The 57,671-nt window shown below is 64.4% G+C and carries 51 protein-coding genes and 3 pseudogenes (1 of these 54 running past the window's edge); 29 read left to right on the top strand and 25 right to left on the bottom strand.

Going from position 1 to position 57,671, the window contains the following annotated elements; translation table 11 throughout:
* Positions 1–1,310: 1,310 nt before the first annotated feature.
* From gmd to IPM80_03075, 6 genes and pseudogenes are all read left to right on the top strand, one after another.
* Positions 1,311–2,373, top strand: a pseudogene (gene gmd / locus IPM80_03050) (GDP-mannose 4,6-dehydratase).
* 14 nt (positions 2,374–2,387) lie between these two features.
* Positions 2,388–3,343 (top strand): annotated as a pseudogene (locus IPM80_03055) (GDP-L-fucose synthase).
* A gap of 281 nt (positions 3,344–3,624) precedes the next feature.
* On the top strand, positions 3,625–5,031 hold the full coding sequence (xrtD, locus tag IPM80_03060) for a VPLPA-CTERM-specific exosortase XrtD (protein ID MBK8957416.1): 1,407 nt from the start codon (positions 3,625–3,627) through the stop codon (positions 5,029–5,031).
* Positions 5,032–5,039: 8 nt separating this feature from the next.
* The gene (locus IPM80_03065; protein MBK8957417.1) at positions 5,040–6,683 is read left to right on the top strand and encodes an undecaprenyl/decaprenyl-phosphate alpha-N-acetylglucosaminyl 1-phosphate transferase; all 1,644 of its coding nucleotides are present in this window, start codon (positions 5,040–5,042) and stop codon (positions 6,681–6,683) included.
* A gap of 308 nt (positions 6,684–6,991) precedes the next feature.
* A complete protein-coding gene (locus IPM80_03070; GenBank protein MBK8957418.1) occupies positions 6,992–7,198 on the top strand; it encodes a type II toxin-antitoxin system HicB family antitoxin in 207 nt (68 codons plus the stop codon).
* A pseudogene (locus IPM80_03075) lies at positions 7,191–7,406 on the top strand (type II toxin-antitoxin system HicA family toxin). Before IPM80_03070 ends, IPM80_03075 begins: the two are co-directional and overlap by 8 nt.
* A 177-nt stretch (positions 7,407–7,583) precedes the next feature.
* Here IPM80_03075 and IPM80_03080 read toward each other — a convergent pair.
* Positions 7,584–9,239, bottom strand: coding sequence for a phosphomannomutase (locus IPM80_03080; GenBank protein ID MBK8957419.1), 1,656 nt, complete (start codon positions 9,237–9,239; stop codon positions 7,584–7,586).
* A gap of 264 nt (positions 9,240–9,503) precedes the next feature.
* Here IPM80_03080 and IPM80_03085 point away from each other — a divergent pair, with 264 nt between their 5' ends.
* The 9 genes from IPM80_03085 (at position 9,504) to IPM80_03125 (ending at position 22,168) form a co-directional block, all read left to right on the top strand.
* Positions 9,504–11,891: a tetratricopeptide repeat protein gene (locus tag IPM80_03085; GenBank protein MBK8957420.1), complete on the top strand. Its 2,388-nt coding sequence runs from the start codon at positions 9,504–9,506 to the stop codon at positions 11,889–11,891.
* A 245-nt stretch (positions 11,892–12,136) separates the two neighbouring features.
* Positions 12,137–13,942, top strand: a complete 1,806-nt coding sequence (locus tag IPM80_03090; GenBank protein ID MBK8957421.1) for a cation:proton antiporter — start codon at positions 12,137–12,139, stop codon at positions 13,940–13,942.
* Positions 13,943–13,958: 16 nt separating this feature from the next.
* Positions 13,959–15,545 carry a glycosyltransferase family 39 protein gene (locus IPM80_03095; protein ID MBK8957422.1) on the top strand — a complete coding sequence of 529 codons (1,587 nt, stop codon included), beginning with the start codon at positions 13,959–13,961 and terminating at the stop codon, positions 15,543–15,545.
* 5 nt (positions 15,546–15,550) lie between these two features.
* On the top strand, positions 15,551–16,147 hold the full coding sequence (gene can / locus IPM80_03100) for a carbonate dehydratase (GenBank protein MBK8957423.1): 597 nt from the start codon (positions 15,551–15,553) through the stop codon (positions 16,145–16,147).
* Between the two features lie 258 nt (positions 16,148–16,405).
* Positions 16,406–17,833, top strand: a complete 1,428-nt coding sequence (locus tag IPM80_03105) for an amidase (protein ID MBK8957424.1) — start codon at positions 16,406–16,408, stop codon at positions 17,831–17,833.
* 100 nt (positions 17,834–17,933) lie between these two features.
* On the top strand, positions 17,934–19,442 hold the full coding sequence (locus IPM80_03110) for a PAS domain S-box protein (protein MBK8957425.1): 1,509 nt from the start codon (positions 17,934–17,936) through the stop codon (positions 19,440–19,442).
* Entirely contained in the window at positions 19,439–20,047 is a 609-nt protein-coding gene (locus tag IPM80_03115; GenBank protein MBK8957426.1) for a response regulator transcription factor, read from the top strand. The genes IPM80_03110 and IPM80_03115 overlap by 4 nt, the downstream gene beginning before the upstream one ends.
* Before the next feature lie 920 nt (positions 20,048–20,967).
* A complete protein-coding gene (locus IPM80_03120) occupies positions 20,968–21,723 on the top strand; it encodes a helix-turn-helix domain-containing protein (GenBank protein ID MBK8957427.1) in 756 nt (251 codons plus the stop codon).
* A gap of 19 nt (positions 21,724–21,742) precedes the next feature.
* Positions 21,743–22,168 carry a response regulator gene (locus tag IPM80_03125; protein MBK8957428.1) on the top strand — a complete coding sequence of 142 codons (426 nt, stop codon included), beginning with the start codon at positions 21,743–21,745 and terminating at the stop codon, positions 22,166–22,168.
* Between the two features lie 422 nt (positions 22,169–22,590).
* Here the strand turns inward: IPM80_03125 and IPM80_03130 are convergent, their stop codons facing one another.
* The 7 genes from IPM80_03130 to ccoN all read right to left on the bottom strand — a co-directional run bounded on the left by IPM80_03130 (position 22,591) and on the right by ccoN (position 28,129).
* Complete coding sequence (locus tag IPM80_03130) at positions 22,591–23,100, bottom strand: FixH family protein (GenBank protein ID MBK8957429.1); 510 nt, start codon at positions 23,098–23,100, stop codon at positions 22,591–22,593.
* Entirely contained in the window at positions 23,097–24,506 is a 1,410-nt protein-coding gene (gene ccoG / locus IPM80_03135; GenBank protein MBK8957430.1) for a cytochrome c oxidase accessory protein CcoG, read from the bottom strand. Before ccoG ends, IPM80_03130 begins: the two co-directional genes overlap by 4 nt.
* Positions 24,499–24,792, bottom strand: a complete 294-nt coding sequence (locus tag IPM80_03140; protein MBK8957431.1) for a hypothetical protein — start codon at positions 24,790–24,792, stop codon at positions 24,499–24,501. The genes ccoG and IPM80_03140 overlap by 8 nt, the downstream gene beginning before the upstream one ends.
* A 189-nt stretch (positions 24,793–24,981) precedes the next feature.
* Entirely contained in the window at positions 24,982–25,902 is a 921-nt protein-coding gene (gene ccoP, locus IPM80_03145) for a cytochrome-c oxidase, cbb3-type subunit III (GenBank protein MBK8957432.1), read from the bottom strand.
* Between the two features lie 2 nt (positions 25,903–25,904).
* Positions 25,905–26,090 (bottom strand): cbb3-type cytochrome c oxidase subunit 3, encoded by a 186-nt coding sequence (locus tag IPM80_03150; protein MBK8957433.1) that lies wholly within the window; start codon positions 26,088–26,090, stop codon positions 25,905–25,907.
* Complete coding sequence (gene ccoO, locus IPM80_03155; protein MBK8957434.1) at positions 26,090–26,698, bottom strand: cytochrome-c oxidase, cbb3-type subunit II; 609 nt, start codon at positions 26,696–26,698, stop codon at positions 26,090–26,092. The genes IPM80_03150 and ccoO overlap by 1 nt, the downstream gene beginning before the upstream one ends.
* Before the next feature lie 15 nt (positions 26,699–26,713).
* A complete protein-coding gene (gene ccoN, locus IPM80_03160) occupies positions 26,714–28,129 on the bottom strand; it encodes a cytochrome-c oxidase, cbb3-type subunit I (GenBank protein ID MBK8957435.1) in 1,416 nt (471 codons plus the stop codon).
* A gap of 464 nt (positions 28,130–28,593) precedes the next feature.
* Between ccoN and IPM80_03165 the strand changes: the two genes are divergently transcribed.
* Positions 28,594–31,056 (top strand): heavy metal translocating P-type ATPase, encoded by a 2,463-nt coding sequence (locus tag IPM80_03165; protein MBK8957436.1) that lies wholly within the window; start codon positions 28,594–28,596, stop codon positions 31,054–31,056.
* A gap of 12 nt (positions 31,057–31,068) precedes the next feature.
* Entirely contained in the window at positions 31,069–31,233 is a 165-nt protein-coding gene (ccoS, locus tag IPM80_03170) for a cbb3-type cytochrome oxidase assembly protein CcoS (protein MBK8957437.1), read from the top strand.
* Positions 31,234–31,243: 10 nt separating this feature from the next.
* Here the strand turns inward: ccoS and IPM80_03175 are convergent, their stop codons facing one another.
* Positions 31,244–32,068, bottom strand: a complete 825-nt coding sequence (locus IPM80_03175) for a sulfite exporter TauE/SafE family protein (GenBank protein ID MBK8957438.1) — start codon at positions 32,066–32,068, stop codon at positions 31,244–31,246.
* Positions 32,069–32,101: 33 nt separating this feature from the next.
* Between IPM80_03175 and IPM80_03180 the strand changes: the two genes are divergently transcribed.
* Together IPM80_03180 and IPM80_03185 are read left to right on the top strand one after the other, a co-directional pair.
* A complete protein-coding gene (locus tag IPM80_03180; protein ID MBK8957439.1) occupies positions 32,102–32,656 on the top strand; it encodes a CBS domain-containing protein in 555 nt (184 codons plus the stop codon).
* 33 nt (positions 32,657–32,689) lie between these two features.
* Complete coding sequence (locus IPM80_03185; GenBank protein ID MBK8957440.1) at positions 32,690–33,004, top strand: TraR/DksA family transcriptional regulator; 315 nt, start codon at positions 32,690–32,692, stop codon at positions 33,002–33,004.
* A gap of 77 nt (positions 33,005–33,081) precedes the next feature.
* Here the strand turns inward: IPM80_03185 and IPM80_03190 are convergent, their stop codons facing one another.
* Entirely contained in the window at positions 33,082–34,209 is a 1,128-nt protein-coding gene (locus IPM80_03190; protein MBK8957441.1) for a hypothetical protein, read from the bottom strand.
* Between the two features lie 26 nt (positions 34,210–34,235).
* Positions 34,236–34,706 carry a universal stress protein gene (locus IPM80_03195; GenBank protein ID MBK8957442.1) on the bottom strand — a complete coding sequence of 157 codons (471 nt, stop codon included), beginning with the start codon at positions 34,704–34,706 and terminating at the stop codon, positions 34,236–34,238.
* Between the two features lie 177 nt (positions 34,707–34,883).
* Between IPM80_03195 and IPM80_03200 the strand changes: the two genes are divergently transcribed.
* The 5 genes from IPM80_03200 (at position 34,884) to IPM80_03220 (ending at position 39,403) form a co-directional block, all read left to right on the top strand.
* Positions 34,884–35,255 carry a c-type cytochrome gene (locus IPM80_03200; protein ID MBK8957443.1) on the top strand — a complete coding sequence of 124 codons (372 nt, stop codon included), beginning with the start codon at positions 34,884–34,886 and terminating at the stop codon, positions 35,253–35,255.
* 54 nt (positions 35,256–35,309) lie between these two features.
* Entirely contained in the window at positions 35,310–36,509 is a 1,200-nt protein-coding gene (locus tag IPM80_03205; protein MBK8957444.1) for a CoA transferase, read from the top strand.
* Positions 36,510–36,550: 41 nt separating this feature from the next.
* Positions 36,551–37,288 carry a glucose 1-dehydrogenase gene (locus IPM80_03210; GenBank protein ID MBK8957445.1) on the top strand — a complete coding sequence of 246 codons (738 nt, stop codon included), beginning with the start codon at positions 36,551–36,553 and terminating at the stop codon, positions 37,286–37,288.
* A gap of 8 nt (positions 37,289–37,296) precedes the next feature.
* Positions 37,297–37,965: a DNA-3-methyladenine glycosylase I gene (locus IPM80_03215; GenBank protein MBK8957446.1), complete on the top strand. Its 669-nt coding sequence runs from the start codon at positions 37,297–37,299 to the stop codon at positions 37,963–37,965.
* 79 nt (positions 37,966–38,044) lie between these two features.
* The gene (locus tag IPM80_03220; protein ID MBK8957447.1) at positions 38,045–39,403 is read left to right on the top strand and encodes an acyl-CoA/acyl-ACP dehydrogenase; all 1,359 of its coding nucleotides are present in this window, start codon (positions 38,045–38,047) and stop codon (positions 39,401–39,403) included.
* A 187-nt stretch (positions 39,404–39,590) separates the two neighbouring features.
* On the opposite strand, the gene IPM80_03225 is transcribed toward IPM80_03220, so the two are convergent.
* A complete protein-coding gene (locus IPM80_03225; GenBank protein MBK8957448.1) occupies positions 39,591–40,166 on the bottom strand; it encodes a TetR/AcrR family transcriptional regulator in 576 nt (191 codons plus the stop codon).
* Between the two features lie 295 nt (positions 40,167–40,461).
* Here IPM80_03225 and IPM80_03230 point away from each other — a divergent pair, with 295 nt between their 5' ends.
* The 5 genes from IPM80_03230 (at position 40,462) to IPM80_03250 (ending at position 44,847) form a co-directional block, all read left to right on the top strand.
* Positions 40,462–41,226, top strand: a complete 765-nt coding sequence (locus tag IPM80_03230; protein ID MBK8957449.1) for an SDR family oxidoreductase — start codon at positions 40,462–40,464, stop codon at positions 41,224–41,226.
* Between the two features lie 540 nt (positions 41,227–41,766).
* Entirely contained in the window at positions 41,767–42,672 is a 906-nt protein-coding gene (locus tag IPM80_03235; GenBank protein MBK8957450.1) for a sulfite exporter TauE/SafE family protein, read from the top strand.
* A gap of 43 nt (positions 42,673–42,715) precedes the next feature.
* The gene (locus IPM80_03240; protein MBK8957451.1) at positions 42,716–43,951 is read left to right on the top strand and encodes an NAD(P)/FAD-dependent oxidoreductase; all 1,236 of its coding nucleotides are present in this window, start codon (positions 42,716–42,718) and stop codon (positions 43,949–43,951) included.
* Between the two features lie 9 nt (positions 43,952–43,960).
* A complete protein-coding gene (locus IPM80_03245; GenBank protein ID MBK8957452.1) occupies positions 43,961–44,401 on the top strand; it encodes a YeeE/YedE family protein in 441 nt (146 codons plus the stop codon).
* The gene (locus IPM80_03250) at positions 44,398–44,847 is read left to right on the top strand and encodes a YeeE/YedE family protein (protein MBK8957453.1); all 450 of its coding nucleotides are present in this window, start codon (positions 44,398–44,400) and stop codon (positions 44,845–44,847) included. Before IPM80_03245 ends, IPM80_03250 begins: the two co-directional genes overlap by 4 nt.
* A 12-nt stretch (positions 44,848–44,859) precedes the next feature.
* Here the strand turns inward: IPM80_03250 and IPM80_03255 are convergent, their stop codons facing one another.
* From IPM80_03255 to pabC, 13 genes are all read right to left on the bottom strand, one after another.
* Positions 44,860–45,810 carry a glutathione S-transferase family protein gene (locus IPM80_03255; GenBank protein MBK8957454.1) on the bottom strand — a complete coding sequence of 317 codons (951 nt, stop codon included), beginning with the start codon at positions 45,808–45,810 and terminating at the stop codon, positions 44,860–44,862.
* Positions 45,811–45,840: 30 nt separating this feature from the next.
* Complete coding sequence (locus IPM80_03260) at positions 45,841–46,905, bottom strand: hypothetical protein (protein MBK8957455.1); 1,065 nt, start codon at positions 46,903–46,905, stop codon at positions 45,841–45,843.
* An 84-nt stretch (positions 46,906–46,989) separates the two neighbouring features.
* Positions 46,990–48,183 carry a 2-methylaconitate cis-trans isomerase PrpF gene (gene prpF, locus IPM80_03265; GenBank protein ID MBK8957456.1) on the bottom strand — a complete coding sequence of 398 codons (1,194 nt, stop codon included), beginning with the start codon at positions 48,181–48,183 and terminating at the stop codon, positions 46,990–46,992.
* 87 nt (positions 48,184–48,270) lie between these two features.
* Positions 48,271–50,865, bottom strand: coding sequence for a Fe/S-dependent 2-methylisocitrate dehydratase AcnD (gene acnD, locus IPM80_03270; GenBank protein MBK8957457.1), 2,595 nt, complete (start codon positions 50,863–50,865; stop codon positions 48,271–48,273).
* Positions 50,866–50,883: 18 nt separating this feature from the next.
* Complete coding sequence (gene prpC / locus IPM80_03275; protein MBK8957458.1) at positions 50,884–52,038, bottom strand: 2-methylcitrate synthase; 1,155 nt, start codon at positions 52,036–52,038, stop codon at positions 50,884–50,886.
* A 42-nt stretch (positions 52,039–52,080) separates the two neighbouring features.
* Positions 52,081–52,965 carry a methylisocitrate lyase gene (prpB, locus tag IPM80_03280; protein MBK8957459.1) on the bottom strand — a complete coding sequence of 295 codons (885 nt, stop codon included), beginning with the start codon at positions 52,963–52,965 and terminating at the stop codon, positions 52,081–52,083.
* Positions 52,962–53,684, bottom strand: a complete 723-nt coding sequence (locus IPM80_03285) for a GntR family transcriptional regulator (protein ID MBK8957460.1) — start codon at positions 53,682–53,684, stop codon at positions 52,962–52,964. Before IPM80_03285 ends, prpB begins: the two co-directional genes overlap by 4 nt.
* Positions 53,685–53,731: 47 nt before the next feature.
* Positions 53,732–54,526, bottom strand: a complete 795-nt coding sequence (locus tag IPM80_03290) for a TatD family hydrolase (protein MBK8957461.1) — start codon at positions 54,524–54,526, stop codon at positions 53,732–53,734.
* A 59-nt stretch (positions 54,527–54,585) separates the two neighbouring features.
* Positions 54,586–54,942: a PilZ domain-containing protein gene (locus tag IPM80_03295; GenBank protein ID MBK8957462.1), complete on the bottom strand. Its 357-nt coding sequence runs from the start codon at positions 54,940–54,942 to the stop codon at positions 54,586–54,588.
* On the bottom strand, positions 54,939–55,946 hold the full coding sequence (holB, locus tag IPM80_03300; GenBank protein MBK8957463.1) for a DNA polymerase III subunit delta': 1,008 nt from the start codon (positions 55,944–55,946) through the stop codon (positions 54,939–54,941). Before holB ends, IPM80_03295 begins: the two co-directional genes overlap by 4 nt.
* Complete coding sequence (locus IPM80_03305; protein MBK8957464.1) at positions 55,943–56,566, bottom strand: dTMP kinase; 624 nt, start codon at positions 56,564–56,566, stop codon at positions 55,943–55,945. Before IPM80_03305 ends, holB begins: the two co-directional genes overlap by 4 nt.
* Complete coding sequence (mltG, locus tag IPM80_03310; protein ID MBK8957465.1) at positions 56,563–57,576, bottom strand: endolytic transglycosylase MltG; 1,014 nt, start codon at positions 57,574–57,576, stop codon at positions 56,563–56,565. Before mltG ends, IPM80_03305 begins: the two co-directional genes overlap by 4 nt.
* A protein-coding gene (gene pabC, locus IPM80_03315) for an aminodeoxychorismate lyase (protein ID MBK8957466.1) crosses the window boundary here: on the bottom strand, positions 57,573–57,671 show its end. The gene runs 732 nt beyond the window's last position; only the last 99 of its 831 coding nucleotides appear in the window; its start codon lies beyond the right edge, outside the window; it ends in the stop codon at positions 57,573–57,575. The genes mltG and pabC overlap by 4 nt, the downstream gene beginning before the upstream one ends.

A 57,671-nucleotide genomic window follows, 5' to 3' on the forward strand; every position in this document is an offset into this window, starting at 1 on the left:
AAATTTCGCGCAATTCAAATAAACGCACGGTCGGTCGGCGTTTTTCTGTTAGCATCGCTTTCAGTTTCCTACAGCGCATGGTTCGCGCTTCGTAGTTCTGCGGAGCATGCGATAGTTCGATCGCCCAATACGGGCCTTGGAATCGCTTATTACGTTCGACGAAGTCTTTTTCGCCGCGTGCTGAGTGCTTATCTAAACCAGGGGGCGGATCTGCTGACTGGGGCGATTCTTTCGCAATGCATCTAGTAGATGGGATAAAGGAGGTCCACCAGCGCGGGGGTAATTCAAACCACTAAAACCGGTTTGCGGGCCGTTTCTTGAGGTCGCTCCATTGGATACAGGCGGAAGGGAAGATTGGGCGAAAGCGTGTATCGCGTTCAATGATTCTGTGATGGCGTACTTGCGGGGAATCCTGAAATTAAGACGGTCGTGTTGTCCTAGCATTCTGTTGCCGTGTTTGCAGCCTGAGGAGGAGCATGACTGGTCACATTGATGCGGCGCGACGGTCGGTTCGTCCATGGTCCCTCAGGATGCGGACGTTCTTCTTGCGGGAATAAAGTCTGTGTCTGCCAATTCCAGGCGCTTGGACGAAATGTTGTGTTTTGCCGCCGCCCTCGTCGGGAAAAAGATGGCGCGTTGCCTTCAGCGGGAAGCAGAGGCAAGCTGACAATTGGTGCGGAACAGGGCTGTAATTTTGGTGGCTCGCGGAATATCAATTGGCGCGAGACCGGGTGCGGCGGTAATTCGTTGCGCGAATGCGGAGAAAAAATCGCTCCCTAATGTCGACGACTCGGCGATTTGCGGGCCTCTGAAATGTACTCGAGGATTGGGGATGTAAGTCTGCACGCGGACCGCGCTCATCTCCAGTCGGGCAGGCTCGATCGAACTCGCGCACCGGATGAAATGGGAGAGTCAGTTTAGAGGCGCGATAGAGTAAACCGAGGAGGATGGAAACAAGACTGTCGAGGGGAAGGCGGTTAAAGGGGCGGCAGCATGGTTTGCCGACAGACGCGTAGATACGCTCGTGGATGGCGAGCGGTATGGCGGATTATGTTGGGTTTGATCAGTCATTGGCGTTTGTCAATGAGGTGGCGGTGCCTGAGCAATTACCGTGTGTCGTTGGAGAAGTTTTGCGGTTTCCAAGTTTAAATGGGGGCGCAAGCACGGGTGGGCGCCCGGTCTGAACTGCCTTCACTGATGCCGCTTGGCGGAGTTATATTGGAATTCGTTGGCGGTGCGTAGCTCAACGCGGCGCGCTACACGGAGACCTTAATTGCGGTCCGCCCTCGCGGGAGTCCTGGGTTATTATCTTGGCAAAAACTGCATTGATCACCGGTGTCACCGGCCAGGACGGCGCCTACCTGGCCGGTTTCTGCTCGCCAAGGGTTACGAGGTGCATGGCATCAAGCGCCGCACCTCGATGTTCAATACCCAACGCATCGACCACCTCTACCAGGACGTGCATGAAGCGAACGTGCGCTTTGGGCTCCATTACGGTGACCTGACCGATTCGAGCAGTCTGGTGCGCGTGATTCAGCAGGTGCGGCCGGACGAGATCTACAACCTCGGCGCGCAGTCCCATGTGGCGGTTTCGTTCGAAGAACCCGAGTACACAGCGGACTCGGACGCGATGGGGGCTCTGCGCATCCTCGAAGCCATCCGTATCCTGGGGCTCGAAAAATCGGTTCGCTACTACCAGGCCTCGACCTCGGAGATGTTCGGCCGCGTGCAGAAAACCCCCCAGGACGAGACCACGCCGTTCTACCCACGCTCGCCATACGGCGTGGCAAAGGTCTACGCCTACTGGATCACGGTGAACTATCGCGAAGCCTATGGGCTGTTTGCGTGCAACGGCATCCTGTTCAATCACGAATCGCCGCTTCGGGGCGAAACTTTCGTCACCCGCAAGATTACCCGGGGCCTTGGGCGCATCAAGCTTGGGCTGCAGGATTGCCTATACCTCGGCAACCTGGATGCTCGGCTACGTCCAGGCGCAGTGGCTCATGTTGCAACAGCCGGTGGCCGAGGACTACGTGATTGCGACCGGTGAACAGCACAGTGTTCGCGAGTTCGTGGAGCTGGCGGCGCGCTGCATCGATATGCCGGTCACCTGGCAGTGGTGCGGGCGCGGAGGAGCGGGGCATCGATGCCCAGGGCCGTTGCGTGGTGGCCATCGACCCGCGATATTTTCGGCCGACGGAGGTGGATACCCTTCTGGGAGATCCGAGCAAGGCGAGGCGGCAGTTGGGCTGGTCAGCCAGTACCAGCTTCGCCGAGCTGGTGCGGGAAATGGCGACCGAGGATCTGCGTGAAGCCGAACGCGAAGCGCTCATGAATGATCACGGGTTCAAAACCTACGATCACCACGAATGAATGCCGGCAAATCAATGTCATCGTCTCTGGGCAAAGTATACGTGGCAGGTCACCGGGGACTGGTCGGCTCCGCACTTGTTCGGCGCCTGCGGGGAGTGCGACAGGCTCGTTACGCGGAGCCACGCCGAGCTCGACCTTGCCGATGCCCGGGCGGTCAAGGATTTCTTCGCGACTGAAAGACCCGATACGGTGCTGCTGGCGGCCGCCAAGGTTGGGGGCATTCTCGCCAACCGGGATTTCCCCGGGGAGTTCATACGGGAGAATCTCGCCATCGAGTTGAATGCTCGACGCGGCGCGCGAGGCCGGTGCGCCGCCTGGTCTTCATGGGCTCTTCGTGCATCTACCCTCGAGAGTGCCCGCAGCCAATCCGCGAGGAGTATTTGCTGACCGGCCCGCTGGAGGAAACGAATCGGTCCTACGCCGTGGCCAAGATTGCGGGAATCGAGCTATGTGCGGCATTCAATCGTCAATATGGGACGGAATTTTTGGCGGTGATGCCGACTAACCTGTATGGTGCCGGGGATAGTTACGATCCGCTGGGCAGCCATGTGTTGCCAGGGCTCGTTCGTCGATTTCACGAAGCCAAGCACAGTGGCGCGCAGACGGTGAAGCCTGGGGTAGCGGCCGGCCACGCCGTGAGTTTCTGTGCAGCGACGATCTCGCGGATGCGTGCTGCTTTCCTGCTGCGTTGCCGAATGAGGCTTTTCGGGCGCTGACCGCGCGCCGTGGCCACTCATTAATATCGGCACGGGGCAAGACCTGTCGATTGCCGAGTTGGTTGAACTGGTGAAATCCGTGGTCGGGTACGCAGGACGGGTGACCTGGGGATGCAGGCAAACCCGACGGCACACCGCGCAAGCTGTTGGATGTGTCGCGGCTCCGGCAGTTGGGCTGGCAGGCAAGACACCCCTGGCCATTGGCGTCGCTCGCGCCTACCGAGGACTTCCTTGCCCGCTACGCAAACGGTTAAAGATGATGGCAAAGGCGACGGGTTGGTAGGATATCCCGCGACTTTCGGGCCCGAAGTGCAAGGAATTTTAATAACAGCGGGGCATCATCTCTAAGATGTCCACGCCTTGGATAGCACGATGAACGCAACGCTACGCTATTGGAAAATTCCGCGGCACTTTGGCTGCTGCTGGGCGCCGCGGTGGGTATCGCCGGCGTTCCTGTGCCTCGACAGCCTCCAGTTGATGGTCTCGTGGTGGAGTGAGCGCGAGGAATACAGCCACGGCTACCTGATCCCGGTAATTGCCGCCTACCTGGTGTGGCAACGCGGCGACCGCTTGCGCGAACTCGAATTCACCGGCTCCTGGTGGGCGTGGTGCTGGCCGGGCTGGGATTGCTTTTCTACCTGGTGGGGAGCTCTCGACGGTTTACACCATCATTCAATACGCCTTCGTCATCTTCGTGCTAGGCCTCGTCTGGGCCACCCTCGGCACCCGCGCATTCCGCGTCATCGCCATTCCGCTCTGCCTGCTGTTTTTCATGGTGCCGTTCCCGAATTTCATCTACAACAGCCTGTCGTCCAAGCTGCAGTTGCTGTCGTCCGAGATCGGCGTGATGGTGATTCGCGCCTTTGGCATCGGCGTGTTCCTGGAAGGCAATGTCATCGATCTCGGCAGCTACAAGCTGCAGGTCATCGAGGCCTGCAACGGCCTGCGGTATCTCTTCCCCTTGATGACCTTGGGCGTGATCGTGGGCTACTTCTATCACGCGGCCATGTGGAAGCGCGTGCTGGTGTTCGTCTCGACGGTGCCCATCACCATCCTCATGAACAGTTTCCGCATCGGCGTCATCGGTGTGATGGTGGAATACTGGGGGCAGGGCATGGCCGAGGGCTTCCTGCATGACTTCGAAGGCTGGGCCATATTCATGGTCTGCTTCGCCATCCTGTTCTTCGAGATGTGGCTGTTGATGCGGCTCTCGAACGACCGCCGTCCGTTGCGCGAGGTGTTCGGTATCGATCCGCCTCTGCCGGTGCCGGCGGGCGCATCGTTCCAGGCCCGCCCGGTGTCGCCGCCGGCCGTGGCCGTGCTGGTCTTGACCCTTCTGACCTTGATTCCAGGCTTGACCTTGCCGAAACGGACGGAGGTGCCGCCGCAGCGAGCGAGCTTTACGGACTTCCCCGTGCAGGTGGCGGAATGGAAGGGCCGCGTGGGCAAGCTCGAGACCATTTATCTCGATGCGCTCAAACTCTCCGACTACGCCTTGATTGACTACACCAACGCCAAGGGCGAGGTGGTCAATTTCTATTCCGCCTATTACGAATCCCAGCGCAAGGGGCAATCGGCCCATTCGCCCAAGTCCTGCCTGCCGGGCGGCGGCTGGGTGATGGAGCAGTTCGGGCAGCGCGCTGTCGAGGGCGTGACCATGGAAGGGGCGCCGCTGATGGTCAACCGCGTGGTGATTGCCCAGGGCCAGAGCCGGCAACTCGTCTACTATTGGTTTCAGCAGCGCGGCCGCGTGATCACCAACGAGTACCTGGTGAAGTGGTTCGTGTTCTGGGACGGCCTCACCAAGAACCGCTCGGACGGTGCGCTGGTGCGCCTGGTTGCGCCGCTACGGGAGGGCGAGGACGTTGCGCACGCGGATGAATTGATGCGTGACTTCGTGGCCAATGTGGCCGACCAGTTGCCGCGCTTCATTCCGAACTGAGACGACCGATGCTGTCCTTTTTTGCACTGATCGTCGCGATGTTCATCACGATGATGCTGATCCCGCCGCTCATGAAATCGGCGGAGCGGTTTTCTTTTGTCGACATGCCGGACGCGCGCAAGGTGCACACCGCCCCGGTGCCGCGCATCGGCGGCGTGGCCATGGTGGCGGGCGCGGTGACGCCCATATTGCTGTGGATGCACCCGGAGCAGGACGTGCGCGGCCTGCTCTACGGCATTTGCCTCATCTTGTTCTTCGGTGTGTGGGACGACCGCGCGGCGCTGGATTACCGCGTCAAGTTCGTTGGCCAGCTGCTGGCCATCTGCGTGGTGGTGTTCTACGGCGGGGTGGTGATTCGCTTCATCCCGTTCCACAGTTTCGAGCCCATCCCCGATTACGTGGCCTACCCGTTGACGGTCTTCGCGTTGCTCGGGGTGACAAATGCCATCAATCTCTCCGATGGCCTCGACGGGCTGGCGGCCGGCACCACGTTCCTGAGCGTCGGCATGATCAGCCTCATGGCCTACATGGTGCACGACTACGACATGTTCATGCTGGCCATGGCCTTGCTCGGCTGCATCATCGGCTTCCTGCGCTTCAACACCCATCCGGCGCAGATCTTCATGGGCGATGGCGGTAGCCAGTTCTTGGGCTTCGCCGCCGGTGTGCTGGTGATCCAGTTGACCCAGAAGTCCGGCACCATCTTGAGCCCGGCCATGCCGCTGTTGCTGCTGGGCTTGCCGCTCATCGATACCTTCCTGGTGATGGGGCAGCGCCTGGCGGAAGGCCGTTCACCCTTCCGCCCCGACAAGAACCATCTGCATCACAAGTTGATGGCGCTCGGCTTTGATCACTACGAGGCGGTGGTCGTCATCTATTCCTTGCAGACCACGCTGGTGACCCTGGCCTACTTGCTGCGATATCGCTCGGATCTCGCCAGCGTGGCCACGTTCCTCGCGGTGTTGGTGACCATCGGTGGGTTCTTCCCCTTGGCGCAGCGTTTGGGCTGGCGCGTGCATAGGGAACGCACGGCCACCGCGCCGTCGGCCATCACCCGATTCGCCGGCAGGTTGAAGAGCAGTGGCCTGTTGGGCACGGTGCCCGTGCTGATGGCGGCGATGTCGATTCCGGTCTACGCCTGCGTTGCCATCATGCTCACCGGGGAGTTTCCCAACGACGCGATGCTGACAGCCTATGTGCTCGCGGGCACCGGTGTGGCAATGCTGCTCCTGCGGCGCAACCATGCCAGTTACGCCTTGCTCGAACGCCTGCTGTTGTATGTGGCGGTGACCACGGTGGTGTTCTACTGGGGCCGGGTGCAGACCGAGTCGGTGTGGCTGCATCGCGCCGAGAATGTCTATTTCGGCGCGCTGGGCCTGGCGCTGATGACCGCGTACCGCTTCACGCGCAACCGGAATTTCAGCGTCACGCCAACCGACTTCCTGATCATCTTCATCGCCTTGGTGGTGCCGACGGTGTCGTCGTCGTTGTTTCCGCAGAACAACGTCACCGAGGTTGCAATCAAGGTGTTGATCCTGTTTTACGCAGTGGAGTTGATTGTCGCCCAGGCGGCCGGGCGGCTATGGCTGCTGCGAGTGACTGTTGCCGCCACCATGAGTTTGCTGGCATTGCGGGTGGGCATGGTGGCGTAGGGGGGAGTGTGGGTGTGCGAATGAATTCGCACCTACAAGAGAGGTTCCGACGGCTTGTAGGTGCGAATTTATTCGCACATTCCAATTCTTGGGCCCGATGGCCTGGCGCATTGAATCGGCATCCTCTGCGTTACTCTCCCGTATGAATGTCAGCCTGAAGGCTGACCCACAACAAGTCTTATCTCTCCTTGGTACGGGCCCGCGAGTTTGCGGTGCTTGCCGGGGCGCGCGCGAACGCGGGTATACTCCCTACAGTCCATGGGATCCTGTGTTCCGCGGGTTGGCCCCTATGCGAAATGGAGCTTGGTATGGAATTGACTGCAGTCCTCACGCCGTCCGAAGAGGGCGGATTCGTCGCCCTGAATCCTGAGACTGGAACTACAACCCAGGGTGACACAATCGAAGAGGCCCTTGCCAATCTTTCTGAGGCGACGGCCCTCTACCTTGAAGAATTTCCGCGCTCGATCAAAGGACACCCGCTGGTAACGATGATTTCTGTGCCGGAGCATGCCTAAGCTTCCTCGGATATCGGGAGCGGAGGCACTTCGGGCGTTCCAGAGGCTCGGCTTCGAAAAGGTCCGACAGCGGGGAAGCCACGTTATTGTGAGAAATGGCGCCCGCGGATGAGTTATTCCACTCCACGCGGAGTTGAAAACGGGAACATTGGCAGGCTTGCTCAGGCAAGCGGATGTGACCCCGGAAGCATTCTTGGCTGCGCTTTGAGAGATATGATTTCAATGCGCGATTGAAATCGCACCTACGAGAGAGTGTCAGCGCGGTTTGCCGAAGTGACTTAGGCCGGTTCGACGTGCAGTTTCACTCCAAGGGCTTTGGCTACTTTGAGGACGGTTGCGAAGGTCGGATTGCCGGTGCTGCTGAGACACTTCGTCCGAGTGGCTGTCAGCTCGTTCTTAAGTCCCCGCAAAGCCGCAAGAGTATGCCGTCCGGCGCGCTCACGGCGATCTCGACAATCTCATCGGCGCGCTGTTGAGTGGCGGCCACCGCGTAGATGCGTAGCTCATCGGCGTTGCCGGACGGGCGGATGTGCGCTACCTCGCCGTTGCTGAAATACATGCGCACGCCGTCGGTATGGTCGATGCGTTCGAGCGCCGTGAATCCATCTCGTGCCTGAAAGTAGCGCGCTGTGTGGGCAGCGATGTCTTGCTGAACGGTAAACGATTCGATGACTTGCTGGCTGACAGCGCGCGGGCACTCGCGCAACAAGCCCGCGCGGCTGTAGCGCGCCGGCAGGCGGCTGAACAAGGCATCCATGCTGCACTGGTGGTCGGCCATTTGTGCCAGCACGCTGAGTACCGGCAGGAACGCATCGCGCGTCGGCAACGCGGGCAGCGAGGCGTGGGCCAGGGTGAAGTCGGAGCCGGTCAGGAAGCCGCCGTTGGCTTCCCATCCGCAGATGCGGGTGGCGCCTAATCGATCCGCCTCGATCATGCCGGCGATGACGTAGGGTGAGCCTATGCGGGTCTTGGGCGCCAGCACGGGGGCGAGCGCACTGGTGTCGATGGCATCGTTGCAACTGATGGGCACCACCACGGCATCCGGCTTCAAGTGCAGGGCGACAACCATGCCCACCCGATCGCCGGGATGGAACCTGGCCAGGCAATGGCCGTCTTCCTGATAGCTGAGCCCGACCAGCAGCGGTCGATCCGAATCACCGTCGGTCGAGACTACGGCGTGGTAGCGCGCGCCGTTGATGCTGGCGCGCTGGGCCAGGCTGCGAATGTTTGCGAGGGTCTCGGCGTCGATGGCCTCGGTGTCTATGGGGACAAACGTCTCGCTACGGCCGATGGGCATCGCTTCCGCGCCGAGCGCGTGCAGCGCTTCCACCAATAGATCTCGACCGACGGCCGAGTGCTGATAGACCAGCACTCGCAGACCGCCGAGGGCGTTGGGGCCGAAGAAGTCCGAGTAGCGTGCCAGGTATTCCTGTCGGGCCAATGGCTGCGGTGGCTGGCATGGGCGGCTGCCGGACTTGAAGCGACCGTCGACGCCGAAGAGGGAGTCCGCCGTTGATTGGCCATAGATGCGGGCTCGCCAGCGCTCAACGTATTCCCCGATCGGCGCTTCGTCCGTCTTCAGCAACTCACCCTTGGCGCTGTTGGTCTTGTAGCCGTTGCGATGAAAGGGAATGTGGCTGCCCGTCACCATCATGCTGCCGAGACCGCGGGCCATGGCGTAGGCGCAGAGGGCAGGGGTGGGGATTTCGCCCAGGTTCAACGGTCTCATGCCCGCATCGACGACGGCCTGCTCGATGGCTTGCGCCAGCTCGCCGCGCCCGCCTTGCTCGGCGACATAGCGTGTGGAGCTCGGGCGCAGGTCGTGCGCGTAACAAAAGGCATCGCCGGGCACGATGCCGCCTTGCTCGCGCGGCAGGTGCTGCAGGTATTCGAGTTCGGCGCGGGCGTTGATGTAGATCTCGAGCTGGGTGAGGTCCAGCACATCGCCCCGTCGCCCGCTGGTGCCGAACTGGAGTGCGCGTGGGGTGTGGTCGAGTGCTTGTGCCAGGGTGAGGGGCGATGGGGTATCGGGCAGGGACATGGTCGCAGGCATGATCTGTAATGGACCGGATTATAGGGGCGGAGAGCGGCATGGCAGGTGGGATGCAGGTGGCAGAATCAGGACGAGGGCCGGGCATGTACCTCGTCTTTGTTGATTGTGCGAATGCATGCGCACCGACAGGGGCCGAGCAAGAATCCGCCCGGCTTGGGAGCAATTCCCGCCGTGAAACGCGAACTCTTCGAGAATTTTCAAAAACCCATGTGTAAAATGCCGCTCCGCACAATGCGCAAACTCGGACCTGCCATGAAAACATTCAACCGCTTTCTCGTCGTTGCCCTGATTGCATTGCTGGCCGCCTGCGGAGGCGCGGCGGATCGCAAGACGGTCTACATGAACAAGGGCCATGAACTGTTCAAGGCCGAGAATTACGAGAAAGCGCGGGTTGAATTCCAGAACGCGCTGCAGATAGACCCCAAGGACATCGAGGCCCGTTTCGCGCTGGCCGAGACCATGGAGAAGCTCGAGAACTGGCAGGGGGCGGCCGGCCACTACCTGGCCATCCTCGGCGAGAAGCCGGACCATCGCGGCGCGCTGCTCAACATGGGGCGGCTGTTCCTGCTCAGCAACAATGACGAGAAGGCCAAGGAAAACGCCGAAAAGATGCTGGCGACCAAGGCCGATGACGTTGACGGCCTGACCCTGCTGGCGGCGGTCAAGGCCAAGGCCAAGGACATGCCCGGCGCGCGCGAACTGGCCGACAAGGCCATCAAGGCCGAGCCGAACAACCCCGAGGCGGCGTCCCTGCTGGCCTCGCTGCTGCTGGCCGAGGGCAAGACCGAAGAGAGCATCAAGACCCTCAAGGATGCCGCGGCCGCCAATGCCGACGAGGTCGCGCTCCGGATCAACCTGGCGCGGGTCTACGCCCAGACCGGCAAGACCGACGAGGCCGTGGCGGCCTTCGGCGAAGTGGTCAAGCAGAAGCCGAAAGTGCTCGCCTATCGCACCGGCTATGCGCGCTTCCTGGTCGCGCTCAAGCGCCAGGACGACGCCGAGGCCGCCATGCAGGCCGCCATCAAGGATTTCCCGGAAGACATCGCGGCCAAGCTTTCCTATATCGAGTTCCTGTCCAGCGTGCGTGGCGTGGACAAGGCCGTCGATGCCTTGAAGGGCATGATTGATCAAGACCCCAAGGAGAACCGCCTGCAGTTCGCGCTCGGCAAGATTTATGAAGCGACCAACAAGATGGACGATGCCGCCAAGGTCTACGAGACCGTGATCGGCAATCTCAAGGAAGGCCCGGAACTGCTGCAGGCCAAGAGCCGCCTGGCGGTGGTGAAGGCGCGGCAGAACGACCTGGCCGGCGCGCGTACCCTGGTGGACGAAGTGCTGGCGGACAATCCGCGTGACGGCGATGCCCTGAGCCTGCGCGGCACCTTGCACCTCAATGACGGCGACGCCGCCGGCGCCATCGCCGACCTGCGTACCGTCATCCACGACACCCCGAGCAATGTCGGCGCGGTGCGCCTGCTGGCCCGCGCGCACCTGACCAACAAGGAAAAGGAGCTCGCACTGGATGTCTTGAAGCAGGGCATCGCCGCCAACCCCAACGCCGGCGTGCTGGGCCTGGAACTCGCCAACCTCGAAGCCGCCAACGGCAAGCTGGACGATGCGCTGGCGGTGCTCGACGACGTCCTGAAGAAGAACGCGAAGGACATCAACGCGCTCGAAGGCAAGTACAAGATCTTCGTCTATCGCAAGGACTGGCCGGCGGCGCTGGCCGTGACCGACCAGATCAAGAACATCGCGCCGGACTCGGTGAAGGGCTACCACTTCGCCGGTCTCGTGCAGCAGGCCAAGGGCGACCTGCAAGCCAGCGTCGGCGAATTCCAGTCCGCCCTCGACCACGCGCCGGACGCCATCGAGCCGCTGTCGCAGCTGGTGAAGAGCTATCTCGCCTTGAAGCAGCAGGACCAGGCCGTGGCCAAGCTGCGCGAAGTGATCGGCAAGCATCCCAAGCACTTCGTGGCGCACAACCTGCTGGGTGAGCTCAGCCTTGCCGACAAGAAGTTCGACGCCGCGGCGGCCGAGTTCAAGACCGCCATCGAGCAGAACCCCAAATGGCCCATTCCGTATCGCAACCTGGCGTCGGCCTACATTGCCAGCAAGCGCAGCGACGACGCGGTGGCCATCTTGAAGGAAGGCATCGAGAAGACCGGCGGTCAGCCGCTGCTGGTGACGGGCCTCGCGTCCTATCTCGAGGAAACCGGCCAGCTCGATTCGGCCATCGAACAGTACGAGCAGGCGCTGAAGGCCAAGCCTGATTCACAGCTCGCCATGAACAACCTCGCCATGCTGCTGATCGAATATCGCAAGGACGAAGCAAGCTTCAAGCGCGCGCGCGAACTCGTCACGCCGCTGCGCAACACCAACCAGCCGGCCTTCATCGACACCGTCGGCTGGGTGGAATACAAGCTCGGCGAATATGAGCAGGCGGTCAATTTCCTGGAGAAAGCCGTTGAAGCCGCGCCCGACGCCGGCCTGATGCATTACCACCTCGGCATGGCCTACCTCGCCAAGGGCAACAAGGTCGGCGCCCGCGAACACCTCGCCAAGGCCGTCGACAGCAACCAACCCTTCAAGGGCCTGGACGAGGCGAAGAAAGCCTTGTCGGAATTGGGCGACAAGGGCTGAGCTGGGCTTGTGGGTCAGACTTCAGTCTGACAATAGAAGCAGGGCCGCGCATCGTCAGGCTGAAGTCTGACCCACAGTTGCGCTGATTGTGGGGGGGGCGGCCTATTGTGGGTCGGGCTTCAGCCCTGACATTCGCACCAACGAATTCGCTCCCGTCCGGCGCGCCATTCCCGCCGCCGCCACGGCTTCCTCTCAAAGAACCATGCGATACTTCGCGCCTTCATGGCGTGTGACGGGTGCGGTGCGTGGAAGCCGTCTTGCAAAACGTGCTGGTCTTCCTGATCGCGGCGGTGGCGGTGGTGCCACTGGCCAAACGCCTGCGCCTGGGCGCGGTGCTCGGCTACCTGCTGGCGGGGCTGGTCATCGGGCCTTTCGGTTTGCGGCTCATCCTCGATGCCGAGGTCATTCTGCATTTCGCCGAGTTCGGCGTGGTGCTGCTGCTGTTCCTGATCGGTCTCGAACTCAATCCGCGCCGGCTGTGGGACATGCGTCGCGCCATCGTCGGCGCGGGCCTGTCGCAACTGGCGATGACCGCCGTGCCGCTGCTGGCGCTCGCGGTGCTGATGGGCATGGCGGCCGGCACGGCGGGCGTCATCGGCTACGTGCTGGCCTTGTCGTCCACGCCTTTCGCCATGCAGATCTTGGAGGAGCGCCGCTGGACCGACACACCGACCGGCAAGACCGCGTTTTCCATCCTGCTGTTCCAGGACATCGCCGTCATCCCCTTGCTGGCGGTGCTGCCGCTGTTGGCCGGCGGCGGCAGCGAACTCGGCGGCGAGGCGATGTGGATTGCCATCGGCCGCGCGGTGCTGATCCTGGCCGCCATCCTGGTGCTTGGCCCGCGCCTTGCGCGGCCGGTGTTCCGCCTGGTGGCCGCCACCGGCTCACGTGAACTCTTCACCGCGCTGTCGCTGCTGATCGTGATCGCCATGGCCTTGCTGGTCAGCGCGGCGGGCATGTCGATGGCGATGGGCGCCTTCATCGGCGGCGTGCTGCTCGCCGAATCGGAATATCGCCACGAGCTCGAAATCGATCTCGAGCCCTTCAAGGGGCTGCTCATGGGGCTGTTCTTCATGGCGGTCGGCATGGCCATCGACGTGCGGCTGTTCCTGGCCACGCCCTTCGCCCTCATCGGCGGCACGCTGGTGGTGATGACGGTCAAGTTCGCGGTGCTGTTCAGCCTCGCGCGCCTGCTCGGCCTGCGCCATCACCAGCCCTGGCAACTGGCGGCGCTCTTGTGCCAGGGCGGCGAATTCGGCTTCGTGGTGTTTTCGGCCGCGGCCGGCGCCAAGGTCATGAGCCAGGAACTCGCGGACCGCCTGACCACGGTGATCGTGTTGTCGATGGTGCTGACGCCCGTGGTGCTGGGCCTCGTCGAGCGCTTCATCGAACGACTCTACGCGCGCCGTCCGCAGCGCGAGGCCGACCCCATCGCCGACCCCAGCCTGCCGGTGTTGATCGCGGGCTTCGGCCGCTTCGGGCAGATAGTCGCACGCCTCTTGAATGCCAACGGCATCGGCACCACCGTCATCGAGCAGGACCCGGACCAGATCGAACTGCTGCGCCGTTTCGGCCACGTGGTGCATTACGGCGACGCCACCCGTCTCGACCTGCTGCGCGCGGCCGGCGCGGCCCGCGCGCGGCTGCTGATCGTGGCGCTGGACAATCCCGAAGCGACCCTGCGCGTAGTGGATCTCGCACGCGAACACTTTCCCGCGCTGCCGCTGATCGTGCGCGTGCGCAACCGCACGCAGGCCTACGAGATGCTGGAACGCGGCATCGACGGTTTCGAGCGCGAGACTTTCGGCGGCGCCATGAACGTCGGCGTGAAGGCGCTGCGGGCGCTGGGTTTCGACGCGGCCCGCGCGCGCCATGCGGGCGAGCTGTTCATCGAGCACGACGAAACCACGCTGCGCGAACTGCACGCCGTGCGCGGCGATCAGAAACAGCTGCTGTCGATGGTGGCGGCGGCGCGCGGCGACCTCGAACGCCTGATGCAGGCCGAAGAGGGCGCCGGCGTGCCCTCGGCCGGCATGACGCCTTCTGACTGACGGGCTGGGCGGCAAGATGGATTCAACGCGCGCGAGTACGCGCCTGGTCATGGTCCTGCTGCTGCTGGCGGCAGGGCTCATCGGCCTGCGCGGCATGGCGTCGCTGCCGCCCGACGAGCACGAGATCCTGGTGCTGCGTACCGCCCACGAAATGCATGCGCGCGGCGACTGGATAGTGCCGTATTTCAACGACGAGCCGCGTCTCAAGAAGCCGCCCCTGAGTTACTGGCTGACGGGGCTGGCGGCGGCGCTGAGCGGCGCCGACGGCCAGGTGGTGGCTTGGCATGGCCGGCTGCCGTCGTGGCTGGCGGGCCTGGCGATGCTGGCCATGCTGCTCAGCCTCGGCCGACGTTTCTACGGCGAACGCGCGGCCCTTTACGCCGCCGCGATGTTCGTCGGCTCGGTGGGATTCTTCACCTACAGCCACGACGGCCGACCGGATTTTCTCTACGCCGCGCTGTGTACCGCGGGCTGGATGACGGGCGCGCTGGCCCTGGTCGAGGGCGAGGGCCGGCGCACGCGGCCTATCGTTCTCATGTGGCTGGCCTTTGCCTTGGCGACCTTGGCCAAGGGGCCGCACATTCCCTTCATGCTGCTGGTGGCGATGGCGATCTATTGCCTGACGCGCCAGCCGCGCATGTCGCCGGGCGTGCTGCGGCCGCTGCTCGGCGTGGTGCTGGTGGCGATCGTCACGCTGCCGTGGTGGTTGGCCTTGCACGCGCGCATCGACCCGACCGCGGTGCGCGGCTCGCAGCTCGCCGGGCGCCTGCTGGTGCCGCGCATGAACCACCTGTTCAATGGCTATTACCTGTATCGCCCCCTGCAGTTGCTGTTGCCGTGGGTGCCGCTGGCGCCGCTGGCGTGGTGGGCGGCGCTGCGACGCGGCCACGCCGCGCGGCCCTTCACGGTGTATCTCGTGTTCGCGGCGGGCGCGGTCGCTTTCGGCTTGAGCCTCGGCGTGCAACAGCGCTTCTTCTACATGTTGCCGGTGATGCCGGCGCTGTGCCTGCTGGCCGGTCACGGCCTCGCCCGACTCGACGAAGAGCAGCCGCGTGTGGCGCGCGCGCTGACCCTGGTGCAGGCCTTGATGGTGGCGGGCGGCGCGGCCTGGCTGTGCTGGGCCGAGCACGAGCTCACCTACCTGCTGCTGATATTGGCGGTCGCGCTCGGAGTCGCCATGCTCGCGGCGCGGTCCTTCGCATCCCGGACCGTTGGCGCGGTGCTCGCCGTGCTGGTGCTGACCACCGGCATCTTCGCGCGCCATGCCGATGGCCACGTGCTGTGGAGCGTCGCGCGCTTTCATCGGCATGCACTGGCGGCGGAGACCGCGCGCCAGGTCGGCGCCCACCAGCCGCTGTTCAGTTACGCGCTGACGCCCGTGCTCTACATCCAGGTCACCGGCCGCGCCATTCCCGAGTTCCAGACCGTCAATGCCCTCGAGCGCGCCATGGACGCGCGCCAGCTGCGCGAAGCGTGGGTGCTGGCGCCGGTGAAGCGCCGCGCCGAGCTCGCACAACGCTTTACGCTGCGCGAGCTTGCCATCATGCCCAGGAAGGCCAACGATAGGGCCGGACTTTTCCTCATCTCCCGCCAACGCCAGTAAAGACCATCGACATGCTTGAGAACCTCTTCCAGAACAACGCCACCTGGGCCAGTGAGCGCATCAAATCCGACCCGGAATTCTTCCGCCGCCTGGCGCGCCAGCAGGCCCCGGAATACCTGTGGATTGGCTGCAGCGACAGCCGCGTGCCGGCCAACGAGATCATCGGCCTCGACCCGGGCGAGGTGTTCGTGCACCGCAACGTCGCCAACCTCGTCATCCACTCGGACATGAACTGCTTCTCGGTGCTGCAGTTCGCGGTGGAGGTGCTGAAGGTGCGTCACATCATCGTGTGCGGGCACTACGGGTGCGGCGGTGTGCGTACCGCCCTCGATGACGTGTCCCATGGCGTCATCTCCAACTGGCTGCGCCCCATACGCGAAATCGCCGACCTGCGCGCCGACGAGCTGGCGCAGACCGAGTCGCGCAGCGAATTCGAAGACAAGCTTTGTGAGTTCAACGTGCAGCGCCAGGTCGATAATGTCAGCAACTCGACCGTCGTCACGGACGCCTGGCGACGTGGCCAGGAGGTGACCATTCACGGCTGGGTCTACGGTCTGAAGGACGGTCTGCTGCGTGACTTGCGCGTCAGCAGGAGCGGTTGAGAGCGGGCGCCGCATCTAATTCGATTGATTAAACAATGAATTCAATTCATTGTTTTTAAATGATATAGAGGCTTCGGTTGAAGTGATTTCGAGAGAATGCGGCAAGCCATTGAATCAATGACGGTCGAATCCCTGTTTCGGTCGTGTTTTCAGAAATAATTAGAAGTTATTGTTTATCAAAAACAGATAGATGAGATCCATATCTAACGTAATTAATTGAACAAGCCGCCCGACCCATGTCGGGCCCGAGGGGAGTCCATGAAAGCAGCTGATCTCGACCTTTGTTATCTCAGCGCCACCGAGGCGCTCGGTCGTTTCGCCGATCGCAGCCTGTCGCCGGTAGAACTGTGCCAGGCCTTGATAGCGCGCAACCAGGCGGTCAATCCCGCGCTCAACGCCTTGACCGACACGTTCTTCGACGAAGCCCTTACCGAGGCCCGCGCCGCGGAGAAGCGCTACGCCAATCCCAAGAGTGCGCGCCGACGCCCGCTCGAAGGTCTGACGGTCGCCATCAAGGACTTCCACTCGGTGAAGGGCCGTCTCACCACCTACGGCTCCAAGGCTTACGCCAACTTCAAACCGGATAACACCGCGCCCACCGTCGAGCGTTTGCTGAAGGCCGGCGGCATCCTGTTCTCGCGCACCACCACCCCGGAGTTCGCCCACGCCGGCATCACCAAGAGCCCCCTGTGGGGGGTGACGCGCAATCCCTGGAACACCGACTGCACGCCGGGCGGCTCGTCGGGCGGCGCGGCGGCGGCAATCGCTGCCGGCATGGCAACGCTGGCCGACGGTACCGACGGCGGCGGTTCGTGTCGCATCCCGGCCGCTTTCAGCGGCGTGGTCGGCTACAAGCCGCCTTTCGGCCGCAACCCGCTCGACCGCGAACACCCGCTGGAAAACCTTCTGCACTACGGGCCCATCACGCGCTCGGTGGCGGATGCCGCGCTGATGCAGAACGTGATGTCGGGCCAGCACGTGGCGGACCAGTGCTCGCTGCGCGAGAAACTGGTGCTGCCGACCGACTTCGAGGGCGTTCGCGGCATGAAGATCGCCTTTTCCCTCGACCTCGATTATTTCCAGGTCGCGCCCGACGTGCGCAACAACACGCTCGAGACCGTGCGCGCACTGAAGCGCCTGGGCGCCAAGGTCGAGGAGGTGACCTTGGGCTGGAACTACGGCGTGATGGACGCGTGGATGACACGCTGGGAAGGCATATTCTCCGACATCGCCGGCCACCTGCTGCCGCGCTGGCGCTACGAAATGACGCCGCTGTGCGTGAAGCTGGTGGAAAACGGCCTCGCGCACAACGCGGCGCGCTTCTATCACACCAACGTCACGCGCGGTGAGATGTTCAAGGGCCTGGGCGCGGTGCTGGAACGCTACGACGCGCTGGTGTGCCCGACGCTCGCGGTGTCCAGCCTGCCGGCGGATCACGACGACGGCGGCCCGGACATGCTCATCAACGGCAAGGCCGTGCCGGCCTATCTCGGCTGGGCCATGACCTATCCCTTCAACCTCATGGCCTGGTGCCCGGTGATGAGCGTGCCGAGCGGCTTCGGTGACGGCGACATGCCGACCGCCGTGCAGGTGGTGGGACGCACCTTCGACGACCCGACGGTGTTCCGCATCGCCACGGCGCTGGAAAAGGCCCGGCCTTGGCGCGGGCGGCGGCCGGCGATTTGAGGCGCACGGCGCGCGGCGGCGGCTTGCATGCGGCCGCGCCAGCCGTGAACATGCCGGCCGGCGCCCTCGGGGCGCCCATCGCCCTTGCCTGCGAGAGCCCATGAGCGTCACTTCGTCCAGTTTCGATCAGATCAACGCCCGTTTCCGCGGCGTCATCGACGCGGCGGTGGACGGCATCATCCTCATCGACGAGGCCGGCATCATCGAGACCTTCAACCCGGCGGCCGAACGCATCTTCGGCTGGACGGCCGACGAGGTCATCGGGCACAACGTCTCGACCTTGATGCCCGAGCCGGACTCCAGCCGACACGACGGCTACATCAAGCGCTACCTGGGCGGCGACGCGCCGAAGATCATCGGCATCGGTCGCGAGGTGGTCGGTCGCCGCCGCAACGGTCAGCTGTTCCCGATGGAGCTCGCGGTCGGCGAGCTGCACGATCTGACCCCGCGTCATTTCGTCGGCATGGTGCGCGACATTTCCCAACGCCGCGCCATGGAGCAGGCGCTGGCGGCGCGCGAGCAGGAACTCCGGCTGATGTTCGATGGCGCGCCCATCGGCATGTTCACCGCCGGTCTCGACGGCAGTTTCAACGAGGTCAACCCGGCGCTGGTGCGCATGCTCGGCTACGGCGCGCCGGAGCTGCTCAAGATGCGCTGCCTGGACTTGACCCTGGAGGCTGACCGCCCGGCACTGGAGCGCGCCTACCGGGGACTGGTGAGCGGCATACGCTCGTCGTTCAACCGCCTGCTGCGCTGGCAGCGCAACGACGGCGAACTGTTGTCGGTGGAGCTGCACGCGGCGGTGGCGGGCGGCAGCATGAGCGCCGGATTCATCATCGGCCAGGTCATCGACCACAGCGAGCGGGTGCGCTCGGAACTCGAATCACGCGAGGCCCGCGAGCGCCTGGCCCACGTCGGGCGGGTGACGACGCTCGGCGAGATGGCCTCGGCCATCGCCCACGAAATCAACCAGCCGCTGACCGCCATCTCGTCCTATTCCCAGGCCTGCATCCGCTTGATGAACCAGGGCAATGCCGACCAGCAACTGCTGCTGGAGTCATTGCAGGCGATCGCGGCCCAGGCCCTGCGCGCCGGCGACGTGGTGCGGCGTATCCGCGGTTTCGTCGGTCACCGCGACGGCGGCCGCGAGAGCGTGGCGCTGAACGACGTCATCGCCAGCGTGCTGGAATTGGCGGCCATCGACGCCGCCGCCAACCAGGCGCAGATCACCACCGAGCTCAAGGCCGACCTGCCGGCGGTGCTGGTCGACCCGGTGCAGATCCAGCAGGTGTGCCTGAATCTCATCCGCAACGCCATCGACGAAATGATGGACCTGCCGGAGGCCTCGCGGGTGCTTAACATCGAAACGCGGCTCGGCGAGGAGGGCGTGGAGGCGGTATTTACCGACGTCGGGCCGGGCGTGGCGCCGGCCATGCGTGAGCGCCTGTTCCAGCCGTTCCAGACCACCAAGGTCGAAGGCATGGGCATGGGCCTGTCGATCAGCCATTCGATCATTTCCGCCCACGGCGGCAGCCTGCGATACTCCGATGCGCCGCAGGGCGGCGCGCGCTTCACCATCACCCTACCCGTGGCTCTGAGTTCCGTATGACAACGCTAGAACAAACGGTTTTCGTGGTCGACGACGACGTCGCGGTGCGCACTTCCCTGGCGCTCTTGATCCGTTCCATGGGCCTGACCGTCGAGGCTTTCGAGTCGGCCCATGCCTTCCTGTCGGTGTGTGACCCGGAGCGTTCGGGCTGCCTGGTGCTGGACATCCGCATGCCGGGCATGAGCGGGCTGGAAATGCAGGAAGAGCTGCAGCGCCGCGCCATCGGCCTGCCGGTGATCTTCATCACCGGCCACGGCGACGTGTCGATGGCGGTGCGCGCGATGAAGCTCGGCGCCGTCGATTTCATCGAAAAGCCGTTCAACGACCAGCACCTCCTGGACCGCATCAACCAGGCCCTGGAGGTCGACCGCACCGCGCGCGCGGCGCGCGCCGAACGGGCCACGCTAGCCTCGCGCATCGATCTTTTGTCGCCGCGCGAGCGCGAAGTGATGGAGCGCATCGTCGCCGGCCAGGCCAACAAGGTCATCGCCATCGAACTCGGGCTGTCCGAGCGCACCGTCGAAATCCATCGCGCCAAGGTCATGACCAAGACCGGCGCACGCTCCCTGGCGGAACTGGTGACAATGGTGAATCGGGCGGGGTGACTCGCTTTGCCCTTGTGGGTCCGACTTCAGTCGGACATTCGTTGCCCACGACCGCGGCCCGCGCTGCGGGCCGTCAGACTGAAGTCTGACCCACGGGGTCATGACCAAGACCGGCGCCCGCTCCCTGGCGGAGCTGGTGACGATGGTGAACAGGGCGGGGTGACTCGCTTTGCCCTTGTGGGTCCGACTTCAGTCGGACATTCGTTGCCCACGACCGCGGCCCGCGCTGCGGGCCGTCAGACTGAAGTCTGACCCACGGGGTCATGACCAAGCCGGCGGCTCCTGGCGGACTGGTGACGATGGTGAACGGGCGGGGGACTCGCTTTGCCCTTGGGGTCCGACTTCAGTCGGACATTCGTTGCCGACGGGCCCCGGGGCCGTCAGCGAAGTCTGACCCACGGGGTCGACCAAGCGCGGACGGGGGGCTGCCCTTGGGTCCGACTAGTGCGGGCCGTCAGACTGAAGTCTGACCCACGGGGTCATGACCAAGACCGGCGCCCGCTCCCTGGCGGAGCTGGTGACGATGGTGAACCGGGCGGGGTGACTCGCTTTGCCCTTGTGGGTCCGACTTCAGTCGGACATTCGTTGCCCACGACCGCGGCCCACTCCGCGGGCCGTCAGACTGAAGTCTGACCCACAAGGTCATGACCAAGACCGGCGCGCGCTCCCTGGCGGAGCTGGTGACGATGGTGAATCGGGCGGGCTGACTCGCTTGGCCCTTGTGGGTCCGACTTCAGTCGGACATTCGTTGCCCAGGACCGCGGCCCACTCCGCGGGCCGTCAGACTGAAGTCTGACCCACGGGGAATCTGCGCCGCTACGTAGTTCCCGAAGGCCTTTACGCGTAACCGCGAATTTCCGCAGGGCGGCGGCCTGCCTATAAATGCCCCATACGATTATTCACATGTCTGGGGACCTGAAATGCGCAGCAACGTGTTCGATTTTCCGAAACTCGCGGTGTCCTGTGGCGAGTGCCAGTGGTCGCGTTCCTGCGTGGCCCATGGCTTCGCGGTGGCCGGCGCGGGCGAAGAGGGCCCGGGGCTGCGCTGCTCGGCGCCGCTGAAGCGCAATACCCACGTCTTCCAGCAGGGCGAGCCGCTGGAGTTCCTGTACATCCTGCGCTCGGGTTCGGCCAAGTCCTATTTCGACAACGCCGACGGCCTCGAGCAGATCGTGGCCTTCCATTACCCGGGGGACCTCCTGGGCTTCGACGCGGTGGCCAACGGCCATCACCAGACCGCGGTCATCGCGCTGGAAACCGCGTCCCTGTGCCGCATTCCCTTCAGCTCCATCGAGACCGTCGCGTCGCGCACGCCCAAGCTGTGGGCCGAAGTGATGCGTTCGGCGGCGCGCCAGATGATGGAAAAGAACAACCACGCGCTGCTGCTCGGCCAGAAGTCCGCGCAGGCGCGCTTCGCCAGCCTCCTGCTGTATCTCTCCAACCGATTCGCGGCACGTGGCTGCTCGCGCACCGAGTTCAACTTGAGCATGCCGCGCCAGGACATCGCCAACTACCTGTCGTTGGCGGTGGAAACCGTCAGCCGCCTGTTCGGCGACCTGCAGATCCAGGGCATCATCTCCGTCGACCGTCGCTACGTGCGCATCCTGTCGCTGGAGAAGCTGCGCGCGATTGCCGGTGAGTCGGCCAACGCGGCGGCCCGTCTCGGCTCGCTGTAAAGCGTCAAGCATGGCCGCTATGCGAGCAGACCACGCCGGGGCGCGCCAAGCCGCGCCCAGCGTACTGGTGGTGAACCAGGATCCGGTCGCGCGCAATCGTATCGTGGCGGTGTTGGCCGCCGCCCAGTTCGACGTCAGCGCCTGTGCCAGTGCCGCCGAGGCCCTGGCCCTGCTGCGCATCGCACCTCGCAACGCCATGGTCGTCGATGCATCCCTCGAGGGGGGCAGCAGCGTCGACCTGCTGCACGCCTGCGTGGCGGCCGGTATCGCACCCACCACCATCATGACCACCGCGCGCGGCGAGATTGAATCCGCCGTCGAGGCGCTGCGCGAGGGCTTCAGCGACTACGTCGCCGAACCCTACGACAACCGCCTGACAGAGGCGCTGCTCAGCGCCCTGGCGTCGACGTCCGACACCCCCAGCACGTTCAAGCGCAGCGCTTAGCGCATTGTGGGGGCCGGGGCCCGATGCGTGAGGGGGGGCGGGGGGGGGGGGGGCTGGCGCCGCGCGCGGCGTGGGGGGAGGGGGGGAAGACCCAGGCGGGGCGGGCCGCCCCGGGCGGGGGCACGGCGGGGGGGGGGGGGGGGGGGGGGGGGGGGGGGGGGGGGGGGGCGCCCCGGCGCGGGGCGGGGGGGGGGGGGGGGCGGGGGGGGGGGGGGGGGGGGGAGGGACTTCAATCTGACTGACGATGCTTCAGGTGGTGGCGGGGCAAGTCAGGCTGAAGCCTGACCCGCAGAATTTCCTGGAGACTTCGTGCGATACCCTTGGCAGTCTCGACCGCATTGTGGGTCGGACTTCAGTCTGACTGACGATGCTTCAGGCGATGGCGGCGCAAGTCAGGCTGAAGCCTGACCCACAAATCTCGCCTACGGCCGTAACTCGCCCTTGGCATCCACGCTCACGCGTTTCACCACGCGCCAGGTGGCGGTCGAGGCATCCACGTACCAAGGACCGGCTTCGAGCTTGCCGACCTTGCCGACATAGACGCCGTTGCCGGCGTGGGTCATGGGCAGCTTGCGGTCGACGTCGTCGCGCGTGGCGTGGTTGAGCGTGAGGTCGATGAGGTCGGGGAAGGCGAAGCCCGGGTTGGCGCTGAAGCGCAGGGTCAGCGCGCCGTCGCCGGACAGCTCCGGGACAAGGGCGAGGCCGGCGGCCTTGGCGCGGTCTTCGCGCACCAGCACCTTGTTGATCTCGAGACCTTGCTTGTAATAGTCGTCCACCACCAGCGTGTCCGAGCCTTTCATGGCGATGACCAGCGTCACGAAGGACGCCACCACCACCACCGCCGGCAGGCCGAACACCAGCCACGCGATGGGTTCCTGGTGCCAGCGCGCGGCGACGCGCGGCGGGGTGCGGGTAACGGTGCTGTCGTTCATGGCCTTGGCCCCAGGAATTTGGCGTTGTGGGTGAAATTGAGCGCGGCGTCGTCGGCCGCGGTCAGGGTGAAATGCACGGTGGTGCTGACCGCCTCGAGGTTCTCTTCCTGCGCACGCAGGATGACCGGCACATCGAGCACGCCACCGGCAGGCACCGACACGGCGCCGTTCGCCATCGACAGTTCCAGGCCTTCGATGCCGGTGGCCGTGACGTGGAATTCGCGGGCGTGGTCGGCGAGGTTCAAGACTTTCAAGGTGTAGACGTTTTCGATCTTGCCGGCGCGCTCACGGTAGAGCTGGTTGCGGTCACGGATGACGTCGAGGCCGAGCGGTGAGCGCGACAACAACAGGTACATGAACAACAGGCCCACCGCGCCCAACAGGCCGCTGTAGACCAGCACGCGCGCGCGGATCACGCGGCTCGGCTTGCCGTCCAGCGCGTTCTGGGTGGTGTAGCGGATGAGATTGGGCGCGTAATCCATCTTCTTCATCACGTCATTGCACACGTCGACGCAGGCCGAGCAGCCGATGCACTCGTACTGCAGGCCGTTGCGGATGTCGATGCCGGTCGGGCACACCTGCACGCACATCGTGCAGTTGATGCAGTCGCCGAGCCCGCGCGCCTTGGGATCGGAGCCGGCCTTGCGCGAGCCGCGCGGGTCGCCGCGTTCCTTGTCGTAGGAGATGATGAGGGTGTCCTTGTCGAACATCGCACTCTGGAAGCGCGCATAGGGGCACATGTACTTGCACACCTGTTCGCGCAGGAAGCCGGCGTTGCCGTAGGTGGCCAGGGCATAGAAACCCATCCAGAACGCTTCCCACGGGCCAACGGTGAAAGTCGCCATTTCGTGACCGAGCTTGGCGGCGGGCGTGAAGAAACACACGAAGGTGAAACCGGTCCAGGCGGCGAAGCTCACCCACAGCAGCTGCTTGGTGGCCTTGATGCGCAGCTTGCGCGCGCTCCAGGGCGCCTGGTCGAGCTTCATCTGTTGCTGGCGCGTGCCTTCCACCAGCCGTTCCATCCACAGGAAGACTTCCGTCCACACTGTCTGCGGACAGGCATAGCCACACCACAGGCGGCCGGCGAGGGCGGTGAACAGGAACAGCGACAGCGCGCTCATCATGAGCAGCAGGGTCAGCAGCAGGAAGTCTTGCGGCCAGAAGGTCAGGCCAAAGACATAGAACTTGCGGGCGGGCAGGTCGAACAACACCGCCTGGCGACCGTCCCACGACAGCCAGGGCAGGCCGTAAAACAGGCCGAGCAGCACGAACACCGCCGTGGTGCGCAGCGCGGCGAACGTGCCGTGCACTTCGCGCGGATAGATTTTCTGGCGCTTTTCGTACAGCGCCTGTTCGACGTTGGCCGGCGTGGCCGGCGCGGAAAGATCGGGAGTCGGTTCAGTCATCAGCATGGGGAGTCTCGGTGACGGACTCCGATGAGGGGGGGTAGGTGAATGCCACCGCCAGTACACCGGAGGCCGCGGTCAAAAGCCAGAACAAAAAGAATCCAATCGTGTAGGCGCCGGTTCGACTGACCTCCGGGAATGTCACGCAGAAGCGCAGTTCCTCGGGATCGATGGCGCTGAAAAATACCCCTGTCGCAACGGCGGCAAGCAGGAAGGACAACCACAGTACGGCACCAAAGCGTGCGGGTACGGGCATCCAGCGGGTCGGCACAAAGACTGACAGCATGTTTGGACTCGGATGTTGGCGCTTGAAGCGGCTTACATTACATCTTCGCGGTGCGTCGTGCTCGTCGTGGATGGCGTCCGTCCTGTCCATCGCCCATCTGTCGCGAGGTCGTGCGCGGACTGGCGGCCATCCCTTGTCAGCCGCCCAGCCATGCCGGGCTCCGACCCGGCATGACCAAGCTGCGTCGCCTTACTTGGCCGGCGCGTTGCCCTTGGTGAAGCTGTACACGTAGGCCGCCAGCAGGTGCACCTTGGCATCGCCGAGGAACTCCTTGTGTGCCGGCATACGGCCATTGCGTCCCTTCTCGATGGACTCGACGATGCGCTCGCGCGAGCCGCCGTACAGCCAGATGTCGTCGGCGAGATTGGGCGCGCCCATCGCGACATTGCCCTTGCCGTCCGGCCCGTGACAGGCCACGCAGGTGGTGCTGTACACCTTCTGCCCGGCATCGACCTGCGCCGGGTCGACCTGGCGACCGGCGAGGTGCTCGACATAGGAGGCCACGTTCTGCGTGCCTTCGGCACCGATGATCGCGCCCCATGCCGGCATCGCCGCCTGGCGACCAGCCAGGATCGACTGCTCGATGGCTTCCGGCGTGCCGCCGTACAGCCAGTCGTTGTCGGTCAGGTTGGGGAAGCCGCGCGCACCGCCGGCGTCCGAGCCGTGACACTGCGTGCAGTAGGTCGCGAACAGGCGCTTGCCGACGCCGAGCGCCTCGGCATCGTCAGCCAGCTTGGCGATATCGGTGCTCTTGTACTTCTCGAAGAGCGGCCCATAGGTCGCGTCGGCCTGCGCCATCTCCGCTTCATATTGGCTTTGCTCGGTCCAGCCCAGCATGCCCTTGTAGGTGCCGAGACCCGGGTAGGCGATGAGGTAGCCGATGCCCCACACCAGCGTGATGTAGAACATGTTGAGCCACCATTTCGGCAGCGGGTTGTTGTACTCCGACAGATCGCCGTCCCAGGTATGACCCATGGTCTCGATCTGCTCACCGTGGACGCGCTTCTTACCCTGCGCCTGGTACCAGGTGAACCACAGCAGGACCACGATGCTGACCACCGTCGTCACCGCGATGAGGATGCTCCATATTGCACTGTTGAAATCAGCCATGGTCAGCGCACTCCCTTATCAATCTCTAAATCAATCTCGAACTTGTCGTGTTCGTCGTCATCCAGCGGGATGCGCGCGGCCTCGTCGAACTCGGCCTTGCGCTTGCCGCTCATGGCCCAGGCCGTGACGCCGAGAAAGATCAGCGCGGCGATCACGGTCCAGGCGGAGAAGAAATTACTCATGGCCATCACCTCCGGGTCTTGACCGCCGTACCCAGGTTCTGCAGGTAGGCGATGAGGGCGTCGGCCTCGGTCTTGCCCTTGAGGGCTTCCGGTGCCTTGGCGATTTCATCGTCGCTATAGGGCAGTCCCAGGGTGCGCAGCACCGTCATGCGCGCCGAGATGGTGTCGGTCGGCAGTTCCGTCTTCTCCAGCCACGGGTAGCCCGGCATGATCGACTCCGGCACCACGTCGCGCGGGTTGTTCAGATGCACGCGGTGCCAGTCGTCGCTGTAGCGGCCGCCGACACGGTGCAGGTCCGGACCGGTGCGCTTGGAGCCCCACTGGAAGGGGTGGTCGTAGACGAACTCACCCGCCAGCGAGTAGTGGCCGTAACGCTCGGTCTCGGCGCGGAACGGACGAATCATCTGCGAATGGCAGACATAGCAGCCTTCGCGGATGTAGACGTCGCGTCCCGCCAGTTCCAGCGCGCTGTAGGGCTTCAAGCCTTCCACCGGCTGGGTCGTGCTCTGCTGGAAGAACAGCGGCACGATCTGGATGAGACCGCCGACACTGATGGTCAGGATGATCAGGATCATCATGAACCCGATGTTGGTTTCGATTGCTTCGTGTTTCATCGACGTATGTCCCTATCAGTGCGCCATGGCCGGCGCGGGAATGTCTGCCACTACCGGCTTGACGCCGCTGCAGGTGCGCCACAGGTTGTAGGCCATCACCAGCGTGCCAGCCAGGTACAGAAGACCGCCCAGGGCACGGATGATGTAGAACGGGTGAGTCGCGTTGACCGACTCGATGAAGCTGTAGGTCAAGGTGCCGTCGCTGTTGACCGCGCGCCACATCAAGCCCTGCATGACACCCGCCACCCACATCGCGGAGATGTACAGCACGACGCCGATGGTCGAGACCCAGAAATGGAATTCGACGAGCTTCAGGCTGTAGATTTCGCGGCCGTAGAGGCGTGGCAACAGGTAGTAGATGCAACCCAACGACATGAAGCCCACCCAGCCGAGCGCACCGGAGTGCACGTGACCGATGGTCCAGTCGGTGTAGTGGGAGAGGGCGTTGACGGTCTTGATCGACATCATCGGCCCTTCGAAGGTCGACATGCCGTAGAACGACACCGCGACGATGATGAAGCGCAGCACCGGGTCCGAGCGCAGCTTGTGCCAGGCGCCGGACAGCGTCATCACGCCGTTGATCATGCCGCCCCAGGAGGGCGCCAGCAGGATGACCGACATCACCATGCCCAAGGACTGTGTCCAGTTCGGCAGCGCGGTGTAGTGCAGGTGATGGGGGCCGGCCCAGATGTAGGTGAACACCAGCGCCCAGAAATGCACGATCGACAGGCGGTAGGAGAACACCGGTCGCTCGGCGAGCTTGGGGATGAAGTAGTACATCAAGCCCAGGAAGCCGGCGGTCAGGAAGAAGCCGACCGCGTTATGACCGTACCACCACTGCACCATGGCGTCCTGCGTGCCGGCGAACACCGAGTAGGACTTGGTGAGCGTGACGGGCAGCGCCAGGCTGTTGACGATGTGCAGCACCGCGATAGTGATGATGAAGCCGGCGAAGAACCAGTTGGCGACGTAGATGTGCTTCACGCGCCGCTTGGCGATGGTGCCGAAGAACACGACCGCGTAGGCCACCCACACCACGGCGATGAGGATGTCTATCGGCCACTCGAGTTCGGCGTACTCCTTGGAGCTGGTGATGCCTAGCGGTAGGGTGACCGCCGCCAACACGATCACGAGCTGCCAGCCCCAGAACGTGAAGGCCGCCAGGCCGTCGGAGAAGAGCCTGGCGTGACTGGTGCGTTGCACGATGAAGTATGAGCCGGCGAACAGCGCGCAGCCGCCAAACGCGAAGATCACCGCGTTGGTGTGCAGCGGACGCAGTCGGCCGAAACTCAGCCACGGCAGGTCGAAATTCAGCGCCGGCCACGCCATCTGCGCGGCAATGATCACGCCGACCAACATGCCGACGATGCCCCACACCACCGTCATGACGGCGAACTGCCTGACGACCTTGTAATTGTAGGTTTCCGTCATTGCTCAGTACTCCCAATTAAAATCCAATCAAAATCATGCCCGGCACGAGACCGTGCTGTGACGCCGCAGGCCGGCTGCCGTTGTGGCGTGAGTGCCGAGAACAGCTGGAACTCGCGTTGCGTTTACGCTTTGAGTATTCGCTGTTTCATTGGAAAGTAAAGTGACGCACGTGCAGCAAAACAGGCATGATCTGGATCAAGTCGATCTGCCCGATAGGGGTATGTCCCTATAGGTTTAGGTGCCGATCGGACATCGTCACAGGCTCATGGTTGCGATTCGTTCGCATGCTCGAGGTCGCATCGATGTCGATGCGGGGCAATTCGATCAAGCCATGAAGCCACGGCCATGGCGCGCGGAAATTTGCGCGCATACAACAAATCACTCGCTGACCTGGATCAAGCCCGGCGCTGCTTGAGCACTGATAGTGGCGGCGCGCACACTCCACGCCTATGCCCCGCAATTCCATGAACGCTCCGCTCGCCGCGTCCCTGACCGCTCTGTCCGCACCTGCCGCGAGTGCGGCCACGTGTTTTCATTGCGGCGAGCCGATAGCGGCCGGGGTCGACTGGCAGGTGGAACTCGATGGCCGCCTCGTGGCGCTGTGCTGCCCGGGCTGTGCGGCCGCGACCAGCGCCATCCGCGATTTCGGCCTCGGCGATTACTATCGCCATCGCGACAGCTTCGCGCCACGCCCCCAGCAGGACGAACTGCCCGGCGATCGCTACCAGGTGTACGACGACGCCGACATGCTGGCGCGCTTCGCCAAGGTCGAGGGCGCGGTGGCCAGCGCCGACCTGACCCTGGCCGGCATGAGCTGCGCGGCCTGCGCGTGGCTGCTCGAATCGCGCCTCGCCCATGCGCCGGGCGTCGATCGCTTCGAAGTGCACTTCGCCTCGCGCCGCGCCAGCGTGCGATGGCGCGTTGCCGATACCGGCCTGTCACGCATTCTCGACGCGGTGGCCAGCCTCGGTTACGACGCGCGGCCGTTCACACCGGATGCGCGGCGCGCGCAAATCGAGGCCGAGACCGGCAGCCTGTTGCGCGCGCTCGGCGTCGCGGCGCTGTTCGGCATGCAGGTCATGATGATCGCGTTTGCCTTCTATACCGGTGGCATCGAACCCGACATGCAGCGCTTCCTGCGCTGGACCAGCCTGGTCATGAGCGTGCCGGTGGTCGGCTACTGCGCGCTGCCGTTTTATCGCACCGCGTGGGCAGCGGTGCGCGCCGGCGGCCTGGTGATGGAGGTGCCGGTGGCGCTCGCCATCCTGCTGGCCTTCGCCGGCAGCGTGTGGAACACGGTGCTGGACCAGGACGCCGTGTATTTCGATTCGGTGTCGATGTTCGTCAGCCTGCTGCTCGCCAGTCGCTATCTCGAGATGCGCGCGCGCGCCGTCGCCAGCGGCCGGCTCGAGGCGTTCACGGCGCTGGTGCCCGACGGCGCCTGCCGCATCCGGCGTGATGCCGACGGCGAGCATTTCGAAACCGTGCCGGCCATGCGACTTGCGCCGGGCGAGACCGTGCTGGTGCGCGCCGGCGAGACCATTCCGGCCGACGGCGTGGTGAGCGCGGGCGACAGCGCGGTGGACGAATCGATCCTGACCGGCGAGGCCCTGCCCCAGGTGCGCGGTCCGGGGTCACGCGTGCTGGGCGGCAGCGTGAATCTGGAATCGGTGCTGCGCGTGGAAGTGACGGCGGTGGCGGCGGAGTCCTTCGCCGGGCATCTCGCGCAACTGGTGCGCGCCGCCGCCGAGGCGCGGCCGGCCGGGGTGGAACTCAGTCAACGCGCGGCGCGCTGGTTCGTGGCGGCGGTGTTGTTGGTAAGCGTGGCGACCGCGGTGTTCTGGTGGCAGCACGATACCAGCCGCTGGTTCTCCATCACCCTCGCGGTCCTGGTGGTGTCCTGCCCGTGCGCGCTCGCAATCGCGGTGCCGGCGGCGCTCGCCGCCGCCCATGCCAGCCTGCTCGGCGAAGGCATCGCGGTGTTGGACGGGCGCGCGCTGGAGCGGCTGGCGGCCGTCAGCCATTGCCTGTTCGACAAGACCGGCACGCTGACGGTCGGCCAACTCGCTTTGCGCGATATCGAGTGTTACGGCGGCGTTGAGCGCGGTGATGCGTTGAAGCTCGCCTGCGCGCTGGCGCAAGGCTCCAATCACCCCATCGCCCGCGCCCTGCGCGCGGTGCCGGAGGCGGGCGGCGTGCAGGCCGTCACCCATCACGAGAGCGTGACCGGCGCCGGCATGGGCGGGCGGCTGGCCGGTGCGCACCTGGCCTTGGGCTCGGCCGCCTACATGGCTAGCCTCGGCGTGGCGCTGCCGTCACCTCACGCCGAACAGGAACAGCCGGGCAAGGAAGCGTGGTTGGCGCGCGATGGTCAGTGCCTCGCGCGCCTCGAATTCGACGACCGCCTGCGCGACGATGCGCAAGACCTGTTCACATGGTTGCGCGGTCATCACTACGCCACCGCCATCGTCAGCGGCGATCGCGCGCCGGTGGTGGAAGCCCTGGCGCGCGCTTGCGGCGTGAAGGACTTCCAGGCCGCACGCACACCCGCCGACAAGCAGGCCGAGGTGGCGCGCCTGCAAGGCCAGGGCGCGGTGGTGTTGATGGTCGGCGACGGCGTCAACGATGCGCCGGTGCTGGCCCAGGCCGACGTCTCGATCGCGATGGCCGACAGCGCCGCCTCGGCGCGTCAGCAGGCCAGCGTGCTGTTGCTGACGCCGCAGTTGTCATCGGTGTCGCGGGTGTTGGAAGTGGCGCGCCGCGCTCGCCGCATCATGCGCGAGAATCTTTGGTGGGCGGTGCTCTACAACGTCATCGCCCTGCCGCTGGCCGCGGCCGGCTGGCTGGCGCCGTGGGCGGCGGCGCTCGGCATGTCGGTCAGTTCGCTGGTGGTGGTATTGAATGCGTTGCGCCTGGTGCGGCGCTGAGGATACGGGGCCTTGGAAATCATCTACCTGCTGATCCCGGTGTCCGCGGTGCTGGTGATCGTGATTGTGGCGGGCTTCCTGTGGGCGGCGCGCTCTGGGCAGTTCGACGATCTGGAACGGCGCGGCCGCGACATCCTGCACGACGACGACGGGCCGAGTTCGACCCACGACAAGTAGATCCGCCGCGCTACGGCGATGCCGCGGGCGAGTGGTGGTGCATGTGCTGGCTGTGGTCCATGGGCGCCGCCGGATCCATGCCCGGCATGGGGCTTTCATGCGGCACGGGCGCGTCATGCCCCGAGTGGCCCGCATGGCCGGCATGCAGGCTCGGCAAAAGGCTGTCGATGAATGGCGTGACCAGACCCGCGCCTATCAACAGCAGCGCAGCGCAGAGGCGCAGCAGCCGTCCGCGAAACAGCGCGCCCGCGCGACTGCCCAACCAGAAACTCGCGAGCAGCGCCGGCAGGGTGCCGAGACCGAAAGCCACCATGATCGCGGATGCGCGCCACGGCGAGGCGCTGGCCAGCGCCAGCATCAAGGTCGAATACACCAGCGCGCACGGCAACCATCCCCACACCATGCCGAAAGCCAGCGCGCGTGGCGTGGAGTTGATCGGCATGAGGCCACGGCCCAACTTCTGCAGATGTCGCCATACACGCAGCCCCAAGCCCTCGAACAAGGCGCCGCGCGGCAACCAGCCGGCGAGCGCGAGGCCGTTCAGGACCAGGATCGCGCCCGCCGCGTAGCGCAGGGCGCGATAGCCAAGTTCGCGATCGAACAGCGTTAGGGCGCTGCCGCCGACGGCGCCGAGCAAGGCGCCGGCCAGCGCGTAACTCAGGATGCGGCCGCCGTTGTAAGCGAGCGCGTAGCGCAGCGGTGTCACGGCGCCGCGCGGCGCGGTGGCGACATTCAAGGCCGCGACGATGCCGCCGCACATGCCCACGCAATGCACCTGGCTGGCGAGACCGAGATTGAAAGCGACCATGAGGTCGAGCGCGGTGCCGGAATTCATGGCGCGCAGTGTGCGTGAAGGCGGGCGGGGTGAATGTTGACCGCGATCAACGTGGTTTCCTTGTGCGTCAATAAGCTGCAAGCTGTGCGCGTTTCAGCCAACGCGAAGGCCAGCATGACCCAGTCACTCGTTCACACCTTGGTCAAGGATTGCATGACATCGACGGTGATTGCCGTCAGCCCCTATGACACCCTGGCGCGTGCCTACGAGTTGCTGATGGCCAACCGCATTCGGCGCCTGCCGGTGCTGGAGGGCGAGCGCCTGGTCGGCATCATAACGCTGTCGGACCTGCTCGAAGTCAAGCAATCCGATCCGGCCCATCGCCACTCCCTGCAAGAGATTGCGCAGGAGCTCGCACGGCTGGTGGTGAGCACCGTGATGCGCGCCAAGCCGATCTGCATCTACGACAATGACACCGTCGGCCACGCCGCCGAACTCATGCTCGAAAACAAGATAGGCGGCCTGCCGGTCATTGACGCCAACGAGCGCCTGGTCGGCGTACTGACTGAATCCAATCTCTTTCAACTGCTGGCCCGGCAGTGGCGCGACGACAACCTGATCTTCTCCGGTGTCGTTCCGCGCGGCTGAGCCAGACCTGCGACATTACCCGGGAAGCAAGCCATGACCGACTTCAGTGCCTACAAGCAACAATTGCTCGAACTCGAGCGCGAGCTCAACGAACGCCGCGCGCGCTTCGATCAGCATGGCCGCGGCGGGGTGCCGGCGGACTTCGAAGACCAGGCCACCGCGCGCGAAAACGATGAAGTGGTGGAATCTCTGGGCGAACAGGCGACCGCCGAACTGGCGCAGGTCAAGGCGGCCTTGACGCGCATCGAACTCGGCAGCTACGGCACCTGTGTGCGTTGTGGCGAGGCGATTGCAGAAGCGAGATTGCGCGCGGTGCCGTTTGCCGTAGCCTGCGCCAGCTGCGGATGAGATCGGCCGGGGTGCGATTGAATTCGCACCCCGGATCTTGACGATACGCCGCCGGCGCGCGGCGATGCCATAGTCCCTCAGAACACCTGCTTCTTCAGCGCCGCCATGTCCAGGATGGCGCGCGATTCCTTCTGCTTGGCCAGATGCTCGTCGTGGATGTAGCCGTATTCCTCGAGAATGCCGTAGGCATCCTTGGCGTAGGGGCCATGAGGGTCGGACTGGATAGACGCGGCCATCAGCATTTCCAGCTCCGGCACGGCCGGCTCCGGCTCGCTGGTGCGCAGCGCAATCACGCCGAGCTTGTAGTAGATCTCGCCGCGCTCGGCGGCCGAGGCCTTGGGGTGGGCTTTCAGCCAAGTGCGCATGACGCGCGCCGCGACCAGGTCTTCGACCGCGCGCAGCCGGTTGCCGGGCGCGAGGGTCAGGCGCGTGGCCTGGTCGAATATCTCGCGGGCGCGGGCGAGGTCCGGTGCGCCATTCATGGTCGGCGCGAGTTCGACCAGGGTATTGCGCCAATGCTCGAGGCGGTGGGCGATGAAGTAGGGCAGGTCCTTGCGCGCGCGGTAGCCGTCGAGGAATTTCACCACGCGATCGTTGGATTCGCCGGTCGAGATCGCAAGGCGCAGGTAGCGCAGCATGATGCCGCGATAGTCGGCCTCGATCGGGTCCAGCGCCGGGTCTGACAACTGCTGTTCGAACAGGCTCAAGGCGGCGTCGAACTGGCGCGTGGCGATGAACAGCAGCGTGCGCGATTCGGGCTCGACGTTATTGGCGTTCATGCGCGCCATGAGGCGCTGGCCGAACAGATCCTGCGACTGCGACGGCAGGCGCGAATGGCAGGCCACGCAGTGATCGGTCAGTTCCATCAACGAGTAGTAGGCGTAATCCGGCCATTCGGCACGGAACGACACGCCGATATCCTGCACCAGGCGGTCGAAAGAGCGGGCCAGCAGGCGGAACTCGGCGTCTTCATCCTCGGCGTGCTTGACCAGCGTGCCGGACGCCGCCGTCAGTACCTTGAGTTTCTCTTCCACCAGTTCCTTGTCCCATTTCGAATGGGCGTCGGCGTTGCGCACGCTGAGCGGCAGCAGGTAGGCGATGGCGTCGTAGACCTTGTGCATGATGTCGGTGGTCTTTTCCGCCGCCGTCGCCGACTGCATGGCGACGCCGAGCACGAGCACGGCAAGAGTTCGCGAAATATTCATAAAGAGCCCTGGTTGGGAAATCGGAATCAACGGACCAGCGTCACCGGACAATGGGCGTGGCTGGTGACCTGGGTACTGACGCTGCCGAGCAGCAGCTTGGAAAAGCTCGAACGGCCGCGGGTGCCGAGCACGATGAGGTCGCAGGCCTTGTCGTCGGCGTAGGCGCAGATCTGTTCCGACACCTGGCCCCACAGCTGCACGGTGGCGCCGACATGCACGCCCTCGCCGCAGGCCTTCAAGGTGTCGGGCAAGGTGGTCTCGGTGGCGTGCTGTTCGACGGTCTCGCGGATCTCTTCGGCGCTCATGGCGGAGTAGGGCACGGTGGCCGGCCAGATGGCAGGGCCCATGGCGTTCAACATCACCGCGTCGTCGTTGTGCACGGTGACGATGTCGATGTTGGCGCCGGTCTCGCGCGATAGCATGCCGGCAAAGGCGGCGGCATGCAGTGCGTGGTCGGAACCATCGGTCGCAAGCAGGATTCGTTTAATCGTTTCCATGGCGAATGGCGCCTCCGCGCAATATCATGAGGAGCAGCATAGGTATTACGAAAGTATATGAAATCAGGGATTACCGAAACCATCGGCCTCGCTGTCAGCGGTGGCGAGTATCGCCGTGCGGCGCGGCTGGCCGCGCTGATCGTGATCATGCTGTGCGCCTTGTCGTGCATGCCATCGATGGCGGCGGACAGCGCCAAGGCCGTCAACGCCGATCCGCCCCTGCAGTCGGGCATAGAAGCTGGTCGCCAACGCTTCGAAATGAATTGCGCTATCTGCCACGGCCTCGATGCGCGCGGCAATGGTCCGTTCGCCGAACTGCTGAACGTCAAGCCGCCGGATCTCACCTTGTTGTCGCGGGCGCAGGGCGGCGATTTTCCTTTCAGTCGCGTCTACCGTCGCATCGACGGGCGCGACCTGCCGCTCGCCCACGGCACGCGCGACATGCCGATCTGGGGACGACGACTCAAGCGCGAAGGCGGCGATGAAACCTATGTGCGGGGTCGCCTGTTCGAGATCATGCTGTACCTCGAATCGCTGCAACAGATCTGAACGCCGCGCGAGCGAACAATTGCACAAACGGCGCGCGCGCCGAAGGGGACTCAAATGATACTGAAAGGCATACGTGTACTGGATTTCACCCAGTACCTGGCCGGCCCGACCGTGACACGCCTGATGGTGGAAATGGGCGCGGAAGTGATCAAGGTCGAACGCGCGCCGGCCGGTGACCCCTCGCGCTTGCTGCCCGCCATGAAGGACGGACGCAGCGCCTATTTCGTGCAACAGAATCTCGGCAAGCACAGCCTGTGCATCGACCTCAACCACGACGCCACGGACGAGGTGATCAAGGACCTGGTGTCCAAGGTCGACGTGGTGGTGGAGAACTACGGCCCGGGCGTGATGGACAAGCGTGGCTGGGACTTCGAGTCGCTGAAACGCGTCAATCCGAAGCTCGTGATGGCTTCGATTTCGGCTTTCGGGCGCGACAGCCCTTTGTCACACAAGACCGGCTTCGACTGGATCGCGCAGGCCTTCGCGGGTTTCATGCACATGACGGGGCCCGCCGACGGTCCGCCGCACCCGGTCGGTGTCGGCATCGCCGACGTGTCGGCCGGCGTGCACGCTTTCGCCTCCATCGGTTATGCGCTGTTCAACCGCGAACGTACCGGTGAAGGCCAGTGGATGGATATCTCGATGATCGACTGCATCTTCGCCATGCACGAGATCAACCTGCAGGTGCCGCAGGTCAACCCGGACTTCGTGCCCAAGCGAGTCGGCGCGCACCATCCCCTGATCTGCCCCTGCGGTGTCTACAAGTCGCCGGATGGCTACGTCGCGGTGCTGGTCGTGCAGGGGCAGTGGAAGAACATGTGCAAGGCCATGGAGCGTCCCGATCTCGAAACCGATCCGCGTTTCGCCGAAGGCCTGGCGCGCGCCAAGCACCAGGCCGAGTTGATTCCGGTCATCGAGGACTGGATGGGAAGCTTCGACAGCGACACGGCGCTGCTCGAACGACTCGACGCCCATCGTGTGCCCTGCGGGCCGGTGCTGAGCCCGATGGATGCCTTGACTCATCCCTACTTCAAGGGCCGGGGTGCGATCCGGCCGGTCAGCGACCCGATACTCGGCAACCTCATGCTGCCAGGCTTTCCGCTGCGCTTCTCGGGCCAGAGCGATTATTCGGCCAAGGTCGCGCCGCTGCTCGGCCAGCACAACGCGCAGATTCTCGCCGGCGTGGCGGGCTACGACGCGGCGCGTATCGCCGACCTCGGCGAGCGCGGATTGCTGATGAGCGGCGATCGCTGAGCAACAGATTCGAAGACACACGATTTTCTGGAGACAAGAACATGGCAAGACTGGCGGGCAAGGTCGCAATCATCACCGGTGGCGCGCGCGGCCAGGGCGCTGACGAGGCGCGACTGTTTCGCGCCGAGGGCGCCGAGGTGGTCATCACCGACGTACTGGAGAGCGAAGGACGGGCGCTGGCGGCCGACATCGGCGCGACCTTCATTGCCCACGACGTCACCAGCGCGGCGGGCTGGAAGAGCGTGGTCGACGCGACGCTCGCCGCGCACGGACATATCGACGTGCTGGTCAACAACGCCGGCATCTTCAAGCTCGGGCGCCTGCTCGACACCAGCGACGAGGATTTTGACCGCGTGCTGGCCGTCAACCAGAAGGGCGTGTTCCTGGGCATGAAAGCCGTGGCACCGGCCATGTGCGAAGCCAAGCGCGGCTCCATCGTCAACATTTCATCGCTGGCCGGCATGGAAGGCGTGGCGGGCGCGTTTGCCTATGCCACCTCGAAGTGGGCGGTGCGCGGCATGACCAAGGCGGCGGCCCAGGAACTGGGGCGTTTTGGCGTGCGCGTGAACTCCGTGCATCCGGGCTTCATCGACACCGTGATGCTGACCCAGACCCAGGCGGCGGTGGCCGGCAAGATGGACAAGGCATTGAAGCTCGTGCCCATGGGCCGCATGGCGACCGCGCTGGAAGTGGCGAACCTGGTGTTGTTCCTTGCCAGCGATGAGAGTTCCTATTGCACCAACGGTGAATTCACCGTCGACGGCGGCCTGCATCGCTGACGCGCGGCGTGCGCTCCTTCGCTGAGTTGCTCGAACGCGCGGCGCGACGCAAGGGCGGCGTGGCCGCGCTCGAGGCGCACATCCCCAAGCCGAAATCCGCGCGCGCCATTGCCGCCGTCACCGATGACCGCTGGCTGGCGGCGATGACGCAAGGCGTGTTCCAGGCCGGATTCGTGTGGCGGGTGGTGGAGCACAAGTGGCCGGGCTTCGAAGCGGCGCTGCATGGCTTCGACCCGCACGCCCTGGCCTACCTGTCCGACGAAGACATCGAGAAACTGCTGGCGGACACGCGCATCATCCGTCATCACGCCAAGCTGCTGGCAACCCGCGACAATGCGCAGTTCGTGCTGGACCTGGCCCAGGCGCACGGCAGTGCCGGCGCCTTTTTTGCGAGCTTCGGCCCGCGGCGATACGCAGAATTGCTGGAGGTCTTGAAGAAGCGCGGCGCACGCCTCGGAGGCATGACGGCCCAATACTTCCTGCGCCGCATGGGGCTGGAATCCTGGGTGCTGTCCACCGATGTGGTGCGGGTGCTGGTGGACGAAGGCGTGCTGCATCGACCGCCGTCGTCCAAGCGCGACATGCAGGCGGTGCAGGCGGCCTTCGATCATTGGTGCGAACAATCGGGCAAATCGCTGACCTACGTGAGCCGGGTGTTGGCGATGGGCATCGATTGAATGGCTCTGGGACTTAATGTGCGAATGAATTCGCACCTACAATCACGGCTTCGACCAAGCGCGTCCGGAGGATCAGTCAATGAGCGCACAACCTGCTGAGCGGTTGCAACACGTGGTGGGCGAGGGCTACCGCCTGCTCGAACCCGCGCAAAAATACACCCGCGCGTTTTGCACCGACGAAGAGATCACCATCGCCGAGACCATCCGTGCCTTCGTCAACAAGGAGCTGATGCCCTACCGTCATGACCTCGAAGGCGGTTGGCATCGCGACGAGAAGCTGGCCAAGGAAACCGTGCATCGCCTCTACGCCAAGCTCGTCGACCTGGGCGTGACGCGCACCAACCTTCCGGAAGCACATGGTGGCCTGGCTTACGCGCCGGTGGTGCGCCAGATGATCAACGAGGAGCTGTCGCGCGCCGACATCGGGCTCGCGACCAAGGTCGGCAAGATTCACTGGATAGTGTCGTGCATGGCCGCCGCCAAGCGCGATGACCTTTTGAAAGAGTTCGCGCCGCGCATCGTCGGCGAGGAATCGTGGACGGCCTGCGTGGCGATCACCGAGCCTCATGGCGGCGCCAACGTCGAAGACCCGGCGCAGGGCTTCCGCAGCCTCAAGGTCATGGCCAGGGAGGAGGGTGACGATTACGTCATCAACGGCCACAAGCTGTGGCCGGGGCCGGCCGGCTATGCCGATCGCTTCAAGACCCAACATCTCACCGGGCATCTCGGCTACTGGACCGTGGCGACCACCGATCCCAAGCTCGGGCCCGACGGCGTGGGCCTGTTCTACGTGCCGGCCGACGCGCCCGGTCTCGAGTTCTCCAATCCCTACCAGAAGATGGGCTTTTCCCACACCGAGTTGAATGCCGACCTCTGGTACAACGATGTTCGTATCCCCAAGCGCTACCGCGTGGATACCGAGCGCGGGCAGGGCGCAAATATCGTCAGCGGTTACATCATTGCCTTGGGCCGTCTGGCCGGCGCCGCGCGGCTGACCGGCCTGTGCGAGGCGGTGCTGGAAATCGTCCTCGAGTTCACCCGTAACCGCATCATCGAAGGCACGCCCATGCGTGAGCGTTCGCTGTTTGCCAACCACCTGGCCGAGATGTACCGCGCCATCGACATCGCGCGACAGTACTACCTGTCCGTCACCTGGCAGGTGACGCGGCCGGACATCTACGGTCCGCCGTGGAGCAAGGAAATGAAGGCCAAGTGTTCAGCCGCGCGTTCCTACGCCGGCGACACCGCTGAGCTGGTGTGCAATCGCGGCATGGAGCTGATGGGCTCGGCGGGCTATGCCTACGAGAGTCATCTCGAGAAATACATGCGCGATTACAAAATCGTGCAGATGTGGCTGGGCGGCGCGCAACGCGATCGCCTGGATATCGCCCAGGGCCTGTACGGGCCGTTCAAGTGGGCGGGGGCGGCGGAGGTCTGAGTTCTCGAAAACGCCGGCGGTCCCGGATGCAGGTGCGAATTCATTCGCACCTTGATGCACGGCCTTCGCGCCGCGCAACCTCACGCAATGTGCGATTGAAATCGCACCCACAGAGCGCATTGCGCTCGTGGGGCCGCGCTGCTACATTCCCGTACGCCTTCGTACGGTACGACGCCGTACGGTGACTTTACGCAAGGTTGCCTTGCGGTCTGCCGATCAGCAGACGAAAGCGGCGCTCGGCGAGTTCATCGCGTAGCTCCGCATCCATGGTCAGCGACGTGGTGTATTCGCCGACCTGGTAGAAGTACAGAGCCTGCGCGCGCAGCAGGGCTTCGGCCGGCTCGAAGTGAGCGGCCTTGAACAGCACGCACAGGTAATCGATGCGCCGACGATCGATCTCGGACACCGCCTCGGCGGCGTAGCGATCGAAGCGGGCAAACTCACGCATGGCGACATCGTGACGCGAGTCGTCGGTGTGGTGGGTGAAATCGATGACCGACTTGATGAGGTTGGGTGCGTCGGTGATGTGGGTGACGTCCAGGCGGGCGATGAAGGCCTTCTGGTTCTCACGCCACCAGTCGACCATCTGGTGCAGCAACTCGTCGCGGTTCTTGAAGTGCCAGTAGAAGCTGCCCTTGGTGACGGCCAGTTCGCGCGCCAGGATTTCGACCTTGACGCTGCTGATGCCATGGGAGAACAGCACATCGAGTGCTTTCTTGAGCCAGGCATCGCGATGCAAGGTGGGTTTCTGCGGTTTGGACATCGAGTGGTTTTGAGCGTCTGGTTCGTGGAGTCGCGGCATTCTACCCCGACTGCCAGGAGCCGGCGCAGGGTCCGCGGGGGAGGCGGGCCGGGACAGGTTTCCATCGGGACATGGATGTAGCCCTACGTTGCTTCCTCCCACACTGCCATGCGCGGCACCGGATGGTGCCGAGTGCATGATGGCAACACCTTGTCAGGGCCGGGAAGGCCCTTTTTTTTGCGCGCGCGGCCGGGCTTTGTGGCGCCACGCGTGGGCCACTGCGAGAATGTCCGACCGAAAATCCAAGGGGAGAACCATGAGCAAAGACTTGTTTGATTTGAGCGGCAAGGTCGCCTTGATCACCGGCGGCAGCCGCGGCCTCGGGCGCCAGATGGCGCTGGCCTTCGCTGAGCGCGGCGCCGACATCGCGGTGGTCAGCCGCAAGCTCGATCAATGCCAGGCGGTGGCCGCGGAAATCGAGGCGCTGGGACGACGCGCCTTGGCGTATTCATGCCACGTCGGGCGTTGGGACGATCTCGCGACCATGGTCGATGCCGTCTATGCACACTTCGGCAAGGTCGACGTGCTGGTCAACAACGCAGGCTTGTCGCCCCTGTATCCGTCGCTGGACCAGGTGACGGAAGACCTCTTCGACAAAGTCATCGCCATCAACCTCAAGGGCCCGTTCCGGCTCATGGGACTGATCGCGCCGCGCATGCAGGCGGCGGGCAGCGGCACCATCATCAACATCTCCAGCACCGCCGCCATGCGGCCCGTGCCGGGCTCCCAGCCTTACGGCGCCGCCAAGGCTGGCCTCAATTGCATCACGGGCGCGTTCGCGCATGCCTATGGGCCCGAGGTACGAGTCAACAGCATCATGGCCGGCCCGTTCCTGACCGACATTTCCAAGGCCTGGGACATGGAGAGTTTCGAAAAACGCGCACAGCGCATGGCCTTGAAGCGCGGCGGCCAGCCCGAGGAAATCGTCGGCGCGGCCTTGTATTTCGCGAGCGGCGCATCGAGTTTCACGACCGGCGCAGTGCTGCCGGTGGAAGGCGGTTGGCTGGGCGGTGACGACTGACGGGGCGCATTGCAGTGTGCGGAGCGAAGGGATGAAGGGATTCATCCTTTGGGCGCGCTGATCGTGAGGACGGACTGGAGCGATCAGTTTGTATATTTGACATAATATACATTATGTGAACTTTGAGAGACTCGAAAGGACAGTGGGGTTCGGCGTTGGACCGCGTGAGCTTTCGGCATGGCGCAGGCGTTGCCGGCACCATCCTTGGGTCTTTTGCATAGGACGGATCGCGGTCGACTTGCACGGCCATGGCGAGCCTCGCGCGCATGGTCGAATCTTGGCGGAAGCTTTTAAAGCTGCTGCGAGTATCAGTGGATCAACCACAAGAAGCGCCGCAGCTCGAGTGCCGGTGTCCGCGGTCGAGTCCTACGGCAAGTTCATGACGGCGACATCCCGCATAGTGGCGCGAACAGGCACGCGCCTCGCGCGGCGCTCGTCGACATTGGCCATCCATAGGGGACTCTTTTTATAACAATAAAATCTTAGGTTATTCGATAAAGCCATATATCCTTGGCGACAGTTCCATCAAATACGAAGGCCATGCTTTCACTTGCCGCCATCGAGATCATCGCAGCCGGTCTGGCCATAGGCGTTTTGCTGGGGCTGACTGGTGGCGGTGGCTCGATCTTGACCGTGCCGCTGTTGGTCTATGTCGTGGGCCTCGAGGCCAAGGTCGCGATCGTGACGTCCATGTTGATCGTCGGAGTCACGTCGCTGGCCGCACTGCTGTCCCATTCCCGCGCTGGTCGGGTGGTTTGGCGCACCGGGGCGATTTTCGGCGCGGCGGGCATGGCCGGCGCCTACGTCGGTGGCGCTGTCGCGCAACACTTGGCCGACGCCCTGTTGCTGCTGTTATTTGCCGGCGTGATGGTCGGCAGCGGGCTGGCGATGTTGCGCAGAAGCTGTGGCAAGCATGCCTGCGCTGAAACGGGCTCGCCCCCTGAGCGCCGTATCCAACGCGTACTCGCCGATGGTTTCGGCGTCGGCATGGTAACCGGCCTGGTCGGCGCCGGCGGCGGCTTCCTGGTGGTGCCTGCCCTGGCCCTGCTCGGAGGATTGCCGATGCACTCCGCGATTGGCACTTCATTACTGGTGATCGTCATGAACTGCGGCGCCGGCATCGCGAGCTACGCGCTGACTTCCGACGTCGCCCTGGACGTTGATTCCGCGGCCATCATCAGTGTGCTCAGCATCGCGGGCACGGTGCTGGGCACGCGTCTCGCGCGCCGCGTGTCCGGCGCACAACTGCAGCGCGGCTTCGGCGTCTTCGTGTTGCTGGTCGCGGCTATACTGGTTTGCATCGAAGGCAGCGGCCTGCTGGCGCGGGCGTTTGCTGTCGATCGAATCATCGCCGGCGCCGGGATCCTCAGTGTGGGAGCCGTGTTCCTGATACCGCCGGTGGCCAAAATGTTACGTAATGGCGTCGCCGCTCAACCACTGCACTGACAGGAAGACTGCAGTCTCAACGCGCGGCCGGCCGGAGAGCATCATGCAAAACAACAAGACGCGTATCGTGGTGGTTGGAGGGGGAACAGGTGGTATGGCCGCGGTGTCAGCCCTGGACCAGTTGCCCGGTCGCGACAAGCTCGACATCACCTTGCTCGAACCTTCCGAGTACCACTATTACCAGCCGCAGTGGACGATGGTGGGCGCCGGGCTGTTCCCGCGCGAAGTCACGCGCCGGCCGCTGGCGGAACTGGTGCCGGATGGCATCAACTGGCTCAACGAAGGCTGCGCGGAGTTCGTGCCGCACGACAACCACCTGCTGACAACCTCGGGCAAGCGCGTCGATTACGACTACCTGATCGTGGCCACTGGCCTCAAGCTCGACTGGGACAAGATTGACGGTCTGAAGGGCAATCTCGGCAAGCACGGCATTTGCAGCAACTACAGCTACGACAGCGTGCCGTCGACTTGGGAGAACATTCGCAACCTGAAACGCGGTGTGGCCATGTTCACCTTCCCGCCGCCCCCGATCAAATGCGCCGGTGCGCCGCAAAAGATCATGTATCTCGCCGAGGATCATTTCCGTCGCAGCGGCGTGCGCAACCAGGTGACGGTGTCTTACCGCTGCGCGGGCGACACGATTTTCGCGGTCAAGAAGTATGCCGCCGCCCTTAACGAGATCTGCGCCAAGCGCGACATCGACGCTCAGTTCGCGTGGAAGCTGACAGCCGTCGACGCGGTGGCCCACGAAGCGAGTTTCGAGCACACCAAGAACGGCGAAACCCGCAGCGAAAAATACGACATGCTGCACATCACACCGCCGATGAGCGCGCCGCTGGTGGTCAGTGGCAGCCCACTGGCCAACAGTGCCGGCTTCGTCGATGTCGACAAGGGCACGCTGCAGCACACCCGTTATCCGAACGTGTTCAGCCTCGGTGATTCGAGCAGTTGCCCGACGTCCAAGACCGCTGCCGCCGTGCGGGCGCAGCTGCCGGTGCTGGTCTTCAACCTGGTGGCGACCATGAGCGGCCGTGAACTGGGCGAGAAATATGACGGCTACACGTCCTGTCCGCTGGTCACGGGCTACGGCAGGCTGATCCTGGCCGAGTTCGATTACGACCTGAACCCGCAGGAGACTTTTCCCTTCGACCAGGGCAAGGAGCGTCTCAGCATGTACCTGCTGAAGAAGCACATCCTGCCTTACATCTACTGGAAGGGCCTCGTCGCCGGTCGCAAGTGGCCGTGGCTGATGCCGGAATCCCATCTGAAAGCGTTTTGAGAGGTTGACATGATTGAGCCCGGAAGCATTCCCGCCGCCCTCGCCGGCGGCGCCGTGATAGGACTCGCCGCCGCGCTGATGCTGGCCGTGAATGGACGCATCCTGGGCGTCAGCGGCATTGCCGCGGGCATGATCGCGGCGGGCACCCCTACTACGGAACGCGCCCTGCGCGCGGTCTTTTTGCTGGGGATGCTGGCCGGCGGGCTCGCCATCGGCCGGGTGTTTCCCCAGGCCCTGCCCGGCGCGCTGACCAGCAATCACCTGCTGCTGGTGGTGGCCGGCCTGGCGGTCGGATTCGGCACGCGGCTCGGCGGCGGTTGCACCAGTGGCCACGGCGTGTGCGGTATGGCGCGCTTATCGCCTCGCTCGCTGGTGGCGACCGGCGTGTTCATGGCGGCGGGCTTCGCCACGGTTTTCGTCATTCGTCACGTACTGGGAGGCTTGTCATGAGATTCTTGAGCTTCTTCTTGTTGGGTGCCCTGTTCGCGATTGGTCTCGGGCTGTCGGGCATGACCCAGCCGACCAAGGTGGTCGGCTTCCTCGACCTCTTCGGTGCCTGGGATCCCGCTTTGATGTTCGTCATGGGCGGCGCAGTGATAGTGAACTTCGTCGGCTATCGACTGGCGGTCGGGCGTCCCCATCCCCTCCTCGCCGCGCGCTTCGATATTCCTTCGCGCCGCGACATCGACTGGCAGTTGCTGGTTGGCGCCAGCTTGTTCGGCGCGGGCTGGGGCCTGGCGGGATTCTGTCCCGGTCCGGCACTCGTGGCCTTGGCCAGCGGCTCGGCCGACGTGATGGTGTTCGTCGGCGCGATGTTCGCGGGCTTTGTGCTGAAAGACCTGTTGGTCAAACCCGCGGGCTCCAATGTACCCGCCGGTCTCACCGCCAGCCGCTGAAACATCCGCGCTTCAGAACGGCGTCGAGGGGCCGCGCGGAATGATGCCGGTCGGGTTGATGGTCTTGTGGCTCGCGAAGTAATGGCCCTTGATATGTTCGAGGTTCACCGTGTCGGCGATGCCGGGCGTTTCGTACAGGCGCATCATCAAGGCATGTAAGCGCGGGTAGTCACGAATACGCTTCAAATTGCATTTGAAGTGATAGTGGTAGACGGCATCGAAGCGAATGAGCGTGGTGAACAATCGCCAGTCGGCTTCGGTGAGCGTGTCACCGCACAGGTGGCGACGGTCTGTCAGGCGCTCTTCCAGCCAGTCCAGGGTGGCGAACAAGTTCACCACTGCTTCGTCATAGGCCTCCTGGCTGGTGGCGAAGCCCGCACGGTACACGCCGTTGTTCACCGTCTCGTACACCCGCGCGTTGACTGCATCGATGTCGGCGCGTAATGCCGCCGGGTAGTAGTCCCCGGCCAGCGCGCCGCACGCATCGAACGCCGAGTTCAGCATGCGGATGATTTCGGAAGACTCGTTGTTGACGATGACGCCGCGGTGTTTGTCCCATAGCACCGGGATGGTCACGCGCCCCGAGTAATCGGGCTGCGCCGCGGTATAGACCTGGTGCAGAAAGCGCGCGTGATGTATCGGATCGGCGACGACGCCGTCGCCAGGCGCGAAAGTCCAGCCGTGCTCGGCCATGTACCAATGCACGACCGATATCGAGATGTGCTGGGTAAGGCCCTTCAGATGACGAAAGACCAGCGTGCGATGCGCCCACGGGCACGCGAGTCCGACGTAGAGATGATAACGCCCCCGCTCCGCCTTGAAGTCGCCCTCGCCGGTCGGCCCGGGCGCGCCATCGCGGGTAATCCAGTGGCGAAACTGCGCTTCACTGCGAATGAAGCGCCCTCCGCTGGCGCTGGTGTCGTACCACTGGTCATGCCAGGTGCCGTCGACCAGCAAACCCATGGCAATACTCTCCGTACGTGAGACCGGCTCTCAGTATCGCGCACGGCGCATGGCGCCGGCCAGCAGTGCCACGCCACCAAGCAGCAGTGACAATGAACCCGGCAGCGGCACGGTCAGCGGCGACAGCCAGTCGATGCCGCCTTGGCTGGTGAAGGTGACGTCATTCAAGGCATTGCCGTTGGCATCCCGGAAGTCGAACAGGCCGCCGAAGCTGAAGGTATTGTTGAACGAGGAGTTCGCGGACAAACGTGCAGGGTCGTTGGCGGGGAACGGTGTGCCGGTGAGTTCGACCACGGCCTGCATGGTGATCACGATGAGGTGACTGCGGCCGTTTTGCAGGGGAATACGGCTGCTGCCCAACGGATCGCCCTCCGCCGGGTGCAGGCTATTGTTGAATTGGACCATTTCCCCACCGTGCTCGCTGGTAATGGTCTTGATGAAGGACTTGCTGAATTTCTCGTCGAGTGTGTCGTTGGCGAGTATTTCGTAGACTCCGAACTCCAGTTGGATCTCGGACAGGCTCGCGCCTTCACCGGCGACGATGGCGGGCGTGAACAGGCTGCCGTCGAATTTCGACGGGCGCAGGGCGCCGGTGACAAAATTGGCCTCGCCGAGTGCGGCAAGCATGCCGGACACGCTCAGCACATCCACGACATCCCGCAGCTCTGCGCGGACCGCGGCCTTGCCCAAACGGCGAGTCGACACCGGCGGCGGGCTGCGTTCATCCCACGGCGATTCCTCGGCGACGATTTCCACGCCCACACCGACGGAGCGTGTGGGGATGTCGATATGGCCATCGACCTGGAATTCGAAACTGGTGGTCAGTGGCCCGACGCCGGCCACGAAGGCCCTGGGCTCGTCGAGCGTAATGGAGTTGACTGCCGGCGTGGTGAGCAGCGAGCCGCTGTCCTGGGCGACGACGGCGCCGGAGGCATGCTCCTGAGCGCTCCAGTCCCAGGTGATCGTGCCGTCGGCGAAGGCCGCCGGGCTCAGGAGCGTGGCGGCAAGGGCTAGCGCCCACCAGCGGCGACGATTGCTCAACATGATTTCCTTCCCTGATATTTCTTTTCGTTGAACGGAATCTATCAGGGGCACGAAGGGCGGCTGGCCCTTCGTAGTGAGCACCCTGTCACAGAATCCCAACCGCTCGCGAGCCGCGGCTGCGCCAGCGGAGTTCGCCTAGAACGCGTCGCCCGGCACTCGCACGCAACCCTCCATCAGCACCCGCGCGCTGCGGCTCATGATGGCCTTGGTGACGGTCCACTCGCCATGGCTTTGCGTCGCCTCGGCGCCGACCCGCAAGGTGCCCGAGGGGTGACCGAAACGCACCTGGTTGCGCTCTTTGCCACCGGCCGCGAGGTTGACCAGCGTGCCGGGGATCGCGGCGGCGGTACCGATGGCGACCGCTGCCGTGCCCATCATGGCGTGATGCAGCTTGCCCATCGACAAGGCGCGCACCAGCAGGTCCACGTCGGCGGCGTTGACCGGCTTGCCGCTCGACGAGACGTAGTCCTTGGGCTTGGACACGAACGCGATCTTCGGCGTGTGCTGACGCTTGGCCGCCTCGGCGACGTCCTTGATCAAGCCCATGCGCAATGCGCCGTAGGCGCGCATGGTCTCGAACATGGCGAGCGCCTTGGCATCGCCGTTGATGGCGTCCTGCAGCTCGGTGCCGGTATAGCCGATGGCCTCGGCCTCGACGAATACCGTCGGGATGCCGGCATTGATCATGGTGGCTTTGAAGGTACCGACACCCGGCACTTCGAGTTCGTCGACGAGGTTGCCGGTCGGGAACATCGCGCCACCGCCCTCACCTTCGCCCTCGTCCGCCGGGTCGATGAATTCGAGCTGCACTTCGGCGGCCGGGAAGGTCACGCCATCGAGTTCGAAGTCGCCGGTTTCCTGCACTTCGCCGTTGCACATCGGCACGTGGCCGATGATGGTCTTGGAAATATTGGCCTGCCAGATGCGCACCGTGCAGATGCCGTCACGCGGAATGCGTGCCGCATCGACCAGGCCATTACTGATGGCGAAGGCGCCGACCGCCGCGGAAAGATTGCCGCAGTTGCCGCTCCAGTCGACGAAGGCCTTGTCGATCGAGACCTGGCCGAAAAGATAGTCGACGTCGTGGTCGGGCTTGGCGCTCTTGGCCAGGATCACGGTCTTGCTGGTGCTGGAAGTGGCACCGCCCATGCCGTCTATCTGCTTGCCGTAGGGATCGGGACTGCCAATCACGCGCAGCAGCAGCTTGTCGCGCGCTTCACCCGGCTGCTGGCAGCGCTCGGGCAGATCCTGCAGGCGAAAGAACACGCCTTTGCTGGTGCCGCCACGCATGTAGGTCGCGGGGATCTTTACCTGGGGTACATGTGCCATGAAATCATTCTCCTGAAATGAAAGAGGCGGTGCGTTGCCGTACCGCCTCCAGGCATGCATCACGCAGGACGCATGTGGGCCTCGTGGTCAGGCCTCCGTGTTGGAGGCCAGGAAGTCCTGCGCGAAGCGCTGCAAGACACCGCCCGCTTCGTACACCGATACCTCTTCCGCCGTGTCGAGACGACAGGTCACCGGCACGCGCACGGTCTCACCGTTGTTGCGATGGATGACCAGGGTCAGATCGGCGCGCGGCGTGCGCGCACCTTCGACGTCGTAGGTTTCGGTGCCATCGAGGTTCAAGGTCTTGCGGTTGACGCCCGCCTTGAACTCGAGCGGCAGCACGCCCATGCCGATGAGGTTGGTGCGATGGATGCGCTCGAAGCCCTCGGCGACGATGGTTTCGACGCCGGCCAGACGCACACCCTTGGCCGCCCAGTCACGCGAACTGCCCTGGCCGTAGTCGGCGCCGGCAATGATGATCAAGGGCTGCTTGCGATTCATGTAGGTCTCGATGGCCTCCCACATGCGCATGACCTTGCCGTCCGGTTCGACGCGCGCAAGCGAGCCTTTCTTGACCTTGCCATCGACTATCGCCATTTCGTTGACCAACTGCGGGTTGGCGAAGGTCGCGCGCTGCGCGGTCAGGTGATCGCCGCGATGGGTGGCGTAGGAATTGAAGTCCTCCTCCGGCAGGCCCATTTTCGCGAGGTATTCACCGGCAGCGCTGTCCAGCAGGATGGCGTTGGACGGCGACAGGTGATCGGTCGTGATGTTGTCCGGCAGCAGCGCCAGCGGACGCATGCCCTTCAGCGTGCGCTCGCCCGCCAGGGCACCCTCCCAGTAGGGCGGACGCCGGATGTAGGTGCTGGGCGCGCGCCAGTCATAGAGCGGCTTGACCTTCTCCGCGGCGCCACCCTTGTCTTCGAACATCGGGATGTAGACCTTGCGGAACTGCTCGGGCGTCACGCTCTTCGCGACCAGCGCATCGACCTCGGCGTCGGACGGCCACAGGTCCTTCAGCGTGATCGGTTTGCCGTTGGCGTCGGTGCCGAAGGCATCTTTCTCGATGTCGAAGCGAATGGTGCCGGCCAGCGCATAGGCCACCACCAGCGGCGGCGAGGCGAGGAACGCTTGCTTGGCATAGGGATGGATACGGCCATCGAAATTACGGTTGCCCGACAGCACCGCCGTGGCATACAGATCGCGGTCGATGATCTCCTGCTGGATTTTCGGATCGAGCGCACCCGACATGCCATTGCAGGTGGTGCAGGCAAAGGCCACGATGCCGAAGCCTAGCTTCTCGAGTTCGGCTTTCAAGCCCGCCTCTTCGAGATACAGCGCGACGGTCTTTGATCCCGGCGCCAGCGAGCTCTTGACCCACGGCTTGCGCACGAGGCCGAGGCGGTTGGCGTTACGCGCCAACAGGCCCGCCGCGATCACGTTACGCGGGTTGGATGTGTTGGTGCAGCTCGTGATGGCGGCAATGATGACAGCGCCATCGGGCATCTGGCCGGGCTTCTCTTGCCATTGACCGGCGATACCCTTGCTCGCGAGCTCGGTGACCGACACGCGCGCATGGGGATTGCTCGGCCCCGCCATGGTACGCACCACGGTCGAGAGATCGAAGCTCAAGGAGCGTTCATAGACCGCGCCCTTCAGGCTGTCGGACCACAGCCCTGCTTCCTTCGCATAGGTCTCGACCAGCTTGACCTGCTCGGCGGCGCGGCCGGTCAAGGTCAGGTAATCGAGCGTCTGCTGATCGATGGAGAACATTGCCGCGGTGGCGCCGTATTCGGGCGCCATGTTGGAGATGGTGGCGCGGTCGCCGAGCGACAGTGAAGCCGCGCCTGCGCCATGGAACTCGAGATAGGCGCCCACTACTTTCGACTTGCGCAGGAACTCGGTGAGCGACAGCACGAGATCGGTGGCAGTGATGCCTTCCTTGAGCTTGCCCGTCAGCTCGACGCCGATGATTTCCGGCAGGCGCATCCACGAGGCGCGACCGAGCATCACGTTCTCCGCTTCGAGGCCGCCGACACCGACCGCGATCACGCCCAGCGCATCGACGTGCGGGGTGTGACTGTCGGTGCCGACGCAGGTGTCGGGGAACGCCACGCCACCCTCCGCGTGGATCACCGGCGACATCTTCTCCAGGTTGATCTGGTGCATGATGCCGTTGCCGGCGGGAATGACCACCATGTTGTCGAAGGCGCGCTTGGTCCAGTCGATGAAGTGGAATCTGTCCTCGTTGCGCCGGTCTTCGATGGCGCGGTTCTTCTCGAACGCCTGGGGATCGAAACCGCCGCATTCGACGGCCAGCGAATGGTCGACAATCAACTGCACCGGCACCACCGGGTTGACCTTGGCCGGGTCACCGCCCTGGTCGGCAATGGCGTCACGCAGACCGGCGAGATCGACCAGCGCGGTCTGGCCGAGAATGTCGTGGCACACGACGCGCGCCGGGAACCACGGAAAGTCGCGCTCGCGCTTGACCTCGATGATCTGCGCCAGGCAGTCGTTGATGATGGCCGGGTCGGCGCGTCGCACGATGTTCTCGGCGTGCACGCGCGCGGTGTAGGGCAATTTGTCCCAGGCGCCAGGCTTGATGGCATTGACCGCGGCACGCGCATCGAAGTAATCGAGGCTCGTGCCGGGCAATGGCTTGCGGTATTGCGAGTTCATGATACTCAGTCGCTCTCGTTACTTGCGGTCCTTGAGGGCCACGAACTTCTGGTCTTCCGGACCGTTGTAGTTGGCACTCGGACGGATGATCTTGCCGTCGATGCGCTGCTCGATGACGTGCGCCGACCAGCCGGAGGTGCGCGCAATCACGAACAGCGGCGTGAACATCGCGGTCGGCACGCCCATCATGTGGTAGCTGACGGCGCTGAACCAGTCGAGGTTCGGGAACATTTTCTTGATTTCCCACATCACGCTTTCAAGACGCTCGGCGATGTCGTACATCTTCATGTTGTTCTCTTCCGCCGACAGCTTGCGCGCGACTTCCTTGATGATCTTGTTGCGCGGATCGGCGATGGTGTAGACCGGATGGCCGAAGCCGATCACGACTTCCTTCTTCTCGACGCGGGCGCGGATATCGGCTTCCGCCTCGTCGGGATTGTCGTAGCGCTTCTGGATCTCGAAGGCGACTTCGTTGGCGCCGCCATGCTTGGGCCCGCGCAGCGCGCCGATGCCGCCGCAAATGGCCGAGAACATGTCCGAACCGGTGCCGGCCACCACGCGCGAGGTGAAGGTCGAGGCGTTGAATTCGTGCTCGGCATAGAGGATCAGCGAGGTATGCATGGCGCGCACCCAGCTCGCGCGCGGCTTCGCGCCGTGCAGCAGGTGCAGGAAATGACCGCCGATGGAGTCGTCGTCGGTCTCGACATCGATGCGCTTGCCGTTGTGGCTGTAGTGGTACCAGTACAGCAGCATGGAACCGAGCGAGGCCATCAGCTTGTCGGCGATGTCACGCGCGCCAGGATGGTTGTGGTCGTCCTTCTCGGGCGACAGGCAACCCAACACCGACACGCCGGTACGCATCACGTCCATCGGGTGCGCATAGGGCGGCAGCTCCTCGAGCGCGGCCTTCAAGGCCGCCGGCAGGCCACGCAGGGCTTTCAGCTTGGCCTTGTAACCGGCGAGTTCGGCGACGTTCGGCAGTTTGCCGTGCACCAAGAGGTGCGCGATTTCCTCGAATTCGCAGGTGGTGGCGATGTCGAGGATGTCGAAGCCGCGGTAGTGCAGATCATTGCCGCTGCGGCCGACGGTGCACAGCGCCGTGTTGCCGGCGGCGGTACCGGACAGGGCCACCGACTTCTTGGGTTTCGGCAGGGTGCTCGGGGTATCGGACATGGGGGATCTCCTCTTTGATTCTTGGTGGTGCGACGCTGGCCGTCACTTGCTCTTCTGGAACAGCTCGTCGAGCTTGTCTTCGTAGGCGTGGTAGCCCAGGAAGTCATACAGCTCGGCACGGGTCTGCATGGTATCGATGACGTTCTTCTGCGTGCCGTCCTTGCGGATGGCCTGCATGACATTCAAGGCCGCCTTCTGCATGGCGCGGGTCGGCGACAGCGGGTAGAGCACCATGGCGATGCCCTGCGCGCCGAGTTCCTCGCGGGTGTAGTAAGGCGTGGTGCCGAACTCGGTGATGTTGGCCAGTACCGGCACTTTGACCTGGTCGCACACGGTCTTGTACATGGTGATGTCGGTCATGGCCTCGGCGAAGATCGCGTCGGCGCCGGCTTCGACGAAGGCGCAGGCGCGATCGATCACACCCTGCAAACCCTCCACCTGCAGCGCGTCGGTGCGCGCCATCAAGACGAAATCTGCGTCGGTCTTGGCATCCACCGCGGCTTTCACGCGGTCGACCATTTCGTCCTTGGATACCACTTCCTTGCCGGGACGGTGGCCGCAGCGCTTCTGCGCGACCTGGTCTTCGATGTGCGCGGCGGCGGCGCCGGCCGCGATCATCTGCTTGACGGTACGCGCGATATTGAACGCGCCGCCCCAGCCGGTATCGATGTCGACCAAGAGCGGCGTCTCGACCTGGGTGGTGATGCGACGCACGTCGGTCAGCACGTCGTCCAGCGAGGTCATGCCGAGATCGGGCAGGCCGTAGGAGTAATTGGCGACGCCCGCGCCCGACAGGTAGATGGCGCGATAGCCGGTGCGCTTGGCCATCATCGCCGCGTAGGCGTTGACGGTGCCGATGATCTGCAACGGGCGTTCTTCACGCAGGGCAAGGCGGAAACGGCCGCCGGCGGTCAGTGACTGCGTCATGGATTCTCCTTCAGGTGTTTCTCGATGTTGTGGCGCGCCGAGCTGATGTGACGGCGCATGAGCATTTCCGCGAGATCCCCATCGCGCGCTTCGATGGCTTCGACGATGCGCTGATGTTCGGCCAGGGCCTTTTGCGGCCGGTTGGCGTAGGCGCTGAACTGGTAGCGGTACATGCGAATGCGGTGATAGAGCTCGCCGATCAAAAGCTCGGTCAAGGCGGCATTGTGGCTGCCGTGGATGACCCGGTAGTGGAAATCAAAATCGCCTTCCTGCTGGAAGTAGGCGGTATCGGCCTTCAGGGCTTCGTCCTGCTCGTGGGCGGCCAGCAGGTCCTTCAAGCCACCGATCTCTTCCGCGCTCATGTTGAGCGCGGCGAGACGCGCGGCCATGCCTTCCAGCGCCTCGCGCAGGTAATAGAGCTCGATGAGCGCGGCATGATCGAGCGACGCGATGCGGATGCCGACATGCGGCGTTCGTTCCACCAGGCGGCGCGATTCCAGGCGGCGCAGCGCTTCGCGCAGCGGGCCGCGACTGGTGTGGAAGCGCTCGGCGAGTTCGGTCTCCCCGACCCGCGAGCCCGGCGCGATGTCACCGCGCACGATGGCATCCTGCAAGGCCTCGAACACACGGTCGGCCGAGGTGCGTAAGGCTCTGTCGTCTTCGAGCGCAGGGTTGTACACGGGTATTGTCGACAATGTCGCCGGATAAAACCGGACCATAGCCGTGTCTTGGCCTAACGGTCAACCCTTATTGTCGACAATCTAGCCTAGGGTTGAGCGTACTTATCGGGCGGTAACCGGATCAGCCGGTGGAAGTTGTCGGTGGTGGCGGCCGCGAACGCGAGCGGTGACTCGCCGCGCAGGGTGGCGAGAAACTCTGCCGTGTGGCGCACATAGGCCGGCTCGTTTTGCTTGCCACGCTTGGGCACCGGCGCAAGCCACGGCGCATCGGTCTCGACCAGCACTCGCTCCAGCGGCACCTGCCGCGCGACCGTCTGCAGGGCCGTGGCGGTCTTGAAGGTGACGATGCCGGAAAGGGAAATGTAAAAGCCGAGATCCATGGCGGCGCTCGCGGTGTCCCAATCGTCGACAAAGCAGTGCATGACGCCGCCCACCTCCTCCGCCTGCTCTTCGCGCAGCACACGGATGACATCGGCAGCCGCCTCGCGGCAGTGGATGATGAGAGGCTTGGCGACCTCGCGCGCAGCACGGATGTGGCGACGGAAGCGCTCGCGCTGCCATTCGAGGTCGCCTTCGCTGCGAAAGTAATCGAGGCCGGTCTCGCCGATGGCGACCACGTAATCCTGGCCGCCCTCCGTCACCAGTTCCTCGAGGGTCGGTTCGCGCACCGGGGTGTCGGTATTCGGATGCACGCCGACCGAGCACGAGATCTCGCGGTAGGTCCGCGCCAGCTCGCGCACCCCGGGATAGGACTCGAGATCGACCGATACGCACAGCATGTGGCCGACGCCGGCCGCCGCGGCGCGCTCCAGGATGCCTTCAAAGCCGGCTTCCCCGCCCTCGATCAAGGGCAGGTGACAATGGGAATCGACAAGTTGCATGGCGCGGGTCCGGACAATGCTGGCAGCGTGGGAAGCGCGGCGACAGCCACCGCGCGCGCTTACATGGTGTGGGTCTGGCGGTCGGACTTCAAGGCGCCGGCCAGCTGGGTCTCAATCTTGTTACGGGTCGCGCCGTTGTCCAATTCGCTGAACTGCACGCCGATGCCGGCGGTCTTGCCGCCTTGCGCGCCGCGCGGGGTGATCCACACCACCCGACCAGCCACCGGCAGCTTCTCCTTGCTGTCGGTCAAGGTCAGCAACATGAACACTTCGTCGCCTATCTTGTAGACCTTGTTGGTGGGGATGAACAAGCCGCCGTTCTTCACGAACGGCATGTAGGCGGCATACAGCGAGCTCTTGTCACGTATGGTCAGGGACAGGATGCCCTGGCGCGGGTTCTTGCCGACGGCGCTCATGACGCGTTCTCCAACTGCATGCTTTTCATCCACGCTTGCCACAGGTTTTCGATCACTTCGGCGCCGCGCACGCCGCTCGAACGCAGCACCATCGCGCGACTCGCACCCACCAGATCGACATAGGACAACAGGCTGTCGAAGTGTAATTTATCTGAGATTTCCTGCAACTGGCGTTGACTGTTGGCGGACAGCCGCAACTGCGGCGGCAGGTGTCCGGCGCGCATCTGGGCCGCTGCCTGCAGGCTGAGTTCGAGGGTGTCGAGGTAGCGCCGGATGTCGACATCGGCGAAGCTCCGCGCCACCTCCAATGCGTTGCCGCGCCCGTCGAGATGGGTGCGCAGCGCGGCGATGACATCGTTCATGAGCTGCGGGCGGGCCGAGTCGAGCTGCGCCAGCACTTCGAGCGGCGCGCCGCACAGGGTCAGCGCGTCCAAGGCCGGCGCCTTGTCGCGATTCGCCAGCTGCGCGCGCAGCCACTGTTCGCGCACCTCCCACTCCGGCAGCGCGAAATTGAGGCGCTGGCAACGGCTGTGAATGGTGGCCGGCAGCAGCGCCGGGCGGCTCGCCACCAGCAACAGCAAGGCGCTGGCGGGCGGCTCTTCGAGGATCTTGAGCAGCGCGTTGGCGGCGGCGTTGTTCATGGTATCGGCCGGGTAGACGATGCCGATCTTGCGCCCGTGGTAGTGGGCTTTGAGCGTGAAGAACTCGATCAGCTCGCGCACCTGGTCGATGACGATCGACTTGCGCTCCTCTTCCAGCGTCAGGAGTTTCAGATCCGGATGGTTCCCACTGGCGGTCAACAGGCAACCCCGGCATTCGCCGCAGGCCTGGCCGTCGGGCGGGCGGCGTTCGCACAACAGTCCGCGCGCGAAGTGGTCGGCGAAGGCGAACTTGCCCAAGCCTTCGCGTCCGCACAGCAGGTAGGCGTGGCCGAGCGCGTCGCGCGCCGCGCGATCGATGAGATCCGCCCACGCCGCGGCCAGCCATGGATACGGCGCGCTCATGGCAACCGTTCCGACAGCTGTCGGCGAATGTCGCGATGGACCTGGTCCATGGCCTGGCTTGCATCGATGACGGCGAAGCGCCGCGGTTCTTGCGCGGCGCGCGCGAGGTAGGCCGCGCGCACGCGCTCGAAGAACTGCACTTTCTCGCTTTCGAAGCGATCGGCGGCGCTGCGCGCGCGGGCACGACCCAAGCCCACTTCCGGTGGCGCATCGAGCAGGATGGTCAAGTTCGGCGCGAGATCGCCGTGCACGAGGCGCGCGGCGCTGTCGATGTGCGCCGTCGACAGACCCCGTCCGCCGCCCTGGTAGGCATAGGTGGCATCGGTGAAGCGATCGCAGACCACGGTCTCCCCGCGTGCCAGGGCCGGACGGATGAGCTGTTCGAGGTGCTGCGCGCGCGCCGCGAACATCAGCAACAGCTCCGCCAGCGGCGCGATCGGCACTTCGTTGTGTTCCAGCACCAGCGCGCGTACCCGCTCGCCGAGCTCGGTGCCGCCGGGCTCGCGCGTCAATGTGACCGGGCGGCCCTGGTCGCGCAGCCACGCGGCGACACAGGCGACCGCGCTGGTCTTGCCGACGCCCTCGATGCCTTCCAGGGTAATGAATGCGGCGCCGGTCATCGATTGCCTCGCAGTTGGAAACGCCGCACGGCATCGTCGTGTTCGGACAGGCTGGCGGAAAATTGGTGACTGCCGTCACCACGAGCGACGAAGTACAGGGCATTGCCGCCTGCCGGCGTGACGGCGGCGTCGAGCGCGGCGGCGCCGGGCAGCGCGATGGGCGTCGGCGGCAGCCCTTTGCGAGTGTAGGTGTTGTACGGCGTGTCGCGTTCCAGGTCGGCGCGCCGGATGTTGCCGGCGTAATTCTCGCCCATGCCGTAGATGACGGTCGGATCGGTCTGCAGCTTCATGCCGTTCTTGAGGCGACGCACGAACACGCCGGCGATGGCGGGCCGTTCCTCGGGCCGCGCGGTTTCCTTTTCGACGATGGAGGCCATGATCAGGATGTCATACGGCGTCTTGTAGGGCAGCGCCGTATCGCGACGTTGCCAGGCGGCGTCCAGCTCCTTGCGCATGCGGGCGTGGGCGCGCTTGAGCAAGGCCAGGTCCGTGGTTTCGGCCTTGAAGTGATAGGTCGACGGAAAGAACCAACCCTCGGCTGACTCACCGGCCAGTCCCACGGCGGCCATGATGTCGGCGTCATCGCGCGCTGCGAGGCTGTGCACCACGTAGGGATGAGCGTCGAGCACGCGACGCATGTCGGCGAAACGCGAGCCCTCGACGAAGGTGATGGCGAAGGTCTTGGTGCGGCCCTTGATCATTTTTTCCAGCAAGGACGACGGCGTGTCGGTCGGCAGCACTTCATAGGTGCCGGCCTGCAAGGCGCCGGCCACGCCAGCCCACCGTACCCGCCATTGAAAATAGCCGCGGCTCGACACCAGCCCCGCGCTCTCGAGGCGGGTCGCCACCTGGTTCAAATCGGCTCCGCTCGGTACCGTGAACAGCAGCGCATGATTGACCGCGACGCGTGTGCGCATCGCCTTGCGACTGGCGTTGTCGAATGCCGCGATTGCGACCGCGAGCACTACGATCGCGGCCAGCGACACGAGAAGTGCGCGGCGCAAAGTCATGGCACCACTCCTGCGACGCGCAGGCTTGCGCCAAGCCGCGCGACCGTGCCGGCCGTGGCAAGGCTGAGGCGCGCGTCGTCGTGATCGATGCGTTC

Source organism: Pseudomonadota bacterium, from assembly GCA_016719885.1.
GTDB lineage: Bacteria > Pseudomonadota > Gammaproteobacteria.

Coding starts and splice junctions, on each gene's coding strand:
- IPM80_03255 (MBK8957454.1), bottom strand. CDS start 45,810: ATGGGTTTGCTGGTCGACGGCACCTGGCATGACCAGTGGTACGACACC.
- IPM80_03175 (MBK8957438.1), bottom strand. CDS start 32,068: ATGAATTCCGGCACCGCGCTCGACCTCATGGTCGCTTTCAATCTCGGT.
- IPM80_03245 (MBK8957452.1), top strand. CDS start 43,961: ATGATTGAGCCCGGAAGCATTCCCGCCGCCCTCGCCGGCGGCGCCGTG.
- mltG (MBK8957465.1), bottom strand. CDS start 57,576: ATGACTTTGCGCCGCGCACTTCTCGTGTCGCTGGCCGCGATCGTAGTG.
- IPM80_03165 (MBK8957436.1), top strand. CDS start 28,594: ATGAACGCTCCGCTCGCCGCGTCCCTGACCGCTCTGTCCGCACCTGCC.
- holB (MBK8957463.1), bottom strand. CDS start 55,946: ATGAGCGCGCCGTATCCATGGCTGGCCGCGGCGTGGGCGGATCTCATC.
- IPM80_03150 (MBK8957433.1), bottom strand. CDS start 26,090: ATGGCCATGAGTAATTTCTTCTCCGCCTGGACCGTGATCGCCGCGCTG.
- IPM80_03195 (MBK8957442.1), bottom strand. CDS start 34,706: ATGGAAACGATTAAACGAATCCTGCTTGCGACCGATGGTTCCGACCAC.
- ccoG (MBK8957430.1), bottom strand. CDS start 24,506: ATGACTGAACCGACTCCCGATCTTTCCGCGCCGGCCACGCCGGCCAAC.
- IPM80_03225 (MBK8957448.1), bottom strand. CDS start 40,166: ATGTCCAAACCGCAGAAACCCACCTTGCATCGCGATGCCTGGCTCAAG.
- IPM80_03285 (MBK8957460.1), bottom strand. CDS start 53,684: ATGGTCCGGTTTTATCCGGCGACATTGTCGACAATACCCGTGTACAAC.
- ccoN (MBK8957435.1), bottom strand. CDS start 28,129: ATGACGGAAACCTACAATTACAAGGTCGTCAGGCAGTTCGCCGTCATG.
- ccoP (MBK8957432.1), bottom strand. CDS start 25,902: ATGGCTGATTTCAACAGTGCAATATGGAGCATCCTCATCGCGGTGACG.
- IPM80_03095 (MBK8957422.1), top strand. CDS start 13,959: ATGGATTCAACGCGCGCGAGTACGCGCCTGGTCATGGTCCTGCTGCTG.
- IPM80_03140 (MBK8957431.1), bottom strand. CDS start 24,792: ATGCTGTCAGTCTTTGTGCCGACCCGCTGGATGCCCGTACCCGCACGC.
- IPM80_03080 (MBK8957419.1), bottom strand. CDS start 9,239: ATGTCCCTGCCCGATACCCCATCGCCCCTCACCCTGGCACAAGCACTC.
- IPM80_03305 (MBK8957464.1), bottom strand. CDS start 56,566: ATGACCGGCGCCGCATTCATTACCCTGGAAGGCATCGAGGGCGTCGGC.
- IPM80_03235 (MBK8957450.1), top strand. CDS start 41,767: ATGCTTTCACTTGCCGCCATCGAGATCATCGCAGCCGGTCTGGCCATA.
- IPM80_03240 (MBK8957451.1), top strand. CDS start 42,716: ATGCAAAACAACAAGACGCGTATCGTGGTGGTTGGAGGGGGAACAGGT.
- IPM80_03290 (MBK8957461.1), bottom strand. CDS start 54,526: ATGCAACTTGTCGATTCCCATTGTCACCTGCCCTTGATCGAGGGCGGG.
- IPM80_03190 (MBK8957441.1), bottom strand. CDS start 34,209: ATGAATATTTCGCGAACTCTTGCCGTGCTCGTGCTCGGCGTCGCCATG.
- IPM80_03125 (MBK8957428.1), top strand. CDS start 21,743: ATGCGAGCAGACCACGCCGGGGCGCGCCAAGCCGCGCCCAGCGTACTG.
- prpC (MBK8957458.1), bottom strand. CDS start 52,038: ATGTCCGATACCCCGAGCACCCTGCCGAAACCCAAGAAGTCGGTGGCC.
- IPM80_03230 (MBK8957449.1), top strand. CDS start 40,462: ATGAGCAAAGACTTGTTTGATTTGAGCGGCAAGGTCGCCTTGATCACC.
- IPM80_03200 (MBK8957443.1), top strand. CDS start 34,884: ATGGCGGCGGACAGCGCCAAGGCCGTCAACGCCGATCCGCCCCTGCAG.
- ccoO (MBK8957434.1), bottom strand. CDS start 26,698: ATGAAACACGAAGCAATCGAAACCAACATCGGGTTCATGATGATCCTG.
- IPM80_03295 (MBK8957462.1), bottom strand. CDS start 54,942: ATGAGCGCCGTCGGCAAGAACCCGCGCCAGGGCATCCTGTCCCTGACC.
- IPM80_03180 (MBK8957439.1), top strand. CDS start 32,102: ATGTTGACCGCGATCAACGTGGTTTCCTTGTGCGTCAATAAGCTGCAA.
- IPM80_03115 (MBK8957426.1), top strand. CDS start 19,439: ATGACAACGCTAGAACAAACGGTTTTCGTGGTCGACGACGACGTCGCG.
- acnD (MBK8957457.1), bottom strand. CDS start 50,865: ATGAACTCGCAATACCGCAAGCCATTGCCCGGCACGAGCCTCGATTAC.
- IPM80_03065 (MBK8957417.1), top strand. CDS start 5,040: ATGCTGTCCTTTTTTGCACTGATCGTCGCGATGTTCATCACGATGATG.
- IPM80_03210 (MBK8957445.1), top strand. CDS start 36,551: ATGGCAAGACTGGCGGGCAAGGTCGCAATCATCACCGGTGGCGCGCGC.
- IPM80_03185 (MBK8957440.1), top strand. CDS start 32,690: ATGACCGACTTCAGTGCCTACAAGCAACAATTGCTCGAACTCGAGCGC.
- IPM80_03070 (MBK8957418.1), top strand. CDS start 6,992: ATGGAATTGACTGCAGTCCTCACGCCGTCCGAAGAGGGCGGATTCGTC.
- IPM80_03085 (MBK8957420.1), top strand. CDS start 9,504: ATGAAAACATTCAACCGCTTTCTCGTCGTTGCCCTGATTGCATTGCTG.
- prpB (MBK8957459.1), bottom strand. CDS start 52,965: ATGACGCAGTCACTGACCGCCGGCGGCCGTTTCCGCCTTGCCCTGCGT.
- IPM80_03130 (MBK8957429.1), bottom strand. CDS start 23,100: ATGAACGACAGCACCGTTACCCGCACCCCGCCGCGCGTCGCCGCGCGC.
- prpF (MBK8957456.1), bottom strand. CDS start 48,183: ATGGCACATGTACCCCAGGTAAAGATCCCCGCGACCTACATGCGTGGC.
- IPM80_03105 (MBK8957424.1), top strand. CDS start 16,406: ATGAAAGCAGCTGATCTCGACCTTTGTTATCTCAGCGCCACCGAGGCG.
- IPM80_03110 (MBK8957425.1), top strand. CDS start 17,934: ATGAGCGTCACTTCGTCCAGTTTCGATCAGATCAACGCCCGTTTCCGC.
- IPM80_03250 (MBK8957453.1), top strand. CDS start 44,398: ATGAGATTCTTGAGCTTCTTCTTGTTGGGTGCCCTGTTCGCGATTGGT.
- IPM80_03205 (MBK8957444.1), top strand. CDS start 35,310: ATGATACTGAAAGGCATACGTGTACTGGATTTCACCCAGTACCTGGCC.
- IPM80_03220 (MBK8957447.1), top strand. CDS start 38,045: ATGAGCGCACAACCTGCTGAGCGGTTGCAACACGTGGTGGGCGAGGGC.
- IPM80_03120 (MBK8957427.1), top strand. CDS start 20,968: ATGCGCAGCAACGTGTTCGATTTTCCGAAACTCGCGGTGTCCTGTGGC.